Raw genomic sequence first — 55,878 nt, forward strand, 5'->3', positions numbered from 1 at the left:
GAACTACCGCAAAGGCACGCTGGATATACGCAAGGCAATAGCCAGCGTGTCCCGCCTGATTAATGAGGAATGGTGGGTTCGCCAGCTTAAAGCCCAGCGCACCCGCTGGCGTGAAGCGCTGATGATTGCCGTCGGTCAGGTCAGTAAAAAGGCGTCACCGTATGCCAGCAAAATGGCGATCCGCGATGTACAGGCGCGTCGCCTCGCTAACATGGATTACCTGAAAAGTTGTGAGCTGGAGAACGTCGCAACTGGTGAACGTATCGACCTGATCGACAAGGTAATGGCGAGTATTTCCAACCCAGAAATCCGCCGTATGGAGCTAATGAGTACCATCGCGGGAGTGGAGCGTTACGCCAGCGAACAGCGAGACGTTGGGATGTTTATCACCATCACGACCCCGTCGAAATATCACCCGACCCGCGTGATCGGCAAGGGCGAAAACGAGACAGTCCAGTTTAACCGGAGCTGGGACAACGAAGCGTTTACGCCGAAAGACGGCCAGCGATATCTGGTCAAAATTTGGAGCAAAATGCGCACGGCATTTAAAGACGCAGGCCTGAAAGTTTACGGGATGCGCGTTGTCGAACCTCATCACGACGGGACGCCACACTGGCACATGATGCTGTTTTGCAAGCGTGTCCATCGTCAAGCTGTGATCGACATTATGCGCCGCTACGCCCTGAAAGAAGACGGCGACGAGCGCGGCGCGGCTAAGTACCGCTTTGAGTGTAAACACCTCAATAAAGGCGGTGCGGCTGGCTATATCGCTAAGTACATCGCAAAGAATATTGACGGCTACGCGCTGGACGGCCAACTGGACGACGAAACCGGAAAGCCATTGCGTGATATGGCCGCCGCCGTCACCGCGTGGGCGTCAACGTGGCGCATCCCCCAATTTAAACCTATCGGTATCCCCACAATGGGCGCTTACCGCGAATGCCGGAGCGGCACGTTACGCAGCGTCAATCTCTCTGACCAGTTTGACGAGCAGGTCGAATCGGTTCGCTTTGCTGCCGACGCTGGCGACTTTGCCGCATACATGGCCGCACAAGGTGGCGCGAATGTTTCCCGCGAACTGCAAACGGTGCGTGTTGCACGCCGGGTATCGGACAAGCTCAACGAGTATGACGAAGAGGTGCAAAAGGTTGTCGGGATTTTCGCCCCGCATTTGGGCGAAGGTCATGTTTTTGAAACCCGTACAACCGAATGGCGCATTGTTTCTAAAGCCGTTGACCTTGAGCCTTTGACTTTAAAAAGCGCCCCCGGCGCGCCTCGGAGTCCTGTCAATAACTGTGGGTTGGGTTCTCAACGGTCAGGCGCAAATGTCAAAACGCAGGCCGAAAACAGCGGCATAGCGACGACATCAGAAACCGATAACCCACCGATTGACTGGAATGACGACGCGGCTGTGAGGGCGCTAGGAATGCGTCTGCGTGAGCAATCCGTCAGGAAGAATCATAAACAGCGCGACTTTAACCCCAATACCCTCCGCGATCCGTCACCGTCAGCCAGATTAACGGGCGAAGAACGGGAGCGGATACCCCGCATTCAGCGTGATTTGTCCCTGAAAGTTATCAGTGTTCAACGCTGGGAGCTGGAAGCACTGGCGCGTGGGGCAAAAATGAAGATAGACGGCGAACTTATTTCATACCCGGCGGCTGATGAGTGGCCGGGGTTCAGTAATCAGATGGAGGTTTGATGCATGGGTAAGTTAACAAAGAAAGAACGGGAATGGGTAGCTGACGTGCAGGACGTTTTGAACCGTTGCCCATCGCCAGAGAAAATTGGTTTCTACACCACAGGCGATGCGTATATTTACCTATACGACCTGAGAAAATACAAAGACGTTGTACAGGCGCTGGACACAGGCAAGGCGTCTGACTGGTCGCCAGCGTGTCGAGTAGCAGGTGCTCACATTGAGGGTAATATAGAATTCCCATCACCGGTGGAAGCTACAGCAGGATAAGGATTAAATAGAATGTCTAAATCCCCCACCGAACGTAAAGCCGCCCAGCGCGCACGCCAGCGTGATGCTGGCGTGGTAAAAGTCGAGATCCACGTTGATGCGCAAGAGCTGGAAATGCTTAAGCGCAACTGCGCCCTGCGTCGTCCGGGGCGTGAACCGTATGATATCGACGAGTACCTGACCACGTTAATTCGTCAGGATGCCGCAGCCCTACAGCAAAAAATAGCGGAGCTAAGTCAGCGTAAATGCCAGAAATGCTGGGAGAAGTTACCCGTTTCTGAGTGCTGCCTGTCTGGTGCATCTGAGTGCTGGAATACGCAAGGCTGGCATGATTTAAAGTTAATTCTGTGAATGCCTCGGCGTGAAATGTTCTAGTGACATGTCACGCCACTTTGCTGTGATGAACGCATAACCAATCAATCACTCGTGGCACACTAAGTGATTGACGAAAATTTCAATATGTAAAATACTGTATACGCATACAGTAAAAATAAGGAAATGGCATCCCTTGGAAAACACGGAACACATACAGGCCGTTTTGTCGCGAGTTCAGTTAATCGCAGACATATCGTTAGTGGCTCAGTGCGATGTAGACGAATTAAAAACCGCGATGTCAATCATTGCGGATTTGGCGAACGGCACGATAGAAACCAGAGAGTATCGAGAGATTAGTGACAAGTCGGAACTGGTCGAATACCTGAAAAAACGATTAGAGGATGCCGTCTTTTAGCCATGCATGCATAACCCGCATGATTTTGCATGATGATCTACTGCCTATTTATCCCCGTTAACGCCATAGCTGGCGCGGATCGCGCTGGATCGTGCGAGTGCATGAAAAGCGACACACAAAGCGGGCAGGCGTGGCGGGGATAGCATTGCGCGCGAGGGAAGCATAGTGTGTGCCAGTGTCAAGTGGGAATACACATGAGAACAGAACAATGAAACGGTGAAAATCCATTAGAAAACATCTGAGTGTATTTGGTTGCCACACAAAATACTGTATATAACAACAGTACTATGCTATATTTAATAGCAGTTGGGAATTACCCTACTTGCCTGTAGAATATCCGCCCTCGACTTCAGGTGAAGAATGTAGGGATGCGTAATGTCATATGATTTCATACAGTTCATCACGCCGGTAGCTAGCGACATTGAGCAGTTAGGAACTAAAGAGAAATTTTGGTTCCACTATGTTGATAAAGAGACCAACCCATGGTTGTTTAAGTATTCAAGGGCTGAGACTGGCGAACATTGGTCTGAAAAATGTGCTGCTGAATTGTGTCATTTATTGGGTATCCCGCATGCTGACTATGAGTTAGCACAAGCATATGGTCGGTTAGGGATCATCTCGCCCAATATGATACCAGACCAGTTTCGCATGGTAATGGGGAATGAAGTCCTACATAGTACTTCAACTGATTACCCTGAACCAATCCAACCGGGCGAAAAACCTGTTCGGGTCAGAGAGCATACTGTTAGCAGAGTACTAGCCTGTTTAGACAGGCAAGCAATACAGCCACCACTTTGTTCGTATGATCTTACTGGGCTTAATGCTGCTGATGTTTTTTGTGGCTACCTCATGCTTGATGCACTGATAGGCAATCAAGACAGGCACCATGAAAATTGGGCAATTATGCTCAATAATGAAACAGGAGAACAATTTTTATGTCCTACATACGATCATGCAGCAAGTTTAGGTAGAGAACTGGTCGATACCGAGCGTCAAGAACGATTTAGCTCTCGTGATAGAAACCGCCAGATACCATATTTCGTTAGAAGAGCAAGGTCAGAGCTTTTCAAAACAAAAACAGACAAACGACCATTGCTTACAGTAGATGCATATAGGCAATCTGTTATCGGCAGAGATGTGGCCAACCAATATTGGCTTTCTCAGTTGCACAGCTTGTCAGAAGAATCTATAGCCAAGGTTTTCAATGACGTGCCAGCAGAATGCATTTCTGAGAGCGCACGAAAATTCGCAACCTTGATGGTTATAGAAAACAGAAGAAGGCTTTTAGAAGATGAATAACTTTAACTCAGTTTATGTTGCATGGCAGGCGCCAGATACTCGCGACTGGCATGTCGTTGGTAACTTGCAGGAGCGTAAATCGGGTTATGTCTTCAAGTACACCAAAGGGGCACTCTCGTCGACCAAGTTCACTAAGTTCAGTGGAATGAATGACGTTAGCGAAACTTACGTGTCGGAAGAATTATTCCCGTTATTCAAAAATCGACTGCTTTCCCCAAAGCGTCCAGAATATCCTCGCTTTATGTCTTGGCTAGGTCTTGATGATGAAGACGCCAAGCCTATTGAGATTCTGGCACGTACTGGCGGTATGCGAAGTACAGATAATTTGCAGATTTTCAAGAAAATCGAACTTGAAGAAGATGGCAGCTTTGAACATTATTTCTTCCTTCATGGGCTCGGTTATCTTGATGAAAGGGCAAACCAACGAGTTTCCGAATTGAAGCCGGGCGAAGTGCTTAGGTTATGCTTGGATTTGCAAAATGCTTATGATTCGGAGGCTGTTGTAGTTCGCGCTGACAAACCAGCCGAGATTGTAGGGTACTGCCCTCGGTACTTTGCAACAGTAATCAAGAGCCTGCTGATTATCAATCCTAAAGCAGTTTCTTTAATGGTGGAGAAGATCAGTAATGACGCGCCGCATAACTACCGTTTGTTATGCAAAATCAAAGGACACGTGTCTCACTCTCATCGAGAAATGTTCAACTTACACAATGAATTCGAGTTGATTGATTAATAAAAAGGGTTCACCACACGGTGAACCCTTTTTTTATTCTTCGGTAAGTTTATAGCTTCGGAAAGCAATTATTTCCTGCCCAATAAGGTTATTAATCTCCTTCATCCGCTCCTGTAACGGCGTCAGTTCGTTCCTGACAAACACCTGACTGGCATTTACCACATCCCCGAAACCGCCTGTGTTATTTGGGATAATCCCCATCATCTGCGGCGGAACGCGGTGGGCGCTGAGCAGATCGTCACGGCTGGCGTTCTTGATGTTAAAGAAGTCGTCTTTCGTTGCCACCTCGCTGAGCGGCACAATCTTGATGCCGTCCGGCTTGCCGTTGGGGGCGTAGAAAAACAGGTTCTTAAAATTCCCCAGTCCCTTTGTATTACTCATCGCGGCGCGTAACTTGTCTACGTCGGTGCCGCTTTGTGCCGCATCGGTCACGTACATGATGTAACCCGCATGTGCACCATTCTGATAATACTTGCGCCGGAACAGCGTCGCCGATTCGTTCAGCCAAGCTGAGTTCAACGAGCTGATATATTCCGGTAGGCCATACATTTCCTGATTGATATCCGGCTCCAGCAGATGGAACACGCTACCCGGTTCAAAGCGGTGTGGCTCTTTGAATGACTGCACGAACCAGTAAACATCGTCCTCTACCCCGCGTCGCGTGTATTTGGCCGGGCTGGACTCCAGCCGCAATAAGCCCCCTACCCGATTTAACCGCTTTTCCAGAAACGCATTCCCAAACACCAGATAATCCAGCACAAAGCGGCTAAAATCCTGCTGACTCAATAACGGGTGCGGAATAAACGTGCTCACCAGAATGTTACGTTTCACGTAGATCGGTGAGCTGTGATGTACTGCGGCGCGCAGGCTTTTAGCCAGACCGCTAAAGCTGATCGGCGGCTCAATCCATCGGCCATTATGGATGCATTCGGCATAGTCCAGAATGTCGCGGCGATCGAGAACGGCGGACGGCTCACCGAAGGTGAATGCTTCCATCGGCTGCGGCGGGTTGGCAGGCGCTGATTGGGATTTGCGATATTTGCGCTTTTTCATTCGTTAAAATCCAAAATGCTGACAGGGACATGACCGTTAATCGCGGTCAGGGGTTCGTTTAACAGCGCGTGCATGGTTGCCCATGCCACATCGGCGTGGCTGATTTCTTCGCTGCGGCTGGCTTCATAGGTGGTACGGTTACCGCTGGCCGTCATGGTTTTGCGTATGGCCATAAACGATTGGGTGATGTCGGTGTGACTGGTGTCGTACTCCAGCCGTCCGCTGGTGATGGTGTCTTTTGCCTTGAGCACCATCGCGGTTTTGATTTCGGGTGAGTATTTGATTTCACGTGCCGCCGGGAAGAAGCCGCGCACAAGCTGGTAAACGCCCTGACCGATGCCCGTCGCATCAATGCCGATGTATTCGACGATGTATTTTTCCGTCAGCAGCTTGATAGCGTCGGCCTGTGCGGCAAAATCCATGCCTTTCCACTGGAAGCGCTCCAGAATGCGGAACTTACCGCCCGGTGCCTGCGGTGGTGCCAATACCACACAGCCCGCGCTGTCGCCCGTGTGTGACGGGTCGTAACCAATCCAGACAGGTTTATAGGCAAACGGGCGCAGCGCGTAGGGGTTGAAGTCCTCCCACTCTTCCAGCGCATCGACCATACAGCGCTGTAATTCCTCAAACGGGAATACGGACGCTTTATCATCGACAAACTCGCACATCAGCAGGTTTTGATACTCTGCCGGGCTGTATTCCAGCGTGAGCTGGTCGAGGTCAAACAGGTTACAGCCCCCGGACAGCGCATCTTCTACCGTCACAATCTGCCGCCACTGGCCGTCACCGCACAGCACGCCGCCGGAAAGGTTGGCATGGCTTAAATCCAGATGGAGGTGATCGGCCTTGTTACTGCGCCCCTTGTTGAACAGCTCACCCGACCAGAACGGATAGGCGCTGTGTGCCAGACTCGACGGCGTGGAAAAATAGGTTGAACGCCATTTTTTGTGCAACGACATGCCGCTGGCGACTTTGCGCAGCTCCTGAAACTTGGGTATCCAGAAATATTCATCCAGATACAGGTTTCCGGTATAGCTCTGCGCGGTGCGGATATTGGTGCCGAGAAAGAACAGGCGCGCCCCGTTCGGCAGCACCATCGGATCGCCTTTCAGGTCAACATCGACCAGCCGGGCAAAATCGATGATGTAGTTTTTAAAGACGTGAGCCTGTGCCTTACTCGCTGACAGGAAAATCTGATTACGCCCGGTAGTAAGCGCATCGATAAGGGCTTCACGCGCAAAATAGAACGTCGCCCCAATCTGGCGCGATTTCAGGATATTGCGGATACGGTGCTGTAGCCCGGCTTGATGCCAGCCGCGCTGGTACTCGAAAATCTCACTCAGGAAAATGTCGTTCAGCTTCTCGATAGCCGACTCGCTGAACAGGTTCTTTTCTGGCGCTTTGCGTTCGCCCTTGTTGCGGTTGCGCACGTTGGGATTGAGATCGGCCTCGTTACCCGTCTGGCTGTAGCGGTTTACCCGCGCCAGCCGTTCAATCTGACGGCCTAACAGGTCGATTTCTTTGTAGTCATGCCCCTCCTTTTTCGTCTTCATGATGAGCTGAATTAGCCGTGCTTCCAGACTGGCTTCAACACGCGATACCGGGGCAATAGCGTCCCAGCCGTCGCGCTGCTTCCAGCTCTGAACGGTCGGCGTTTTCTGGTTCAGCATTTCCCCAATCTGACGCACCGAAAAGCCCTGCCAATAGAGCAAAGCCGCCTGTCGTCGTGGGTCGCTGATGATGGTGGTATCGATGGCGGTATTCATGACGGCAAGGCTACGTCAGCGCCGCCCCTCACCGCCTTAAGTGCCTGTTGTGCCAGCGGTTAGCGAACCGTGATTGATGGCGCGGCATAGTGCCACGCCGGATACTCGCCCCGACTTCCAGAAAACAACGGATGAGAAAATGGCAAAGAAAGTTTCTAAGTTTTTCCGCGTCGGTGTTGAAGGTGACACCTGCGATGGTCGCGTGATTGACGCGAACGATATTCAAAACATGGCGGATACGTTTGATCCGCGTGTCTATGGTTGCCGCATCAACCTTGAACACCTGAAAGGCTTGTTGCCTGACAGCCCGTTTCGCCGCTATGGCGATGTAGTCGAACTGAAATCAGAGACGATTGATGATGATTCGGCTATCAGTGGCAAGCTGGCATTGTTCGCCAAAATAACCCCGACAGATGAACTGGTGGCAATGAATGAAGCCAGACAGAAAATCTATACCTCTATGGAGATCCAGCCCAATTTTGCCAACACAGGCAAGAGCTATCTGGTCGGTCTGGCGGTCACCGATGACCCGGCCAGCCTAGGCACGGAAATGCTGGAATTCAGTGCAAAGGCAAAACTCAACCCGCTGGCAACCCGTAAATCCTCCCCGGAAAACCTCTTTTCTGTCGCTACCGAAGTGACGCTGGAGTTTGAAGACCTGCCGGACGTGGAGCCGACGCTGTTGTCTCGCATCAAAACACTACTGAGCCGCCAAAAATCCGGCGATGACGCCCGTTTTAATGATGTGCATGAGGCAGTGGCTGCGGTGGGTGAGCATGTCCAGAGCGGCTTTGGTGATGTCTATCAGCGCATTTCAAAGATTGAAGTTGACCTTGCGGTTTACAAGCAGGATGCATCCCGCCAGACCGAGCAGGCAAAACAGGAAATCACTGACCTTAAAGCGACGCTGGACGGCACCGAAAGCCTGTCGCAAACGCGCCGCCCGGCGGCGACAGGTGGCGACGGTGAAGCCTCGTTGCTGACCAACTGCTAACTGGGGCAATGTCCCTCGATCCCCTTATTCAAAAAGAACTGGAAAAACCATGCGTAAAGAGACCCGTTTTAAATTTAATGCCTACATGACCCAGCTTGCGGCGCTGAATGGCGTTGAAGTGGAAACCCTGAGTAAAAAATTCAGCGTTGAGCCGTCCGTCACGCAGTCGCTGATGGAAGTGGTGCAAGAGTCCTCCGACTTCCTGACCCGCATCAACATCGTGCCTGTTTCCGAGCTGACCGGGGAGAAAATCGGCCTCGGTGTGTCCGGGTCGGTTGCCAGCACCACGGATACGTCAAGCGGTGACGAGCGTGAAACCGCCGACTTGCTGAGTCTGGAAGCGCGCCAGTACAAGTGCGAACAGATGAACTTTGATTTCCATATCCGATACAACACGCTTGACCTGTGGGCGCGTTTTCAGGATTTCCAGTTGCGTTTGCGTAACGCCATCGCCAAGCGTCAGTCACTGGATTACATCATGGCAGGCTGGCACGGCGTGAAACGTGCCGCGACCTCTGACCGCGCTAAATATCCGCTATTGCAGGATGTGGCCGTGGGTTGGTTGCAGAAATACCGCAACGAATCCGCTAAGCGCGTGATGAGTAAAGTCGTAGGTGAAGATGGCGCAGTGATTTCCGAAAAAATTCGCGTCGGTGAGAACGGCGATTATGTCAGCCTTGACGCGCTGGTGATGGATGCGACCAACACCATGATCGACGAATGGCATCAGGAAGACCCAGATTTGGTGGTGATTTGTGGCCGTCAGTTGCTGTCTGACAAATATTTCCCGCTGGTCAACAAGCAACAGGAAAACAGCGAAATGCTGGCCGCTGACGTCATCATTAGCCAGAAGCGTATCGGCAATTTACCTGCCGTGCGCGTGCCGTACTTCCCGGCCAATTCCCTGATGATCACCCGTCTGGATAACCTGTCTATCTACTACATGGACGACAGTCACCGCCGCCACATTGAAGAGGTTGCCAAGCGTGACCGTATCGAAAACTACGAATCCATTAAACAGGATTACGTCGTGGAAGATTACGGCGCAGGCTGCGTGATCGAAAACATCCAGCTCGGTAAGTTCCCGAAACCACCAGAAGCGGAAAAAGCGGCTGAACCTGCCGCGTCAGGTACTGAAACCTCAACCGATAACGCCGGAGCCTAAGCATGTTAAGCCCCGCCCAGCGTCACATGATGCGGGTATCGGCTGCTGAGGCGTCGCAGCGGGAGAATGATCCGCTGCGACAGGCCACCGGGTACGAGCAAATGCTGTTCCGGCTTGCGGCTGACAAACGCACGTTAAAACAGGTGCGCTCCATTGAGCGTAAAGCCGAAATGAAAAGCGGTCTGTTGCCCAGCTATGCGCCGTGGGTCGCGGGTGTGCTGGCAAACGGTCGCGGCGCACAGGATGCGGTGTTGATGACGGTCATGGTGTGGAAGCTCGATGCCGGGGACGTCCCCGGCGCGCTGGAGATTGCCCGTTATGCCATCGCGCACAAGCTGGTGATGCCAGAGGGGTACACCCGCCCGACGCCGTACCTGTTAGCCGAAGAGGTGGCCGACGCGGCGACCCGCGCCCATACCGCAGGGCAAGCGGTCAACATTGACCTGCTGATCGACACGCTGACGCTGACCGATACAGAGGACATGCCAGACCAAGTGCGCGCCAAACTGCACAAAATCATCGGCCTGATCTTGCGCAGCGGCAAGCCAGAGCAAGCCCTGTTTCACCTGAAACGCGCCTTTCAGCTTGATAGCCGAAGCGGTGTGAAAAAAGACATAGAGCGGCTGGAAACGGCGTTGCGTAAAGCAGCGGCCAGCCGTTAACCCAACGCGCCCCGCGCCGGGCGGCACACAGGCCGGAACGGTTATCCGTTTTCTGAGCCTGTGTCCACCGCCCACCTATTTTGAGGTTGTCATGACGACAATGATTTTTCCCGCGAAAGCGGAGCCACGCCCGGATGCGGTGGTTATTCCTGTGCCCGCGCAACAGGATGCCGTAATCAAAAACACCTTCTTCTGGCCGGACGTGGAGCCGGGAACGCTGCGCACGCTGATGCGCCTTGAAAACACCGTCACGCCGGAGCGTCTGCGCCATGCTGCGTTAACCGCGATTGCCGAGGTCAACGCCGAGCTATTCGAGTACCGAAAAGCGCAATGGGCGGCAGGGTTTACCCGGCTTGCCGACGTTCCGGCCGAGCAGCTCGACGGCCAGAGCGAAAAGCATCATCACTACCTGCGTGCGGTCAGCTCTATCACTACGGCGACGCTGTACGAGCGTTACCGAAGCTATGACGCCAGCGCCAAAGGTGACCGCAAAGCCGATGCGCTCGACGGCACGATTGATGAGCTGTGGCGCGATGCGCGCTGGTCAATCAGCCACTTGCAGGATAAGCCCCGCTGCATCATCGGGCATATCTGATGAACGTTATCGCACAGCAGGGCGACACGCTGGACGCCCTGTGTTATCGCCACTACGGGCGCACGCAGGGTGCCGTTGAGGCGGTGTTAGCGGTTAATCCGGGGCTGGCTGAATTCGGGGCAATACTGCCCCACGGCACCGCAGTAACCCTGCCGGATATTGCTGCCGCCCCTGTCCGTGAGTCCGTTCAATTATGGGAGTAAACCGTGAACGAACCCGATAAAAGTATTTTGTCCTTATTCCTGATCGGCGCGCTGATCGTCGTCGGAAAAGTGCTGGCAGGTGGCGAGCCTGTCACGCTGCGCCTGTTTATTGGTCGCGTCTTGTTGGGCGGCTTTGTCTCGATGGTGGCAGGCGTGGCATTGGTGCAGTTTCCTACCCTGTCCCCCGTCGCTATCAATGGCATTGGTGCCGCATTGGGGATAGCGGGCTATCAGGCGATTGAATTACTGATTAAAAGTCAGTTGGACAAAAGGAAGAAAACCGATGAGTAAAAATCTGACGGCCTTTCTGGATATGCTGGCCTTTTCCGAAGGAACGGCAACGCACCCGCTGACGCGCAATCACGGCTATGACGTCATCGTCACCGGACTGGATGGCAAGCCGGAAATTTTCACCGACTACCGCGATCACCCGTTTGCGTTTGGCCGTCCGGCGAAAGTGTTTAACCGTCGGGGTGAGAAGTCCACGGCATCCGGGCGTTATCAACAGCTTTATCTTTTCTGGCCGCATTATCAGCAGCGAATGAAGCTGCCGGATTTCAGCCCGGCGTCACAAGACAAGTTGGCCGTGCAGTTGATTAACGAGCGAAAAGCGTTGGCCGATATCGAACGCGGTGACATTGAACGGGCGATTTCCAAGTGCCGGAATATCTGGGCGTCGTTGCCGAGAGCGGGTTACGGTCAGCGTGAACACAGCCTTGATAAGCTGCTTCTGGTGTACCAGCAGGCCGGAGGAACGCTGGCATGATGAGCTCAGGGGGAAAGTTTATGGCGCTGGTCATTGCGTGTTTGCTCTGCATCGTGGCCGTCAATAAATGGCAGCTTTCCCGCGCAGAGCACACAGTAAGCCAGCAGGGGATCGCCCTGAGCGAGCAAAAAGACACGCTACTGGCACAGTCTGCGGCTATCGGGTCGTTGCAGGACAACGCCCGGCGCAACGAACAGGCACAGGCGGAACTCCGCACGAAACTGTCACAGGCCGGGCAACTGGCCGCCGGGCGCGAACGTACACTAACGAGGTTGCTTAATGAAAACGCCGATTTACGCCGCTGGTACAGCGCTAATTTGCCTGACGATGTTAAGCGGTTGCACCGCCGCCCCGCCTTTGACAACCCCGACGATTATTTACGTTGGCTGTCCGAAGGTAACGAGCTGCCCGATACCGGGCAGCCGCCCGGAAACCAACGGTGACTTAAGCGCCGATAACCGCCAGTTAGAAGGCGCACTGGTGAGCTGTGCGCTACAGGTGGAAACCATCAAACACTGTCAGGAACAACACGATGCTGGCAGAAAAATAAGTTATTAATATTTAAAACAAAAAGGAGAAGTAAGCATGTTAACAGTAAAAGTAGTTTCACTTAATGGCGGTGAAGAGATCCACAGTGGTGTAAGCGTAGGTTACAGCCCTGCAAAACAAAACATTGCTGTATCTGGCATGAATGGCCGAATTGTATTGAATCCGGGGGATGTGGCGTATGTCATGAACAGCCTCGGTAAAACAATTTCCCGTTACGAGCATACCGCAGCAAAGGACGCACCATGCTGAAACCCAACAGCCTGCGCAGCGCCTTAAGTGATGCGGTGCCGGTACTGAAAAATAACCCCGACATGCTGCATGTCTTTATCGACAGTGGCACGGTGGTGTCCACGCTGGCCGCGTCGCTGTCGTTTGAGAATCAGTACACGCTGAATCTGGTTATCACGGATTTTACCAATAATATCGACTGGCTGCTGGTGCCGATTCAGGCGTGGTTACGGGAGAATCAGCCAGACATTGCCAATGACCGGAAAGGTTTTACCTACCTTGCTGACATTAACGATGACGGGAGCTGTGATATCAGTATCAGCCTGAAACTCACCGAACGGGTGATTGTGAAAGAGGTTGATAAGGCATTGCATGTGACCCACGCGCCAGAGCCGCCGTTACCCGTTCCCGTCGAACGTCCGATGTCGCTGTACATCAGCGGTGAGTTAGTGAGTACGTGGCATGAATGAGCTGAAACCGTTTGATGATGAACTGGCGGGATTGCTGGCGAAACTGTCCCCTGCCAGCCGAAAAACGTTAGCAAGAAATATCGCTAACGACCTGCGAAAAACCAACCAAGCCCGTATCCGTAAGCAGAAAAGCCCAGAGGGGGAGACATTTACCCAACGCAAGGCGCAGGTCATCACCGTTCAGCGAGGAATGAAAATCCTGTGGAACGGTGAAGTGCGGAGCCTGAAAAACTGGCGCAAGCGTAAAGCCCGGTTTGGTACGTTATTCACCGGGTATGACATGGACAGAAAAGCCATCCGCTCGTTTTACCTGAGTGATATCCAGCGCTTTGTTGAAGTGAAGAAAGAGCGAGTGAACACCCGTTCAGGCAAGGCCAAAGCCCGGATGTTTCAGCAGCTTGTGAAGAATAAATACATGCTGGCAGCGGCATCGCCTAACGATGCCACGGTGAAATTTGCTGAGAAAGCGCGGCGGGTTGCTGAGATCCACCATTACGGGCAGGCAGAGAAACAACGCGGTCATAACAAAGAAATCCAGTACCCTGAACGTCAGCTTTTAGGCATAACCCGCACAGACAAAGAGCGGGTAAACGATTTGGTGATTCAACATCTGAGCCAATGAATGAAGCCCCGCGAATGCGGGGCTTCATTCATATATGGAATACCCGACCGCCGCCGTTTGGTAGTTCAACCGTCAGACTTAACTTACCGCCCATCGCTTCAATATAGCGTTTCAGCGTTGCCAGTTTGACATCGTTTCCGCGCTGTTCTATCTGAGTGATCGCGGGCTGTTTAATCCCCATCGCATCGGCAACGGTTTTTTGTGAAAGCTGGAGTTCTTCCCGCAACATCTGTAGGCCAGTTTCCAGAATCATTTCATCGGCCATTTCTTTAATGCGGGTCTGACTTTCCGGTGACTGCGCCGCAATAAATTCTTTGAGCGTTTTCATTAGTGATTCCTCTTTGCTAGATGTTCGGTAAATTCATCATCCGCGATACGGATCATGGTGTCGTAAAACCGCTTATCATTGCTTTTGTCCCCGGCGCACAACACGATGGCCTGACGCTCGGGATCGAAGGCAAAGAAAGCACGAATAGGGTGCCCGGCATGTTGCACGCGTAACTCTTTCATATTGCGATAACGTGAGCCTTTCACACCGTCAGCATAGGGGCGGGGAAGCTGTGGGCCATAAAATTCAAGGCGCATCAGGTCAGCAGCCATTTTTTCCTGTAGAGAACCTTCCTGTTCTTCTAACCATGCGGTAAATCGTTCCGTTAAAATTACCGTCCACATTCGTACCACTCCATAATAAGCTATGACTTATATAATATAAGCTGTGGCTTATTTGTCAATATACAAGTTGCTTGTTGTCTGGCAGACCAGCAAACCGCATTGCATTGCCGCGACTTGTCCCCGGCGGCATCCTTTCCCTTATGAAAACACAAGCCACCCTTACCGAAATCCAGCGCTTACTGCGCAATCTGATCCGTGTCGGCGTCGTGACCCACGTCAACACAGCGGACGCCCTCTGCCGGGTACAAACCGGAGACATGACCACAGGCTGGTTGAACTGGCTGACGCGTCGCGCCGGACGCTCCCGCGACTGGTGGGCACCGTCCATCGGTGAGCAGGTGCTGATCCTGTCCATCGGCGGCGAACTGGACACCGCCTTTGTGCTGCCCGGCATCTATTCCGATGACAACCCCGCGCCGTCAGTTTCTGCCGATGCGTATCACGTCAGCTTTCCCGACGGCGCGATTATCGAGTACGAACCCGCCACTGGGGCGCTGACCGTCAGCGGGATTAAAACCGCCGATATCACCGCGTCTGAATCCATTACTGCCACGGTGCCGCTGGTCACAGTGAGGGCATCAACACGTATCACGCTGGACACGCCCGAAGTGGTCTGCACCAACAAGCTGATCACCGGAACGCTGGAGGTGAAACAAGGCGGCACGATGAGCGGCAATATAGAGCATTCCGGCGGGTCGCTGTCGTCCAATGGGAAAGTGTTGCACACCCACAAACACCCCGGCGACAGCGGCGGCACAACAGGTGCGCCACTATGACCGCGCGTTACCTCGGCATGAGCCGTGACAGCGGTCAGACGCTCGGTGATATCGAACACATTCGCCAGAGCGTGCGCGATATTCTCATTACGCCCGTCGGGTCACGAGTGATGCGCCGGGATTACGGTTCGCTGCTGTCGGCGCTGATCGACCAGCCGCAAAATCCCGCTGTGAAATTGCAGGTGATGGCCGCGTGTTACATGGCGCTGCTGCGCTGGGAGCCGCGCATCACGCTGACAGGCATCAATCTGACCAGCGCATTCGACGGTCAGTTGTACGTTGATATCACAGGCGCGCTGGCTGACAGCAACGCCTTTTTCCTTTCTGTTCCTGTGAGCTGACCAATGGCAATGATTGATTTAAGCCAGCTTCCCGCGCCTGCCGTGGTGGAAGAACTGGACTACGAGGCGATTTACACCGAGCGCAAAGCCATGCTGTTATCGCTCTACCCGGAAGACCAACGCGCCGCCGTTGCACGCACGCTGACGCTGGAATCAGACCCGCTCGTCAAGCTGTTACAGGAAAACGCCTACCGTGAATTGCTGTGGCGCCAGCGCGTCAATGAAGCGGCACGCGCCGTGATGGTGGCGTTTGCACAGGGTAATGACCTCGACCAGCTCGGTGCAAATTTCAGCGTCTCCCGGTTGGTTATCACCCCGGCGGACAATTCGACCCTGCCGCCCACGCCTGCCCTGATGGAGTCCGACAGCGATTTTCGCCTGCGCATCCAGCAGTCTTTCGAGGGCTTAAGCGTGGCCGGGTCGGTCGGTGCGTATCAGTATCACGGACGCAGCGCCGACGGGCGTGTGGCGGATGTGTCGGTTATCAGCCCCAGCCCGGCCAGCGTCACGGTGTCGGTATTGTCACGCGAGGGCAACGGCAGCGCCAGCCCGGAGCTGGTCGCCATCGTGGCCGCTGCGCTGAACGGTGAAGACGTGCGCCCGGTAGCAGACCGGGTGACGGTACAGTCTGCCGCTATTGTGCCGTATAAGATTGACGCCACGCTGTACCTGTATCCGGGACCGGAAAAAGAGCCTGTTCGCGCTGCGGCCGAGCAGAAGCTGAAAGCCTACATCAGTGCGCAGCACCGATTAGGGCGGGATATTCGTCGCTCGGCGATTTACGCTGCGCTGCACGTCGAGGGCGTGCAACGGGTCGAGCTGACGACACCCGCCGCTGATATTGTGCTGACCGACGCGCAGGCGTCCTATTGTTCCGGCTATCGGCTGGGTGTGGGCGGTGCCGATGAGTGATACCCGCCTGCTGCCTGTCGGGTCGTCTGCGCTGGAAGTGGCCGCCGCCACCGCCTGTGCCGAGATTACCCGCGTACCCGTTCCCCTGCGTCTGCTGTGGAACCCGGACACCTGCCCGCCTAACCTGCTGCCGTATCTGGCGTGGGCGTTTTCCGTTGACCGCTGGGATGAGGCGTGGCCGGAGAGCGTGAAACGTCAGGTGATCCGCGATGCGTTCTTTATCCACCGTCACAAAGGCACGATTGGCGCGCTGCGGCGTGTGGTGGAGCCGTTTGGTTATCTGATCCGTATCAGTGAATGGTTTCAGAACGGCGGAGAGCCAGGCACGTTTCGCCTGGACATCGGCGTGCAAGATAGCGGTATCACCGAAGAAACCTTTTACGAGCTGGAGCGGCTGATTGCCGACGCCAAACCCGCCTCTCGGCACCTGCTGGGGCTAAATATTAACCTCGACACGCAAGGCGCGGCCTATGTTGCTGCCTTGTCCTACGGCGGCGACGAGCTGACCGTTTACCCCTATTTCCCTGAAACGATTACTGTGTCCGGTCTGAACGTGACCGGGGCAGCATTACATTTAATCGACAACGTGAGCGTAACCGCATGAGCGCAACCTATTTTGCTCTGTTAACCAACATCGGCGCGGCCAAAATGGCGAATGCCACCGCGCTGGGGAGCCGCCTGAACCTTACCCGGATGGCCGTCGGAGACGGTGGCGGAACGTTACCTATGCCCAACCCGGCACAAACGGCGCTGATTAACGAAAAACGCCGTGCGGCGTTGAATGGCCTGAGCATTGACCCGAAAAACCCCAGCCAGATTATCGCCGAGCAGGTGATCCCCGAAAACGAGGGGGGATGGTGGATACGTGAAATTGGTCTGTTTGACGACGACGGCAATCTGATTGCGGTTGCCAACTGCCCGGAAACGTACAAGCCCCAATTGCAGGAGGGTAGCGGCCGCATCCAGACCGTGCGCATGATTTTGATTGTCAGCAGCACTGACGCCGTGACGCTGAAAATTGATCCAGCGGTCGTGCTGGCAACGCGGGGCTATGTCGATAACGCCGTGATAGAGGTGAAAGCCTATGCCGATACGCTGCTGGCGCAACACATTGCAGCAAAAAACCCACACCCGCAATATGCCTTAAAAACCGACTTAACCGCGTGGCGCTATGAAGCCACGGGCGGCGAAGTGGAAGCCATCCTGCCTTATACCTTTACCGCTGCGATGGTGTTTATCAACGGGATTGAACAGGCATTGAATTATTCATTTTCGTTGGACGGCAACAGACTGTTATTCCCAGAACCATTACGAAAAGGAGATTTTATTAACGTGGTGTTTCCAGCACCAATAGCGACACAACGGACTGCCAGCAGCAGTACGGACGATTTTAATTATGAAGTAGCCGAATTACGCAAAGAAATAAACGCGTTAACTGGCCGTGTTTTTTTGAGCGCTGATGGCGGAAATATTCTTTCAACCGGAAAGGATAACGGCATCTTTTTGCCCGATTCAGCGCTGCAAAAAATAAACGGTGTGGATGTGAATACACAAATTAATTAATCGGGAGAGAGTTATGCCTGCTAAACGTACAGTGACATTAAATTTTAAAACGTCTGATGGAAAAACATTACCAGCGGCATTCGATGTTTCGGATGGCGCAAGTGCTTATGAAGTGTGGAAAGCACAACCGGGTAATGCCAGTAAAACCGAAGCGCAATATTTAACTGACTTAAAAGGCACGCCGGGTAATAACGGCGTCAGTATCACTGGTGTTGAAGTAAAAATCACTGAGAATACGTGAGGTAATACATGGCTGCTGGCCGCACAGTTTCACTGACATTTAAAACCAGTGACGGCAAAACCCTTCCCGCCGTGTCATTCAAAGTCAATGACGGTGAAAAAGGGGATAACGCCGCGCTGGTGATTGAAAGTATCACGCCAGTCATTAAAGGCGGTGAAAGCGCGTTTGCTGTTGGCAATGTGGCGGTGATTTCCGTGCATGTTAATGGCGTCGGCCAGCCGCTGGGGTATGCCTATACCGTTGAAGCCAATACGGTGTATCTGGCCGAGGCGGTGAAAAGTTCAGACATGGTATCTATTGAATTTGTGAGATAACAACATGGCGAAACCAACAGGGAAAATTATCCGGATCACACCTGAATCTATCGGCGCTTACACCAAGGCTGAAACTGATACGAGAGTGTCTGCGGCCACGACAGCGGCGAACAATGCCAACACGAACGCCAATGGCCGTGTGCCATCGAGCCGCACTGTCAACGGTAAAGCGCTATCTGCTGATATCACGCTGGGCGCAGGGGATGTCGGCGCGTATACCAAAGCCGAAACCGATACCCGCGTCGCGGCTGCCACAATTGCTGCAAACAACGCCGCTACCGCAGCGACTAACGCCAATACGAACGCCAATGGCCGTGTGCCGTCCGGGCGTACTGTTAACGGCAAAGCGCTGACGGCAGATATCACACTGGGCGCGGGGGATGTGGGCGCGTATACCAAAGCCGAAACCGATACCCGCGTTGCCGCTGCTACAACTGCCGCGAACAATGCCGCTACCGCAGCGACTAACGCCAACACCAACGCAAATAGCCGCGTGCCGTCTGGTCGAACCGTCAACGGCAAAGCGCTGTCGGCAGATATTACGCTAGGTGCGGGGGATGTGGGCGCGTATACCAAAGCCGAAACCGATACCCGCGTTGCCGCTGCGACAACTGCCGCGAACAATGCCGCTACCGCAGCGACTAATGCCAACACCAACGCAAATAGCCGCGTGCCATCTGGCCGTAAGATCAACGGTAAAGCGCTGTCAGCAGATATTTCCCTGAGCGCTGGGGATGTTGGGGCGTTAACCGATACGCAGGCCGCGCAAAAATATGCGCTACGTTCAATTAAAATCAACGGAAAGCCGCTGTCTGCTGACGTCAATTTATTAGCCAGTGATGTCGATGCGTGGAATAAAACAGAATCAGATGGGCGTTATCTGATGAAGTCTGCGACTGCTGCCGCTGCCATCAAACTGGCAACGCCGCGTAAGATTAATGGTGTAGCGTTTGACGGGTCAGCAGATATCAACCTCACGCCACAAAACCTCGGTTTTGGAGAGGCAGGAGAAATCGGCTCGCTAACGTTTGCGCATTGCAATCCTGCGGCTGGAATAATTGAATTCGGCTCATCTGTAGACGGTAGTTATCTGACACCAAATAACGCAGCAGGAATCACCATTTCATCACCTATGGCGCTTATTGGTGTGTGGCGTTGTTTAGGGCGCTTACCCAGCACAGAATCAGGGTCTCGTCGCGTTACGCTATTTCAGCGCATTGAATAACGTCGGTTTTGGAGACGAGGAATTTTTGTATGTTGGCGGCACGGAATCAGCGCCACGGACGATAGAACGGGGCGAATCGCTAGTTTATGAAAATCCGCATACAGGAAAATCGGTTTCATTTATTCCTCAAATCAAAATCACGTCATCCGATAATGTGGATCGCTGGTTAGACTGTTCGTGGTATTTCGAGAGCAATTTTTCACGCGGGATATTTGTGACGGTAACGTCAGACGGTAAAATCGGAATTTATGCGGGAAAGGATGGATTAGCTACAAATAGCCCAGCGTCATCCGGGATTGCTGAACCGCTCCGCCCGAAGTCAAACGTCATCAGCGCACCATTTCGTTTGCGCGTTATATAACCTGCATGTCTTTCTGTGGCACGGGGTAATTTCACCCGTGCCGCTATAAGTTGATAATTTTCAAAAATTAATTATTTTTAAAACTGCTGCCCAGTTATCCAATTCATTTTGTGTTCCGATAACAATCCCGCCACCTGATAATTTATCACCACCAAAAAAACCGCGGTTGGGGACATTGAATTGAATATGCGTTTTCGACACCCCTGCGGTTAACGGTAAATATCGTGATGCGCCTGCAATTGAAACCAGTGCGGCTGGACACATCAATACATCCCCCACACTGTACGCCCCGATTGACGCAATGCACACGATCATCACGTCTGTAATACATGAATCGACATTCAATTCAGATATGTGATGTTCAATTATGATTGGCTCATTCAGGATCATACGTTGCCGAGCAGAAAACCACACCTCTCCAAAACCGAGATTTTAGAGAATTGATCGCTGCGACCGATCAATAACGCTTAATCGATCTGTATAAACGTTTATAAAATAGTCAACTACGATGTCATTATGTGTATGGTTTTAAAACAATAATGATATCAGGGAAAGCAAAGCCCACCGTTAGCGAGACGGTGGGCTTTTTTTGTGCCTGTTTTCCGCCTCTATGTTGTGTCAGCCCCCACCGTACCAGCATGACTCGCCCGCCCCAGACTCACACAACACAATAGCCTTGCCTATTTTTATGGAGTCAGCTAAATGAGTGATTTTCACCACGGCGTGCAGGTCGTCGAAGTCAACGACGGCACGCGCGTTATTTCCACTGTTTCCACCGCGATCATCGGCATGGTGTGTACCGCACCGGACGCCAACGCGGCCACCTTTCCACTCAATACCCCGGTACTGATTACCAACGTGCTGTCTGCCGCTGGCAAGGCCGGGAAAAAAGGCACGCTGGCCGCTGCCCTGTTAGCTATCGCAGACCAATCAAAGCCCGTCACCGTTGTGGTGCGCGTGGCAGAGGGCAAAGACGAGGCCGAAACCATCAGCAACGTGATCGGCGGCAGTGACGAAAACGGCAAATACACCGGGATGAAAGCCCTGTTAGATGCCATGTCGGTAACAGGCGTGAAGCCGCGCATTCTCGGTGCGCCGGGGCTGGATTCATTACCCGTTGCCACCGCGTTAGCGTCCGTCTGTCAGTCGTTGCGTGCATTCGGTTACGTCAGTGCATGGGGCTGCAAAACCCTGTCGGACGCAATCAACTACCGCGAGAACTTCAGCCAGCGTGAACTGATGGTGATCTGGCCGGACTTTATCGCGTGGGATACCACAGCCAACGCCAGTACCACAGCGTATGCAACTGCCCGCGCTCTGGGGTTGCGCGCCAAAATCGACCAAGAAACAGGATGGCATAAAACCCTGTCTAACGTCGGCGTGAATGGCGTGACGGGCATCAGCGCATCGGTGTATTGGGATTTGCAGGCACCCGGCACCGATGCGGATTTGCTGAATCAGGCGGGTGTCACCACGCTGGTTCGCAAAGATGGCTTCCGCTTTTGGGGTAACCGCACCTGTTCTGATGATCCGCTGTTCCTGTTTGAGAACTACACCCGCACGGCGCAAGTGCTGGCCGATACGATGGCCGAAGCGCATATGTGGGCGGTCGATAAGCCCGTTACGCCAACGCTTATCAAAGACATTATCGAGGGTATCAAGGCCAAGTTTCGCGAACTGAAATCCGGCGGCTACATCATTGACGCGGATTGCTGGTTCGATGAAACCGCCAACGATAAAGACACGCTCAAGGCCGGGAAACTGTATATCGATTATGACTATACCCCCGTTCCCCCTCTGGAAAATCTCACCCTGCGCCAGCGCATCACGGATAAATATCTGGTGAATCTGGCCGCGTCGGTCAACAGCTAAGGAGCTAATGCTATGGCACTGCCTCGCAATCTGAAATTTATGAACCTGTTTAACGACGGGATGAGCTACATGGGGGTCGCCACTGCCGTTACGCTGCCAAAACTCACGCGCAAGCTGGAGAACTATCGCGGCGGCGGCATGAACGGTACCGCACCCATTGATTTTGGGCTGGATGATGACGCACTGGCGATGGAATGGACGCTCGGCGGTCTGGCAGATAAAACGCTGTGGCGTCAGTACGCCGCACCGGGTGCCGATAAGGTGCTGCTGCGCTTTACCGGGTCATACCAGCGTGACGATACCGGGGAAATTTCGGCTGTAGAAGTGGTGATGCGTGGCCGCCATAAAGAAATTGACGGCGGCGAGAGTAAGCAAGGGGAAGCCACCGAAACCAAAGTGTCAACCCAATGCACGTATTACAAGCTGACCATCGACGGCGAAGAGATGATCGAGATTGACACCATCAACATGATTGAGCGTGTGGTCGGTGTTGACACGATGGAGCAGCACCGTCGGGCGATTGGTCTGGCGTAACCCTGTCCGGCCAGCCCGGCGCTGGCCGTCTTCTTTCTATTTTTTATCTGAACACAGAGGCAACATCATGAACAAAGACGACAACGTTGTAACGCTGGAAACCCCGATTAAACGCGGCGAAACCCTGATCGAGGCGGTCACCCTGATTAAGCCTACTACCGGAACGCTGCGCGGCGTCAGTCTGGCGGCGCTGGCCGGGTCGGACGTAGACGCGATGATTAAAGTGCTGCCGCGCATGACGATGCCAGCACTGACCGAAGCCGAAATCACCCGCATGGAGCTACCGGATATGATTGCCATTGCAGGCAAGGTGATCGGTTTTTTGACGCCGAAATCGCAACAGGGAACCTCCCCCGAAGCCTGACGGTAGATGAACTGATGGCGGATATCGCCGTGATTTTTCACTGGCCGCCATCCGAGCTGTACCCGATGACCCTCACCGAGTTGATCCTGTGGCGCGATAAAGCGCTCAAACGTAGCGGACATGCCAATGAGTAACAGCCTACAACTCAGCGTATTGTTGCGTGCCGTCGATCAGGCGACACGCCCGTTTCGTGCCGTGCAGAATGCGGCGCGAACCCTATCCGGTGAAATTCAGGGTTCACAAGAGCAGTTGAAAACGCTGGAAGCGCAGGCAAAACGTATTGAGGGATTCAGAAAGACCAGCGCGCAACTGGCAAGCACAGGTCAGGCGCTGGAAAAAGCCAAGGCCGACGCGGCCGCACTGGCGGTGGCGTTTCGCAATACCACTAACCCCACTCGCGCCCAAACCAAAGCGCTGGAAGAGGCGCGTCAAAAAGCGGCGGAATTACAGACCCAGCATAACCGCCTGCGGCTGTCCGTGCAGAACCAGCGCAGCGCACTGCGTGAGGCAGGCATCGATACGCGCAATCTGTCTGGCGCTGAACGTCAGCTCAGGACGGATATTTCCGCCGCTAACGATACCCTGAATCAACAACGTGCAGCGCTGGCACGTGTGAGCCAGCAACAGGAAAGGCTGAACGCGGTCAGTAAACGTTATGAGCAAGGCAAGGCCATTACTGCCGGGGTGCGTAATACGGGGGCGGCGGCATTTGCGGCCGGGTCGGCGGCACTGTATGCGGAAAGCCGCCTGATTGCGCCCAGCGTTGAAGCCGATGGACACGGTGCGCGCATCGCCGCACAGACGGGCGGGAATGCCACCGACGGCAAACAGTACACCCGCATCATTAAAGAGGTTAACGCCTCTGGCGTGAGTAATGACCTAGCTCAGATAGCCGACGCAGTGGCGGCGGTGCGCAGTACGTTGGGGGCGCTGGGCGATGTGGGGGAAACCGAGCTGACGCGGATATCGCGTAAGGCGCTGGACATGCAGGCGGCGTTGGGCGGTGAGGCAACCGAGAGTATCCAGATAGCGGCGATCATGATGAAAAACGGCCTCGCTAAAAACAGCGACGAGGCGTTTGATTTAATGGTATCCGGGATGCAGCGCGTGTCTGCGCAGATGCGCGGTGAACTGCCGGAAATCCTGCACGAGTATTCGACCCACTTCCGCAATATGGGATTCAGCGGTTCGGAAGCGATGACGCTGTTAGTGGAGATGGCGCAGCAAGGCAAGTTCGCGCTGGACAAGACGGGCGACGCGGTGAAGGAATTCTCAATCCGTGGATCGGACATGTCCAAGAAAAGCATTGAGGCGTATGACGCCGCAGGACTCAATGCCGCCAAAATGTCTAACGCCATCGCCAGCGGGGGAAGCAAGGCGCGGGTTGCGATGCAGAAAACCGCACAGGGACTGCTGAAAATCAAAGACCCGGCAGAGCGCGCCAATGCTGCCATTGCACTGTTTGGTACACCGATTGAAGACCTGTCGATTGACCAGATACCGAAATTTCTGGCCGCACTGGCCGGAACCGAAAACAAGCTGGGTGATGTGTCCGGGGCGGCTGACCGCATGGGGGATACCCTGCGCGATAACCTCGAAGGGGATATCGGGCGGCTTCAGGGGGCAATGTCCAGCCTGAGATTCAACCTGTTCAACGACGACGACGGCATACTGCGTAAGCTCACGCAAGCGGCGACGGCATGGTTAACCCGCGTCAATGAATGGGTCAAGGCTAACCCGGAGCTGACACGCCAGATTGTGATGGTGGCTGGCGCAGCCACGGCGCTGATTACCGTGCTGGGCGGGCTGGGGCTGATTGCGTGGCCTGTCATGAGCGGGATTAACGCCCTGATTGCCGGAGCGGGTTTACTGAGTGCCGGATTACGGTTCGCCGGAACAGACGGCGTTGCGTCGTTGTCAGGCAGGTTAAGCCGACTCGGCAATGCAATCCTCTGGATTGCAAAAGCCCCCCTGACGCTGCTACGGGCGGGAGTCTCGGCACTGACCTCGCCGTTAGCACTGCTGCGCACCGGGATCATGTTTATTGGCAGCGCGTTAGGCGTCCTGCTGTCGCCAGTTGGGCTGGTTGTCGCGGCCATTGTCGGCGGCGCACTGCTTATCTGGAAATACTGGGAACCCATCAAGGCATTTATCGGCGGTGTGGTGGCGGGGTTCGTTGCCGCCAGTGCGCCCATTATTGCAGCGTTCGAACCGCTCCAGCCTGTCTTTACGTGGATTGGTGACAAAATCAGGGCGTTGTTTGGCTGGTTTGGTGATCTGCTGACGCCCGTTAAATCAACCGCCGCCGAGCTGGACGGCGCAGCCAGCATGGGGAAACGCTTTGGTGAGGCACTGGCAAGCGGGTTGAATATCATTATGCACCCGCTGGAGTCGCTGAAATCCGGCGTATCGTGGCTGCTGGAGAAGCTGGGGCTGGTTGATGAGAAATCCAAAAACCTCCCGACTGCCGATAAAATCATGCCCCCACAGGAAGCCGCCGCACTCAACGTGGGCGTGAGCCGCGCTCCAACCCCGCAGGGTAAGGATGCGCAATCAATTGCAGATCGCTACAGCGGTGTACGCGATAACGGCGGTGGGATCAAGCTGGGAGAGTTTGCCGTCGTCGGTGAACATGGCCCGGAAATCGTTGAGGGGCCGGTTAACGTCACCAGCCGCAAAAACACGGCGGCGATGGCCGCAGCCGCCATGAGCATGTCAGCCTATCGCCCGATAGCCCCGACGGTTCAGGCCAGCCCGGCATCGTCACCCATCAGCATTCATGCGCCGATTAGCATTGTTGCTCAACCCGGACAGAGTGCGCAGGACATCGCGCAAGAGGTCACACGCCAGCTTGATCAGCGGGAACGGGCGGCACGGTCACGCGCATTCAGTCAGTACAGTTATCAGGGAGGTGAATAATATGATGCTCACATTAGGGCTGTTTGTGTTCCAGCTCCAGACCCTGCCCTACCAGAACATGCAGCGCAACGTTGATTACCGCTGGCCGTCAAACAGCCGCGTTGGTCAGCGTCCGGCGTTGCAGTTCTTAGGTATTGAAGAGGAAAAAATCACACTGTCGGGGGAGTTGCTGCCGGAAATCACAGGCGGCACGCTGTCATTGTTGATGCTGGAAACGATGGCCGATCAGGGGCGGGCATGGCCGCTGATTGAGGGCAGCGGCACGATTTACGGTGTATTTGTGGTGAACAGTATCAGCCAGACGAAAACCGAGTTTTTCCCTGATGGCCGCGCCCGGCGGATTGAGTTCACCGTCACGCTGACCCGCGTAGACTCGTCACTGTCTGCCGTGTTGGGCGATTTACGCCAGCAGGCCGAGGGCTTGATAGGCAGTGCCGGGGAAATGGCGAATAAGGCGCAAGCGGCTATCGGGGGATTATTCGCATGATTAACCCGATAAATGTACAGGCAGGCAGTAAAACCGCCCCCGCGTACCTGCTACGCCTGAACGAGCAGGACATTACAACCGTTATCAGCCCACGCCTGCTGTCACTGGGTCTGACGGATAATCGGGGATTTGAGGCCGACCAACTCGACATCGAGCTGGACGACAGCGACGGGTTGGTGCAGTTGCCCCGCCGGGGCGCGGTGCTGTCGGTATTTTTGGGCTGGGAAGGTGAGGCGCTGATCGGCAAAGGCGATTTTACGGTGGATGAAATAGAGCACCGTGGCACACCGGATACGCTGACTATCCGGGCGCGAAGTGCTGACTTTCGCGGGTCGCTGAACTCCCGGCGTGAGCTGTCCTATCACGACACTACGCTGGGGGCGATTGTTGAACAGGTGGCGAAGCGTAACAACCTCGCGCCGATGCTGGCTGATGGATTCGCGGGGATAAAAATTCCCCACATCGACCAGACGCAGGAAACCGACGCGAAATTTATTACCCGGCTGGCCGAGCGCAACGGGGCAATTGTGGCGATTAAGGCCGGACGCTTGCTGTTTATCCGTCCCGGAACGGGGAAGACGGCCAGCGGCAAACCTATTCCGCAACAAATCATTGAACGCAGCGACGGCGACCAACACAGTTTTAGTCTGGCTGATCGGGGCGCGTACACAGGCGTGACGGCAAGCTGGCTGCATCACAAAGAGCCAAAGAAACCGAATGTAGTCAAAATTCAGCGCAAGAAAAAGGTACTGCTGCATCAGGGACCACAACCTGTAAAAAACCATCCTAAAGCGAAGAAAACTAAAAAAGCACCGGAAGCGCGTGAAGGAGATTATCTGGTTGGCACCGATGAAAACGTGCTGTCGCTGACTAAAGTTTATCGCACCAAAGCAGAGGCGGAACGCGCCGCACAGGCGGAGTGGGACAAACTCCAGCGTGGTGTCGCGGAGTTCTCTATCACGCTGGCAATGGGACGTGCAGACCTGTTCCCGGAAACCCCTGTTCAGGTTAGCGGGTTCAAACAGGTGATCGACGAACAGCCGTGGACAATTTCAAAAGTGACGCACAGTTTGAGCAATTCAGGTTACGTTACCGCGCTGGAACTGGAGGTGCTGCTGTCTGAAGCTGAGTATGGGATAAGTGAGCAGTAATTCATTTTCAAATCATCATTTGAAAAATCGAATAAAGTGATATGATTGACGATATAAACCAGAAAGAACGATAAGGTGATTTACGAAATGATGCATTGCCCACTCTGCCAAAATGCAGCGCACGCGAGATCCAGTCGCTACATTACGAACAAGACAAAAGAACGTTATCACCAGTGCCAGAATATCAACTGCGGTTGCACATTCAAATCAATGGAAACCATAGCAGATATTATTATGACGCCGGGCGATGTTAAGCCCGTCCCGCCACATCCTGATCGGTCAAATCAGGGAGCACTCTGGATTTAACACAGAAACCTAAAGCCCGCGAAAGCGGGTTTTCTTTTGCCTATCTGTCGCCACTGATTTTTTTCTGCCGCCACTTTGCCGCCATTTAAATAAAAAAAAGCCTAGCTATTACGCTAGGCTTATGAAAAACAACAACTTTCGGATGTTGCGAAAGCGCTATCTTAGTTAAGACGCTCTTTGATACGAGCAGACTTACCAGTACGCTCACGCAGGTAGTACAGTTTGGCTTTACGCACGGCACCACGACGTTTAACAGCAATGCTGTCAACAACCGGAGAGTGAGTCTGGAATACACGCTCCACGCCTTCGCCGTTAGAAATTTTGCGAACAGTGAATGCAGAATGCAGACCGCGGTTACGAATAGCGATAACCACGCCCTCGAATGCCTGCAGACGTTTTTTGCTACCTTCAACAACCCATACCTTCACTTCTACGGTATCACCCGGACGAAATGCAGGTACGTCCTGCTTCATTTGTTCGTCTTCGATTTGCTTAATGATGTTGCTCATAATATGTCTCTTACCCTAGGTAAACTGATAGTTGGGTTCACACGGTAAACCGGCGTAACCACCTAATACTCTCGTTGCTCAGACTGATATTCACGTTGGAATTCAGCCAGCAACCTTGTTTGCTCGTCAGTCAGAGCTAGGCTTTTCAGAAGTTCAGGTCTTCTAAGCCAGGTTCGGCCCAGCGACTGCTTCAATCGCCAGCGGCGTATCTCAGCATGGTTGCCAGACAGTAACACTGCTGGAACTTCCATGCCTTCCAGTATTTCAGGGCGAGTGAAATGAGGACAGTCCAGCAATCCATCAGCAAAAGAGTCTTCTTCTGCTGAAGCCTGATGCCCCAGAACGCCCGGAATAAAACGGGCAACGGAGTCAATCAGAGTCATCGCTGGCAGTTCCCCACCGCTGAGCACGTAATCCCCTATCGACCATTCTTCATCGATCTCGGTTTTAATTACGCGCTCATCAATCCCTTCGTACCGTCCACAGACCAGAATCATCTTCTGGTTCGTAGCGAGTTGACGTACGCCTTGCTGATCTAATTTACGGCCCTGAGGTGATAGGTAAATCACTCTCGCGCCTTCGCCTGCCGCTGCTTTTGCTGCGTGGATCGCATCCCGTAAAGGTTGCACCATCATCAGCATTCCGGGACCACCACCATAAGGTCGGTCATCCACGGTGCGATGCCGATCGTAAGTGAAATCACGAGGACTCCAATACTGTACGTTCAGCAGGCCATTTTTAACTGCCCGGCCAGTGACTCCGTAATCAGTAATTGCCCGGAACATCTCTGGAAACAGGCTAATTACCCCAATCCACATAGTCTCGTTCCGCTGGGTACTACTGGTCGATTCAGAGTTCAAAAACCCGGGTCCCAATCTACTTCAATAGTTTGAGCAGAAAGGTCGACGCGCTTAACAACCTGTTCGGTGAGGAACGGAACCAGCCGCTCTTTGACCCCGAAGGCATCTTTCAGGTTGGCTTTTATCACCATCACATCGTTCGAGCCAGTTTCCATCATATCGATGATTTTACCCAACTCATAACCTGTTACGGTCACGACCTGACAGCCAATAAGATCCTTCCAGTAATAATCACCTTCGCCCAGATCGGGCAGTTGTGACGAATCTACGACAATTTCACAATTGGTCAATAAATTAGCCGCATCACGGTCATCAGCACCTTTCACTTTTATGATCAGATCCTGATTGTGATACTTCCAGCCTTCAATTTCGATAAGCTGCCAACCGCTTTTACTCTGGGTGAACCAGGGTTGATAATCAAAAATGCTCTCGGCATCTTCGGTGGATGAAAACACTCTGAGCCAACCTCGGATGCCATACGCCGACCCAATTTTCCCCATAACAATCGGGTTAACGGGAGGTTTTGGGCTGAGTTGATTGCTCATTATCACCACCGCAACAGATTATGCTGCTTTTTTAGCGTCTTTGATCAGCGAAGATACGCGATCAGACACAGTTGCACCCAGACCAAGCCAATGCTCGATACGGTCCAGATCCAGACGCAGGGCTTCTGCTTGACCAGATGCGATTGGGTTGAAGAAACCTACGCGCTCGATGAAACGACCATCACGCGCATTGCGGCTATCAGTCACGACTACTTGATAGAAGGGGCGTTTTTTTGCGCCGCCACGTGCCAAACGAATTGTTACCATAACATCCTCTTTAGTGAATAAAACAACTGGGCTCCATCGAGGAACGGAGCCCAGTATGTCATATAAAAAGCCCGAAAATTTTACTCATTTTGGCGCAAAAAGCAATCTAAAGCGTGTAATCTCGCCAAGAGTTTCTCTACGCCCTCAATTTCGGTGATTAACGTCCCGGGAATCCGGGTGGCATCATTCCTTTCATACCGCGCATCATTTTAGCCAGGCCGCCGTTTTTCATCTTCTTCATCATTCGTTGCATATCATCAAACTGTTTCAGAAGGCGGTTAACATCCTGCACCTGCATACCTGAACCCTGTGCGATACGGCGTTTGCGCGAACCTTTGATAATTTCGGGTTTAGCACGTTCCTGAAGCGTCATCGAATTAATGATTGCTTCCATACGCACCAGAACCTTGTCATCCATTTGTGACTTAACATTATCAGGCAACTGGCCCATGCCCGGCATTTTACTCATCATGCTCGCCATGCCGCCCATGTTGCGCATTTGCTTGAGCTGATCCAAGAAATCGGTCAAATCAAAACCGTCGCCCTTTTTCAGCTTCTTCGCCAGCTTCTCTGCCTGTGTACGGTCAACCTTGCTTTCAATATCTTCAATCAGTGAAAGCACATCGCCCATACCGAGAATGCGCGATGCGACACGATCGGGATAGAACGGTTCCAACGCTTCGGTTTTTTCACCGACGCCGAGAAATTTAATCGGCTTGCCAGTAATATGGCGGATAGACAACGCCGCACCACCACGGGCATCACCATCAATTTTGGTGAGGATAACCCCAGTCAGCGGCAGCGCTTCATTAAAGGCTTTCGCCGTATTTGCCGCATCCTGCCCCGTCATGGCATCAACGACAAACAGCGTTTCAACGGGCTTAATTGCCGCATGGACCTGCTTGATTTCGTCCATCATCGCGTCATCAACGTGGAGACGACCGGCGGTATCAACCAGCAAGACATCGTAGAATTTCAGCTTAGCGTGCTGCAATGCACGTTCTACGATAGCAAGCGGTTTCTCCTGCACATCGGATGGGAAAAAATCGACACCCACCTGCTGTGCCAGCGTTTCCAACTGTTTAATCGCCGCAGGGCGATAAACGTCGGCAGACACCACGAGCACTTTTTTCTTGTGCTTTTCGCGCAGGAACTTGCCCAACTTGCCCACGCTGGTTGTTTTACCCGCACCTTGCAGACCGGCCATCAGAACCACTGCTGGCGGCTGAGCAGCGAGATTTAGTTCGGCGTTAATTTCGCCCATTGCGCTGACAAGTTCGTTTTTAACAATCTTGACGAACTCTTGTCCTGGCGTCAGGCTTTTGTTGACCTCATGCCCAACGGCTCGTTCTTTTACACGATTGATAAAATCACGCACCACGGGTAACGCGACGTCGGCTTCCAGCAATGCCATCCGCACTTCACGCAGCGTTTCTTTAATGTTTTCTTCAGTCAACCGCCCGCGGCCGCTGATATTGCGCAATGTGCGCGAGAGTCGATCGGTTAAATTTTCAAACATATCTCATGCTCAACGTAAGACAGGCCGCAGCGCGACACGAATAGAAGGGATTATACACAAAAGCGGGAACGATCTCAGCGCTGCTAACGGAGAACTGTTGGTGCCCACGGCGACTAACGCTATACTGATTCTTTATTTTACCTAGTTGATATTTAATAACCTATTTGTATGTCTGTTTTCGCTATTGTGGCGCTTGTCGCCTACACACTCAGCCTCGGACTGATTATCCCCAGTCTGCTGCGCAAGAACAGTGCATATCGTCGGCTGGCAATACTCTCGGCCAGCGCTGCGCTAATCTGCCATGCGGTGGCGCTCTATCAACGTATTTTTGATGTTCAGGTGGGGCAAAATCTTAGTCTGCTGAATATTGGTTCGCTGGTCAGCCTCATCATCTGTACCGTTATGACGATTGTCGCAGCACGCGATCGCGGCTGGTTTATTCTCCCTATCGTCTACACCTTTGCGCTGATCAATCTGGCTTTTGCCAGCTTCATGCCGAGTGAGTTTATTACACATCTGGAAGCGTCACCGGGTTTGATGATCCATATCGGCTTGGCACTTTTTTCCTATGCAACCTTGCTGATTGCGGCACTTTATGCGCTCCAGCTTGCCTGGCTTGATTATCTGCTCAAGAACAAGAAGCTAGGGTTTGCCGCTGACATGCCGCCGTTGATGGGCATTGAACGTAAGATGTTTCACATCACGCAGATTGGCGTCATCTTACTCACGCTGACGCTTTGTACCGGTTTGTTCTATATGGACGACCTGATTGACAACAAAGAGAACCTGCACAAGGCGGTGTTCTCACTGTTTGCCTGGTTCATCTATATTTTGTTGCTCTGGGGACACTATCATGAAGGATGGCGAGGTCGGCGCGTCGTCTGGTTCAGCCTGCTCGGTGCACTGATGCTGACGCTTTCCTACTTTGGCAGCCGGGTGATACAGCACTTCCTCGCAGTCTGACATTGTTCACGCACACAAAAAAGAGAGCCAACTTTCGGCTCTCTTTTTTATCTGATCATACCTAACAAACTAGATATGCAGCTCAGCTAATTTGTCTTTCGGCAACGCCAGATCGTCATTTTGGTTAATGCCGATATCGTGATCAAGGATATGCTGAGCGATTTCCTGTGCTTCTTCCAGTGAATGCATATCATAGGTGCCGCATTGGTATTCATTCAGTTCAGGGATTTTACGCTGATCGGTGACTTTCAGAACGTCCGCCATTGCGGCTTTCCAAGAGTCGGCAACACGTTGCTCATCCGGCGTACCAATCAGACTCATGTAGAAACCGGTACGACATCCCATCGGAGAAATATCGATAATTTCAACGCCATCACCGTTTAAATGATCCCGCATAAAGCCAGCAAACAGGTGCTCTAGCGTATGAATTCCGCGTTCTGGCATGACTTCGATGTTCGGACGACAGAAGCGCAGATCAAATACAGTGATATTGTCGCCATGAGGGGTTTTCATGGTTTTAGCGACCCGAACGGCGGGTGCAGCCATACGAGTATGGTCAACGGTAAAGCTATCTAGTAACGGCATAATGCCACCTCCTCATAGAAAAAATTCATTTTTTCTCGTTTCCGGGAAACTTTTCCTTTTTATGCGGGTCTGACTTACTGAAAGACGCGCATTTATTATCATCATCCCTATTAGAGATGTTTATTTGGCCACAGTTTCTGTGGCCTTTTCTTTTTAATTCGCCGCCAGATAATCGGCAAAACTCATCGTATCTTCAGACTCAATCTGACGTTGGCGCTGCCAGGACTTCTCACTCGCCGCAGCCAACTGTTCTTCCGTCAACACCTGTAGCGGTTCGCTGCTGAGCATTTTGCGATATTCTTCCGCTAAATTCAGCCCCACGCTACCATTGCCTTCTTGCTTCATCAACGCTAATAGTCGACCAGAGAAGGTCGTTTCTGGATCGTCAAACCCCACAAGCAGCTCATCGCATACCTGCTGATAATGCGGTTGATCGTTTTCCGCATCCAGCACTTCCGCAACGCGACGTAAATCCGCAAACAGGGATTTCCCAACTTCGGCAATCGGCTGCTGGATGGTTTCACACCGCATTCCCACCGTCTGCCCTGGTTTACGCCCCTCAAGGATCACTCGGTTCCAGTTTTTACGCGTACACAGTAGTTCATCCGCGCTCATTTCCGGCGCATCCGCTAACGCACACCAGATAAGGAATAAATCCAGGAAACGTACCTGACTTTCACTCACCCCGGTCGGAGAGAACGGGTTGATATCCAGCGAACGGACTTCAATGTATTCAATTCCGCCACGCAGCAAGGCATCTGATGGCGTTTCACCCGCACGCGTCACACGCTTAGGACGGATCGGCGCATAGAGCTCGTTCTCAATCTGCAAGACGTTCGTATTCAATTGTAGATAACGACCATCCTTCATCATACCAACCTGAGCATATTCGTCAGATGGCGTTTTTATCGCACGTTTTAACGCCGCGACATAGGTATCCAGATCGTTAAATGTAATCCCCAGATTGCTCTGTGATTTATTGGTATAGCCTAAATCACTGAGCCGTAGAGAAGTGGCATAAGGCAGGTAAAGCATGCCTTTTTCCGTACGCTCAAACGGCAGTGCGGTTTCTCTCCCTTTCAGGAAAGAAGAACAGATCGCAGGAGAAGCACCAAACAGGTAAGGGATCACCCAACCAAAGCGGTAATAATTGCGAATGAGTCTGAAGTATCCCGCTGATATGGCTTTTTTACCGCTTTCTACATCAGCGACACCTTCTCGCGCCTGCCAGAATGACAACGGTAGAGAGAAGTTATAATGCACACCGGAAATGGTCTGCATCAATGCACCATAGCGGTTTTTCAGCCCTTCGCGATAAAGCGTTTTAAAACGCCCAACATTTGAAGAGCCATACTGCGCCAACTCTATATTTTGCTCGCTGTCGATAAAGCACGGCATGCTCAATGGCCACATCCGCTCATCGCCTAGCTGACGGGAAACATGACGATGAATATCGCGCAAAAACGTCAGCAGATGATCGACGTCTTTGTCGACTGGGGTAATAAACTCCAACAGCGCTTCAGCAAAATCTGTCGTAATCCACGGGTGTGCCAACGCCGAGCCCAATATTTCAGGGTGCCCTGTCGTAGCAAGATGTCCGTTTTCTGTTACGCGCAACGTTTCGCGTTCAATTCCACGCTGAATACCCTTCACTGCCAGTGGGTGTTTTTCCAGCCAAGAAAGTGCTTCTGAAATGTCCGGGATCAAATCGACCTCCCGTTGTTAAAATGTAATTGTTGTAAGCATAATTGAAACTCAGTAGCGCTCACCAGCTCACATTGCAATCTGGCTAAGACCACCACGCCATCCCCTGTAACGTTATACCTGTCAATACGATATAGCGCAGCGCTTTTCCAATACCGATAAAAACCGCCGATTTCACCCAGGGCATACGTAACCAACCCGCTAACACGCATAATAAATCGCCTACTACCGGCACCCAGCTAAATAACAGCGCAGCACAACCATAGCGCTGTAACCAGCGCATGGCCATCGTATGCCCAGCTTGTTGTTTTGGCTGAGGAAGTAAGCGCCCTATAAAAATATTTGTTAATCCGCCCAGCGTATTTCCTATCGTTGCCACAATGATCAGCAGATAAGGTTTTGCGCTGTCAGCCAACAATAATGTCACCAGCAGTACTTCCGAACTGCCGGGCAACAGTGTTGCACTGAGCAAGCTACTCCAGAAAAGAGAAAAAACGGCCCAGAACTCACTCACAGTGTACGGACGTCAACCACAGCCATATTGGCCCGCTTAGCCGCTTCAATACCGTAATCAGCGTCTTCAAACACGATACAGTGTTCCGGTGCGACAGAAATCAACGCGGCGCAACGCAGAAAAGTATCGGGAAAAGGCTTATGCTGTGTGACATCATCTGCACCGACGATCGCATCAAAATAATTATGCAGCCCCAAATGGGTTAGCAGTCTATCAGCCATTCCATGCGTGCTACCCGTACCAACTGCCATAGGGCGCCGTCCGCGATAATGTTTAACAACATCAATTAACGGTAGCGGCTGTACAGTATCCAGTAGCATTTCCTCAACAACAGCGGTTTTTTCCGCTGCGAGTTGGTGGGCATCAATATCCGCCTGGTGGCTGTCAATAATACGCTGCGCAATACGCCAGGTAGGCGAGCCGTTCAATGCTGTCATGGCACTGGCATCATAATTCATACCATACCGGGCAAGCACCAGATCCCACGCTTTATGGTGTGTAGGCTCTGTATCGAGTAGGGTGCCATCCATATCAAAGATCAGCCCTTGATAGCGATCGTACATCATGACTCCATGCTCACTGAAAAGAGAGCTTACTTTATCGTAAAGTGAAAACGTTGTCGCTTACTCAATAACCTTATAAAAAACAGGTTATTACTACCATAGTGGTAAGATAGCCCTCATTTATACGTAGGCTCAATCTCAATATATAGACGGGAGGAGAGATAAAAATTCATGCACGGTCGTGCTTAGAAAAATATCGGTATGAATTAGCAAAACAGAGAACAGTACCGCTGTAGCGCTAAAAAGTACGGAAGAGAGTAAATGGTAAAACAAAGATGGTGTTTCTGAGAAACATTATCTGACTAACCTTGAGACGTCTTCACTGATACGAAGCGATTCGGTTAGCGACTAGAAAAAATTTATTTATATTAAAATATGGTGCATCCGGGAGGATTACTCGGCTTAGCCTCGCCCTGCGGGCCGTTGCCAAAGCAACGTTTTCCTCCCTCGTTCTTACAAACCAAAACAGCAGATTATAAGAGTAACGAGAGGATTTTTACTATATTAAAATATGGTGCATCCGGGAGGATTCGAACCTCCGACCGCTCGGTTCGTAGCCGAGTACTCTATCCAGCTGAGCTACGGATGCAGAGTGTGGTGCAGAAATATGGGGGTGAGCAATTAAACGAGATACTTAAGAATGGTGCATCCGGGAGGATTCGAACCTCCGACCGCTCGGTTCGTAGCCGAGTACTCTATCCAGCTGAGCTACGGATGCATTACTAATTCTTCATCTACGACAAAACTTGCTTTCACTAATACCGCTTGCCTTGCAAAGGCAGTATTTAATGGTGCATCCGGGAGGATTCGAACCTCCGACCGCTCGGTTCGTAGCCGAGTACTCTATCCAGCTGAGCTACGGATGCAGATTAAATGGCGGTGAGGGAGGGATTCGAACCCTCGATGCAGCTTTTGACCGCATACTCCCTTAGCAGGGGAGCGCCTTCAGCCTCTCGGCCACCTCACCTTACATTACCTGTTTGCTACTAAGAACTTCTTGTTAGTGCTCACCGGTACTGCGTGGCGCACATATTACTTTCCCAGACTTATAAGTCAAACAATTTTTCCCACCTTACGTTCGTTTGAACAATTCGCATCCAAGACGCGCATTTTCACAACAAAAAGTCTGTTTTATCGACAGAAAAACAGGCGGTTACCTTGCCAAAGGAAGCGCGCAATAAAAATAGCTATATCGATAAATGTGTGGGAGAAAAGCGGGAAGTGGCAATTGCGTCCCGCGAACACGAGACGCATTGTCAATCAATATGACGTCGGTTGAGATTTTTCGGCCTGAATACGCTGATAGATCTCTTCACGGTGGACAGAAACCTCTTTAGGTGCATTAACACCAATACGCACCTGGTTGCCTTTCACTCCTAATACGGTAACCGTTACCTCATCGCCGATCATGAGGGTTTCGCCAACTCGACGAGTCAAAATAAGCATTCTTTGCTCCTTGAAAGATTATAAAGAGTCGGGTCTCTCTGTCTCCCCGCCATTATCCATCATGTGCTGTGAAAACGTAAACCTAGCCGATGGTATAACCACCCCATCACACTTCGGCTCGTTACTACTTGTTAGTTTAGTCGATATCAGTAGCTTGTGCTTTTGTTATCACAACAAGAGGGCGTAGCATATAACGCCTCAGAATGTCTGAAGGTAACACACTTTCCCCCCTGTTTAATGAATCCTTTTCCGCAGAAAAAAACGCCACAACCAGAAAGTTATGGCGTTTTTGTGGGATAACGCAAATAAAACGTTATCTATCGCTTATAACTTAGCAACAACCCAAGGCTCAACGCTGGCTAGCGCGTCAGGCAATGCCGACACGTCTGAACCACCAGCCTGAGCCATATCAGGGCGACCACCGCCTTTGCCGCCAACCTGTTGGGCAACAAACCCTATCAGTTCGCCAGCTTTTACGCGGTCAGTTAGATCTTTCGTCACACCAGAAATCAAGCTAACCCGGCCTTCTGCCGCCGTTCCAAGAACGATAACAGCAGACCCGAGTTGATTTTTAAGGTCATCAACCATCGTGCGTAGCAGTTTAGGATCGACGTTATCCAGTTGCGTAACCAGCAACTTCACACCATTAATCTCTTTTGCTTTACCGGACAGGGACGAGCTTTCCTGCGCGGCTTGCTGAGCTTTCAACTGCTGAAGCTCTTTCTCCAATGCACGCGCACGATCCAGAACAGAGCGTACCTTATCCGTCAGATTGTGACTATCTCCTTTCAGCAACTGCGCAATGTCTTGCAGAACGTCGCTCTGGCGATGCAGCGCGGACAGCGCATTCTCGCCCGTGGTCGCTTCAATACGACGCACGCCGGCAGCAGTACCTGACTCAGAAATGATTTGGAACAGTCCGATATCACCAGTACGACTTGCATGCGTACCGCCACAAAGTTCAATGGAGAAATCCCCCATCGTCAGAACACGGACATGGTCATCGTACTTCTCGCCGAACAGCGCCATTGCGCCCTTCGCTCTCGCATCATCCAGCGCCATGACATCCGTTTGCACGGTAAGGTTACGGCGGATTTGCGCGTTAACGATATCTTCAACCTGACGAATCTGCTCAGGTTTCATCGCTTCCGTATGTGAGAAGTCAAAACGCAGGTAGCTATCGTTAACCAGAGAACCTTTCTGTGCGACATGATCGCCCAAGACCTGACGGAGCGCGGCATGCAGCAGGTGCGTTGCAGAGTGGTTCAGACGAATGCGCTCGCGGCGTTGGCTATCAACGTTTGCATCGACACTATCGTTAACACGCAGTGTACCCTGAGTCAGTTTACCGACATGACCGATTGCCTGACCGTATTTCTGCGTATCCTGAACGGCAAAGCTGACGCCCGCATTTTTCAATTCACCCTGGTCGCCAACCTGACCGCCGGATTCACCATAGAATGGCGTCTCGTTCAGAATCACGACTGCTTCATCACCTGCCGCAATCTGATCGACCGCGTTTCCGTTGTGATAAAGCGCAATCACCTTCGCTTGCTGCTGTGTTTTTTCATAGCCGCAGAATGGCGTGTTTTCATCCACTCGGATGAGGCTGTTGTAATCCACACCAAATCCGCTGGCCTCGCGAGCACGCTGACGCTGAGCCGTCATCGCAGATTCAAAACCTTCCTCGTCAACTTTTAATCCACGCTCGCGGCAAACATCCGCAGTGAGGTCGACAGGGAAACCATAAGTGTCATACAGGCGGAAGACAGTTTCACCATCCAGGGTATCCCCTTTCAGGTTTTTAATTTCCTCATCTAACAGAGACAACCCACGTTCTAACGTGCGGGCAAACTGCTCTTCTTCCATCTTCAGCGCTTGCTCAACCACCGATTGCTGCTTTTTCAATTCGGCAGCGGCGGGCCCCATGACTTCAATCAGTGGCGCAACCAGTTTATAAAAGAAGGCATCCGTCGCGCCCAGCATATTACCGTGACGCGCGGCACGACGAATAATACGACGCAGGACATAGCCACGATTTTCATTAGACGGCATCACGCCATCGGCAATCAGGAACGCACAAGAGCGGATATGGTCGGCGATAACACGCAACGATTTATTGGTTAAATCGGTTGTACCAACAGCTTTCGCTACCGCATCAATCAGCGTCTTGAACAGATCAATGTCATAGTTTGAATTGACATGTTGCAATACCGCAGAAACACGCTCTAAGCCCATACCGGTATCGACGGAAGGCTTCGGCAGTGGCAGCATAGTGCCGTCAACCTGGCGGTTGAACTGCATGAACACCAGATTCCAAATTTCGATATAGCGATCGCCATCCTCATCAGGGCTTCCCGGCGGGCCACCCGCGATGTGCTCTCCGTGATCGAAGAAAATTTCGGTGCATGGACCACACGGCCCCGTTTCGCCCATCTGCCAGAAGTTATCAGAGGCGTAAGGTCCACCTTTGTTATCACCAATACGAATAATTCTTTCGCGCGGCACACCAACTTCATCAGCCCAAATGTCGTAAGCTTCATCATCCGTTGCGTATACCGTTACCCACAATTTTTCTTTTGGCAGATTGAACCACTGGGGAGACGTCAGCAATTCCCACGCATAGCGAATCGCATCATGCTTGAAGTAATCACCGAAGCTGAAGTTACCCAGCATTTCAAAAAAGGTGTGGTGGCGTGCGGTATAACCTACGTTTTCCAGGTCATTATGTTTACCACCGGCACGTACGCAGCGCTGCGAGGTCGTCGCTCGGACATAGTTACGTTTATCCAGCCCGAGGAACACATCTTTAAACTGGTTCATACCCGCATTGGTGAATAACAATGTCGGATCGTTGTTCGGCACCAGAGAGCTGCTATCAACAACCTGGTGTCCCTTACTGTGGAAAAAATCGAGAAACGCTTGACGGATCTCAGCGGTGCTCTTGCTCATAATTGTCCTGGAATCAAGCTAGAAGAACAGATCGCGGGCAAGGTTAGTCCAGCATGCTGACGTTACCGAGCAACTCACGAACAAAAAAGTGGGAATAAGATAAATTTTCTTCGATGGGAAGTAAAATCCCGTGTGCGTTCAATCTGAAAAATTCGTATAGATTGACTGGATTTCTTCATGAAAAAAGCCACGATAGAGCAGATATCGCTGATGTTTGACTTTGTCTTTCCATTCATCGGACAGAGGATGCCCGAATTTCCGTTCCACAACCGATTTAGCAAGCGCACACCAGTCAATATCACTCTCGTTCAACGCCGTGGCTAATAGTGTTTTATCGATTCCTTTCTGGCTCAACTCCATTTTAATCCGCTGGACACCATAGCCTTTGCGACTCCGGCTGCTGATATAGCGGCGAGCATAGCGCGCATCATCCAGCCAACCATGCTCCTTGCAATAAGCAATAGCCGCTTCCACATCTTCTGCCGCAGCTTGGGCTGTGGCTCCGTCGACTTCACCCTCTACGCTTTCTGACTTATATAAATACGCCGCACATTTGCGGCGTATTTCAACTTCACTATAATCGCGAACAGAAAGCACATTCATCGCATAGCGTAACGGTTTATTCATCCATCGATCCGCTGACATGCTCTATCACGGGTAATTCAACCACCATTAAAATTCTTCGTTGCCTTCGCCTGCGAATTCATCTTCGTCATGGCTATTACCTGCTGCCGCGGGCGTTAGCTCATTGCCTTTATGCAGCAGCATTTCACGCAATTTTTTATCCAGCTCAGCAGCAATCGCAGGATTTTCTTTCAGGAAATTACAGGCATTCGCTTTACCCTGGCCGATCTTGTCGCCGTTATAGCTATACCAAGCACCGGCTTTTTCGATCAGTTTGTGTTTCACACCCAGATCAACCAGCTCGCCGTGGATATTGATGCCTTCGCCGTACAAAATTTGGAACTCAGCCTGCTTAAACGGCGCCGCGACTTTATTCTTCACAACTTTAACACGCGTTTCGCTGCCGACAACTTCTTCACCTTCCTTGATAGCGCCAGTACGACGAATATCTAAACGAACAGAAGCGTAAAATTTCAGGGCATTACCGCCAGTGGTGGTTTCAGGGTTACCAAACATCACGCCAATTTTCATACGGATCTGGTTGATGAAGATCAGCAGCGTATTGGCTTGCTTCAGGTTACCCGCCAGCTTACGCATAGCTTGGCTCATCATACGTGCCGCAAGGCCCATATGAGAGTCACCGATTTCACCTTCAATTTCAGCTTTCGGCGTCAGTGCAGCGACAGAGTCGACAATGATAACGTCAACAGCGCCAGAACGCGTGAGTGCATCACAAATCTCCAACGCCTGCTCGCCGGTATCCGGCTGAGAACACAGCAGGTTATCAATATCTACGCCCAGCTTTTTCGCATAAATGGGGTCCAACGCATGTTCAGCATCGATGAACGCACAGGTTTTACCTTCGCGCTGAGCAGCAGCGATCACCTGTAGAGTCAGCGTGGTTTTACCGGAAGATTCTGGGCCATAGATCTCAACGATGCGCCCCATAGGTAAACCGCCGGCACCCAGAGCAATATCAAGGGACAAAGAGCCTGTAGAAATAGTTTCAACATCCATTGAGCGATCCTCGCCCAACCGCATGATAGAACCTTTACCAAATTGCTTTTCGATTTGGCCCAGTGCTGCCGCAAGTGCCTTTTGTTTGTTCTCATCAATAGCCATTTCTGCTCCTGTCATGCGGCGTAAAGCTGCTGTCTCTACGCGGCTGCTTAATCATGAATTGCCGAATAATTACTGACATTATACTGTATGCGTATACAGCATCAAGGTTATTTTTTCAGAAATGCGTCGAGCAGCGTTTGCAGCGCAAAATGGACTGATTGCAGACGTACCGCATTTCGGTCTCCGCTAAATCGCATTTTTTGGGCAAATCCCCCGCCCTGCTTGTCGGTGAAGCCGAACCACACTGTACCGACAGGTTTCTCTTCAGTCCCCCCGTCTGGCCCAGCGACGCCACTTACTGATATGGCAAAATCTGCACTGGCGGCCTGCAACGCTCCGGCGGCCATCTCATTGACCACGTCTTCACTCACAGCACCATATCGCTCCAATGTCTCTGCACTCACATTCACCAGACGCTGTTTCGCCAGATTGCTATATGTCACAAAACCATAGTCAAACCAGCCAGAGCTCCCTGCTACATCGGTAATAGACTTAGCCAGCCAGCCTCCAGTGCAAGATTCTGCACATGTCAATGTGGCACCGCGGGCTTTCAGTTTTTCCCCCACCAAAGCACTTAACCGCAGAATGTCTGCTTCTGTCATTGTCGCCTCATAGTAATCAAGGATAGTTTGGTCAGGGTAACACTTTTCCCCAAAAAAGACGCCTCGCTGCACAGTATGCGACGCGCTTAGCAAAGAAGATGAAATAGGGATGAAGAATGAGAGAAACCGAGGAAAACTGAATAGAAATAAATCGGATAATTATGCAGAAAACAGCCTGACCTTAATCATTTATCGGTCGGCAGGTAAAGAAGGTGGCGTAATTAATGATGATAGCATCATTTACATACAACCCGCACAACTGGTGCATCGCCAGTCCTGCTTATTTATGGCCTGAAAAAAATATCTAAAATAACACTCCTCGATAGGAACATTATTATCTTCAAAGCTATCGGCAAGCCAGTCTATATTTCCCAGAATCCAATCATCCTCATCTAATCCGTCACGATAAGTTTCATCATCAGGATCAATAATAGAATAGATCCCCATGGTTCCCATATGATTTTCTTTATATTTTTCCGGTAGCGAAAAATCTTTTTCTTTATAAGAGATTAACCAATGGCCATGGCAAAGCAGGTTGCCATTACGGCTCCACTTGGCAACAAAAGGATTATTCATATTTATTACTCACCAGCGAGAAAGCTGATTATAAACGTAACACGACGAACTTATAAAGTAAATCACGGCAATCAATACATTATTCACAGGACAGAAAACATGGACAAAATTCCATTACACCTTAATAGGTACAATCTCATTAATAATAAATTGACAAATATCAAATAATATAAAAATAAAATATATAAACAGGGAGGTAAAAATAAAAAAAAGCCCACTAATCATAGTGGGCGGGGTATAGCTATTATCGTTATATAAAAACCCTGGTGTTTTGCGGCACTTCATTCGGCTTCTGTCTGATACTTACAGTACTGAATGAACATTAACGTAACATTAGGCGCGTAAAAATTTAGGCTATTGCTGTGATAGCCTGTACCAACATACTGCCAACCTCCTCCAATTTTGCTTCGCTGGTCGATATCAGTCAGAATGGCGTTCATATGCCCATAAAGGGGTAACAATCCATTAGGGAGGATGACGGGTGTTTCCCTCTTTCTTAAGACGAATGGCAGTGAAAAATGGCAGCTATGCCAATGAAATCAGCGGCAGTATCACGATCAATCGGCCGGAAGAATGCTTGTTTGATCTTTGGCGCAAACCGGAAACGTTGCCGATCCTCATGGGCCACTTCGCGAGTATTGAGATACTGAACCATACCGACTCTAACTGGCGAATCAACACACCGATTGGTGCACTCATTGAGTGGCAGGCTCGTATTATTGACGAAAAACCGGGGGAATATATCCACTGGCGTTCACTAGAAGGCGCGCGTGTTCCTAATGAAGGCCGGCTTTCTTTTCGGCCAGCGTCGTCAGAAGCGGGAACAACCGTGACGCTGACTATTCGCTACAATCCACCAGGAGGCTTGATCGGAAAAAAGATCGGCCAAATGTTTGATATGTTTTCTCGCGATATGCTGACTAAAACACTCTATCGTTTTAAAAAATTAGCGGAAGGTGAGTTGGCATAGCGCACCACCGCGACAGGTCATCATTGACCATTTTCCTGAACTGACAAAAGCGCCCCAATAAAGAGGAACGTAGAATGCTGGAATTGATTCAAACCATTGGTCTTGGTCTGGTGTTAATCCTGCCACTCGCGAACCCACTGACGACGGTAGCGGTATTTTTGGCGATGTCCGGCAACATGAGCCAAGGGGAACGCAATCGTCAGATCTTTCAGGCCTCGCTGTATGTCTTCATCATCATGACTGTCGCGTACTATGCGGGTCAGATCGTGATGAATACCTTCGGTATTTCCATTCCCGGGTTACGCATTGCTGGCGGGCTCATCGTGGTATTTATCGGCTTTCGCATGCTTTTTCCTCAGCAAAAACCAGAACATGCGCCCGAAGTCAAAAGCAAAAAAGAAGAAATTAACGACAGCTTCTCAGCCAATGAAGTCAACATCGCCTTCGTTCCACTGGCAATGCCTAGTACTGCCGGGCCTGGCACCATCGCCCTCATCATTAGCTCTGCATCACAAATCAAAAGCGGCGTCGATATTACACCATGGGTGATTACCGTCGCCCCCGTCCTCACGTTTATGTTGATCAGCCTGATCGTCTGGCTCAGTCTGAAAAGCTCTGGCCTGATTATGCGACTGATTGGGAAAAGTGGTATTGAAGCCATTTCACGGCTGATGGGGTTTCTGCTGGTTTGCATGGGTGTACAATTCATCATTAATGGCACACTGGAGATCGTGCATTCTCTCCATTAAGCTGAATGATAATAGCGGTGTCAGCACGTTGCCAAATAGCACGATTAGCGTCTATAACTTTGAATAGCGGGGTTTATTCAACGGCCGTAAGAGATGTTCAGCCCGTGTTACATAACAAATTTTATATAACAATAAGAACGATTAATTTTTGCTTACCTAACGGAAAGTAGGGGCGGCCAATCATGAAAATAAGAAAGCGGTTCCCAGTCAATTTACGTTCACTCATTTTGTCCCTCGCCATTATCAGTATGATCGTTACGCTGACGAATGCTTATATCGCCGTTTATAATGTACAAAAAAAGCTCATTACCGATCAGATACTTAGTTCAAACCTTAATTACTCCACCAAATTAGCGGCCACCACAGAAAGTTTTTTATCTTCCGCACAGCAGGAGTTGGCCTACAGTGCGATATCGATGGCGGATAGTTTTAGCGACGATGATGTGCTGTTAGAGAAAAGCGAACAAACATTCCGCATGAGCCAAAGTTTTAATTCGGTTTTCGTTGCGGATCGCCAGAACCGCATACACACGGTTTACCCAACATCGCTCAACCTGAAAGGGAGCACGCTGACCTCAGATGCCAGCAAGTTAGCGCTAGAGGAAAAAAAAACGTTAATTAGCCAGCCTTATATTTCCGTTACAGGAAATCTCATCGTGCTGGTTTCCTCCCCCATCAAAGATAAGCAAGGCAATTACCTTGGCTACATCGGCGGAACCATTTATTTAAAAAGCAAAAGCGTGTTAAACGAGTTCATGAATACCCATTTCTACAACGATTACTCCAGCGTTTATGTCATCGATAAAAATGGAATTGTTCTCTACCATCAGGATAAACAGTGGGTCGGTAAGCCCGTCAACGACAAGAGAATCAAGGAAGCCTTTCAGAACAAAAAGAGCGGAACGCTTGCCATACCCGATATGCGAGGCACTCCGTCTCTGGCTGGGTTTGATACAGTGGCATCATCAGGCTGGGTTATCATTACCTTACACCCTTATCAAAATGTACTCGATTCACTTAACAACGTCATGCGGTCCGTTTTATACGAAGGTGCACCGGTAATGGCATTAACGCTGATTGCGCTTACCCTACTTGCCTTCTCTATCGCCAACCCTTTGCGCTTGCTGGCCGTTTCTGCCAGTAAAATGGAGGAGCCCGACGTCATTGAAAAAATCAAGAAAGTTCCCTCCTGGTATTTTGAGGTTGACCAACTAAAACGCGTCATTCTTTTCGGTACGGTGTTGTTACACAAGCGGATCGGCAAGCTGAGTTTGCAAGCCCACACCGATCCACTCACCGGGCTACTCAATCGCCGTGGTATCTATGAGAACGTTGAACTCATTCTGTCAAAGAGTGATCAGGTCGCCGCTATCGTGATTGATATTGATCATTTCAAACGCGTCAATGACACCTATGGGCACAATGTCGGCGATGACGTTATCAGGCTGTTGGCTAACAACATAAAACAAGGTTCACGAGAATCCGATCTGATTTGTCGTACGGGTGGGGAGGAATTTCTGGCTCTCCTACCCGATACTGACATGAAGCAAGCCGCCGAGATTGCCGAACGGTTGCGTAAAAAAGTTGAAAGAATGCCACTGCCGATTCCTGAAAACATCACGATTTCATTAGGCGTCACCTGTTTTATTCCAGGAACGGAACAGATAGATAGTATATTGAAAACTGCGGATGACGCCCTCTATCAAGCCAAGCATGAAGGTAGGAATCGAGTCGTTACCAAAATACCCCCCGATCACCCGCTCAAAAAAGATACAAATTAGGTATTCGCAGCGTTAATCTAATCGGCTGAATCGCAGGCAAAAAAAACCCGCACGAGGCGGGTAAGGTCATTCTAATGACAGGGATGGTTAACTACACAACACTCACAGAGATGTGAGGTACTGACAAGGGATGGAAGGACTATAGCAAGCCAAATGTATAGTATTGTCATCAGCAAGTAAGGTTAATCTACTGGTTGTAAAACAACATTGGTGAGGCTTTCCCTTACCGTAATATCTCGCTATTTCAGCCCACTCTTCTAATAGCCATTAGGCATTTTTCGCCTTCATCAACGCGATCAGCAGCGCCATCATTGTCAATATGCTGGCCATCCCGCCGACCATCATCCATCCCCCCTGATGCCAGGCCGCTATCGCAACGGAGGAACCAACAGCACCGCCCAGAAACATACCGCCCATGAATACAGTATTAATTCGGCCTCTGACGGCCTCACCAAGCCCATAAATCACATGCTGATTGGCAATTAGCGTACTTTGGACACCAAGATCGAGCAGCACAACACCGATAATCAGGCCAATAAGGGAATCGAAGCTGATGAATATCCCCCATGAGAGCAGCGTCAACAACGTACCTGCGATCACCACTGGGCGACTACCGACTCGATCAGCCAACTTTCCCGCCAGCGGTGCGACAAGAATGCCAGCCACGCCGATCGCACCAAAGAGACCCGCCGCCGCCGCGCCCATCTGAAAATGCCCGCTTCCCAAATACAGCGCAAGTACGCTCCAAAATGCGCTGAAAGACGCAAACAATAATGCCTGAACCAACGTAGCTTTGCGTAATACACGCTCAATCCGCCATAGTGCCACCAGCGAACGCATCAGTTCACTGTAGCGAATGCTTTGATTCGATGGCAAAGTCGGTAGCATTCTCCCCATCGCCCATGCTCCCGCCAACGCGAGGGGCACACTTAGCCAGAACATCGCACGCCAGCCCGCACTTTCCGCCACCACACCCGCAATCGTACGACTCAGCAAAATTCCACTTAGCAACCCGCTCATCACCGTCCCAACAATCGCGCCACACTGCTTCACATCGGCGAGTGCTGCGGCAACGGGAACAATCTGCTGTGCGGCGGTAGCACCAAAACCAATCAGTAACGAAGCGCTTAACAAGGAAAAAGCCGATGTCGACAATGCAACAAACGCAGAAGCTAGCGCCAACATCAAGAATTGCCAGACAATCAGTCGACGGCGATCAAACTTATCACCGAGGGGAACCAGCAACAGCAACCCGAGCGCATAACCTAATTGCGTTACCGTCGGCATGAGTGAGACCGCGCTACTCGACGTAAAACTTTCGCCTATCACGCCCAGCATCGGCTGGTTGTAGTAGATAGTGGCAACAGAAATACCACTGGCTGCTGCCATTGAGAAAATCAATACCTTGCCGGGAGCATACGGTGTTCCGACATCAACTTCGCTGGATAATGTACTCATCATCATACCTGTTTATGTATTTCCCGCCGGATGTCGGCAAGCGATGAGTGCAGAATAAGACGCCGTGATCATTCCCAGTAGAGCGGTTGAATGAATATCAGCTATTCCGAATGGGAATGAATTAGGAAAAGAGACGTTGAACGAAACCAGTAAAGATTCTGGCACGGGCTGATGTCATACGGCCTCCTGGGTAGACGGCCCACAGATCCATCTTACCTAGCGTCCATGCGTCCAGTGCAGTAATAACCTGTCCGCTTTCAAGCTCTGGTGCAAACATCCATTCAGATGCAACCGTCAACCCTGCGCCAGACAGCACAGCAGCACGCACACCTTCCGCCGCAGAAACACGGATACGCCCATTGGGGAATACCGTGGTCTGTGTTCCATCTTGAGAAAAAATCCAGCGATCGGTTTTCTCTCCCTGCAAATAGATGACAGATGGATACGCAGCCAGTGTATGAGGAGAAGCCGGTATGCCATGAACGGAAAAATAGTTGGGTGTCGCTAACAGGTGCATCGTACACGAGGCCAGCCGCTGTGCGATCAAACTTGAATCCTTCATCTCACCCAAACGCAGTGCTACATCAATACCTTCAGCAATCAGATCGATCGGGCGATCGTCGAGAATAACATCAACGTTGAGCTGCGGATGTTCGGCCATAAACTCATGGAGTCGCGGCATAATATGCAGTCTGGCAAAGGTGACTGGCGCGCAGATGCGCAACCGACCAGACAGCGCGGCATTCCCGCTAACCACACGCTCTTGAGCCTCTCCCAGCATCGTTAACGCGGGAGAGACTTGCTCATAAAAATGCTGTCCGGCTTCTGTTGGCGTCAACCCTCGGGTAGAGCGAATCAACAGCGTAGTTGCCAATTGTTTTTCAAGCTGCATGATCGCTTTAGAAACCGCTGGCTGACCAATACCGAGTCTACGGGACGCGGCGGAAAACGACCCGGTTTCAAAAACGCAGATAAATGTTTCCAACGCGCTCAAGCGATCCATTATCTCTCTTCCGCAAAGGGGTGGCACTGCATCATACCGCAATCCAGACTGGGTAACGCGGACTCACTATCATACCGCCCTTTCAGCAACGGCGAATCACATTCACTTTACCACCGACCCTACGAGGTATTACTCTGGTGGCATGACTTGTCATGACCGGGCGCGCAAATTTTCGCGGAATTTTTCAAAATATTACGAGGCGATGCATGAAACTTTTCATTTACGAACACTGCCCATTCTGTGTCAGAGCCAGAATGATTTTTGGTCTGAAAGATCTGCCAGTTGAGCAATCCGTCATTATGGAAGGCGACGTTGACACGCCCACGCGCATGGTCGGCCGCAAAGTGGTGCCGATTCTTCAGAAAGAAGATGGCAGCTTCATGCCGGAAAGCATGGATATCGTCCACTATGTCGACAGCAAGCAAACACCGTTAATCGCCGACCAACCCGTTGATGCTGAGATTGAAGCCTGGTGTAAGTCCGTTTCCAGCGCGGTATTTAACCTTGCGGTTCCTCGCTTCACGAAAGCGGATTTCAAAGAGCTTTCTACACCAGAAGCGCGTCATGCCTATATCCTGCGTGAAGAAAAAGCCTTCGGCGATCTGGACGCGTTGATAGCAAAAACACCAGAGCTGATTGCAGAAGTGGAGCAGAAACTCGACGTGTTGGAACCGCGTTTGGCAAACGCCAGCGCCATTTCAACCACCGACTTTATTCTATTCCCTATCTTGTTGTCGCTCACGATCGTGAAAGGCGTACAGTTTGGCCCTAACGTACACGCCTACCTTGAGCGAGTATCAACAGCCAGCAAGGTCGCGTTGTTGACCGACAAAGCGCTGTAGGAATAATACGATTCGCAATAGCGTTATGGGGCGCTATTCCACCCCATAACGTGTGACTGATTTCAGTACGTGTTACATGAAATAATGGTTATATGAAATCATAACTATATGAAATGATGACGACATATCGTTACCCTACACATCGGCAGAGATATCCCCAGCCTAGTGCTATTCCGTTCTCCTTTGGTTGACGAGCGCATTGACTTCAGCGTTAATCAGAGCAAATGCATCATGGCTTGCATAATCTGCCTTAATCCATTTTGCGCGCTGTAAGTAGCCTGGGTCCTCCAATATTTCGATAACAGACTGCTTAATTTGCTGTTCACTCGGCGTACTGGTTTGTAAGCTAATCCCGCATTTAGCAAATACCACGCGCGCGGCACTTTCCTGTTTATCTTCACCGACACCAGCCACAATTAATGGAACACCATCTTTCAGTGCGGAATTAATCGAACCATATCCACCATTGGTGATAAATATCGATGCTCTTGGCAGCCAGTCATCATAGGAAAGGAAACTGACCACTCTGGCATTTTCAGGTAATGAGGCTTGTAGCGCATCAACCGAACGCCCCCCAGTGGTCGCCAGTACCCTGACGGGTAAATCCGCGAGGGCGCGCAGCGTTGGCCCGATGAGTTGCTGGAGATCGACATTCGCCAGTGTTCCTTGTGAAACGATAATAAGCGGCCTGCTGTCGTCTGGCGCCCACCATTGCGGAACACGCTCTGCTGCGATGTGATGGGATAATGGCCCAATAAATCGCACACTCTGTGGCAAATCATCCCGCTGGTACTCAAGTTCAGTGGTCGATAATTGCAAGAAACGATCGCAATGACCAATTAGCGCATCCATAAAAGGCTGCTCAAGCGGCTTTCCTCCCGCCTGCACCATCACATCATTAAATACGTGCTGAACGTCGCTCAAGAACCCTCTCGTTTCTTCATCTACCAGTTGTTCATGACTCAGATCGGGCGGCAGCAATTTAGGGGGGATACGGGGCCCATAGAAAACAGAGTCCCGCGACGAATAGGACAGTGGCGTTACGCCAACCGCAATGACCGGTGGCCGCGAGCCAGAAAACAACAGCGGCAAAACACCATAAAAACAATTTTCAACGATGAGCAGGTCGGCATGAGTCTTTGCCAGCGCGTCACGCAATTGACGATCTAGCAATGGAATCGGTGCAGCAAAGAAATTCTTCAGTGCCAAAGCCATCTGCGCGTTGCCTGGCGGCAGCGTGGCTCGCAGAGGGAAGTGCTGCTCAAGTTTCCTGTAGTCGAAATCAATCTCATCACTAAAAGGGATAAAACCGACCCCAGCAGCCTCCGCCTGCTCACGGAACAACGCGCCGCTAAACAGCGTGACATCGTTTCCCTGCTCAACTAAATAGCGAGCGATGGTCAGCAAAGGATAAACATGTCCCGGCGTTGCCATCGCCGCCATGAGAATATGTGCCATGGTGTTTTCCCTTATGCCGCGCTATCAATGCAAGTATTCACGCAAACCGGCGTACCCTGAATATGCACACGTTGCAGATGACGAGCCGAGTGAGCCGTAAAGGCTTCACGTCCATGCAGCAGCGAGAAGTTGTCGGCTATCACAACATCACCCTGTAGCCATTTATGCGCATAATAATAACGGGGATCGTACAAATGCTGCCGTAGCGTCTGGCTAAATGCGCTTTGCGCTTCCAGTGTGACATTATGGTATTCCAGCGCATGCTGGTTGAGAAAACGCTCCCCTTCGGTTGGCGGTTCGTTATAGCGCATAATCTCCCCAACGCCGTTAGGATGAGGAATGATTAATGGGGAAGTCACTTCACCACCATAATGCACAACGGCTTTAATACGATAGGTAATTGAAACACGACGCCACTCATCGACTAACTGTGCATCGGTTTCTGCCAACAAGCGCGTGGTATCAACGAAAGTGGTACGTCCACCTTGATCCTGCCCCGGCGCGGAAACGCAGTGGAACAGTTGAAATTCGGGGATAGTAGGCTTGTACATTCCATCCCAGTGTAGCGGCACATAGCTGTTATCAAAGATATGATCCTTGGTATCCGCATGCTCCTTCACATCCAATATCGCCCCGAAAGGCCACATCATGATTTCTCCCCAGTGGCCAGCATACTCGGTCAACGTTTCAGGATCGGAAAAGCCAGAGGAAAAACCGCGTAATACCAGAAGATGATGCTCACGAGCAAGTTCACGTAGTGTATCGATTGGCAGAGTGGTGATGCCCTGCCCTACTTCAGCAGGCGTCAACAACGCACCAAAAGGGGAAAGCGTTTCAATGCGATAGTTCATGCTATTCTCCATCATGTATATTCCTTTATAAGATGATAATTATCGATATTTCGACGAATGATAAGACGAGAAAAATACGCTTACGCCATATCATGCTGCTTAACGACGTAATAACTCGGCGTACCGCGGATCTCCACGACTTCACCCGCCAACTGCTGTGCATCGGTATTCTTCATGAGCACAAACTGGCCATTAACATTGGCGGCGACACCATGCCAGGGCGTCAACCAATCGTCCTTGGTAGGCATCATATGAATACCCAGCTTCAGGCTGTCCGAGGGCTGAGGGTGAATCGACAGACGAATAGCATCTGGGAAATTTTCAGCAAGCAGGTTGCCCCACGCCCAACTGCGTTGAATAACGCCACACGCACGCTTTTTGGCATCTTTCTGTAACGCCGCATTAGAGCCGGTATAGTCCGGTCGCAGGCTATCTTCATAGAGAAAGCGGGTGATTGAACGGTAAAGCTGCAAGCCCTCTTCGCTCTGCATGAGCTGCGATTTAATGTCTTCTTCTGATTCAGCATAATCCTCAACCAGTCGCTGGCGAAGGTGATCGTAATCAGCAGTAAGCGCAGCCATGTTCTCGACATCCTTGAGATTAAACACACTAAGATGAATAGCACCCAATTCATGCAATAAGTTTTCAATCTCATGCTGGTAGGCATTAATGGTTTCGTCGCTAGTCCCAATCAGATCGCCAAATACGTGCCCATCAGAACAAATACGGATATGGGCTCCAGGCGGGTAATAAAGCTGAATGCGCTGGCATAATGAATTTAGAAATATCAGAGACAAGCGTTCCGCCATGTCCGGTTTCCTACCCAGAACCTTATAAGGGCTAGGCGATTTTACCGGGAACGCAGGTAGAATAAGTTCAATACGGCTATTTTTATCCACGAAAGCACGAATCCTGGGTAATTGAACCTGAGTCACCAAGGCCTCTTCTTCACTAATTGGTTTCGTCGAGTGAGTGAATCTACGCCGATATTGAATTAACTCACTTAATATTAGCGATGAAACTAATTCATTGTTTATTATATCCAAAATAACCTCATTAATTTAAAAAAGAAATTAGCCACATAGATATGACGTAGAAACAATAGAATAAAAAAACCATATAAGTACAAAAAAAATACTGAATAACATATTCAGTATTTTTATTTACACAACTAACAATTCATCATGGTTATCAAATAATAAATAATTAAAAATAAAATCACAAACAAACCTAAAACCAAGATAATTTCTATTTACCTCTAAAATAACACCCCTTCCTACACCAATAAGAAAAAACATATACAAGGTGCAGGAAATAACGTAAAAAACGCGTCCAAACCGCATTCACACAGTTCAAATTCGGCATATTTACAATATAAAAAACAAAATAACTTGGAATTAAAAAATAATTATAAAACCGTAACAGCTAATTAAATCAGATCGAAACCTTACAGTAAGAAAGATATATTTTTCTGATTATTTCGGCATCAGACCGCCATTATACTGATGGCGTCTAACATTGTTGTAATAACTCAATATATAAAGGCTGACAACTGCGTGGCTATCACAGAGTCTGTGTAGTATGAGTAATCTTTATCCGCAACAAGCAGAGCGCATTCCAACCTGAACTCGGGAGAAAAAGACCCGTTTTATTTTCTTCGTCATAAAGCCACCTGTTTTAGGCTGAGGCGAGAGGATTGTCTCTGTTCAGGTGGCCAAATTTACTGTGCCACTACAGCCAATTGATTGGTAATAAAAACACCAATTATATTGATTTATTTGGCTTTTTATCTGATATTGGTTATGACGATACTCGTACGGCAGTTTTCGTGCACTGTGAATGGCTAGTGAAGTTAACTTTTTCCTCGCGTTGATCTGGCAGACATGTCTATCTGGGATAACAGCGATTAGCGACGCAGATTGTCGTTTTAACATAGTAAATGTAGTCTTCGAAAGGTAACCCATTAGATGAGGAACTTACTATGAAAGAATTGCTCAGCTTTGCTATCGGTCTTACTGTTGGGGTTCTTCTGATGAAGAGCCAGAATGCGATAGATAATTTGAAAAAAGAGCTAGAACAAGCCCAGTCTCGTCATTGAAGTTAATGTAGCCTAGAAGATGGGTTACACATGGTGGCACATGATATTCATAATAGATGTTGCCGAATTACTACAATAAATCAAATATTATTAACACAGCATTATGTCAGAACCTAAGGATAGATTATTTCGGCATTTGGCGCTGCTTCGCCTGATACCTCGCGAGCCCAAAAGCATTTCAACTGCCGAGTTATTGCAAAAACTCAAAGACCGGGAATTTGATATCGACCTGCGCACATTACAACGGGATCTTGTTGGCAGACTCGGTGTTGACTTCCCGTTGCTTTGCGATGAGAGCCAGCGCCCTTATCAATGGAGCTTTCCAAAAGAGATGCCTCAATTCGATTTTCCTGCACTGGATGTTTCAACAGCGCTGGCTTTCGTATTTGCAGAAAGTTATTTGGAGAAGTTATTACCGCCTGGTGTACTGCAACATCTCCGGCCTCATTTCGGTATGGCGCATAAGCAGCTACAAGGGTTAGAGCACAATAACCTCACCCGTTGGGCGGAACGTGTACGAGCATTGCCGAATGGTAAGACACTTTTTCCTGCAGAGATAGATGATGCGGTTTGGGAGAAAGTGGCTACCGCGTTGATGCAAAAAAATAAACTTCAAATCAGTTATCTCAGCAGGAGTAAAGGTGAGTCTAAACAGTTATGCATTCAGCCTTTAGGGGTCATTGCCCGCCATTCTATTAGCTATGTTGTCGGGGTTGTTGATGGCTATAGCGATCTACGTCAGTTTGCTTTACAGCGTATTCTTCAGGCACAAGTATTGAATGAGCCAGTAGATCGATATGATGATTTCAATATTGATGATTACATTGCTTCTGGTGCTTTTACATCTGGACATTCTGAGCCCCTTGTTGAATTGATTGCCGATATTCATCCTCAAATAGCTTGGTTGCTGCGCGAAACGCCACTTAGTCATACTCAGCGCTTGGAACCCTTGCCAAACAGTGATTGGCTACGTCTGTATGCGAATATTTCCCCCGACCGTGAAACACTGTGGTGGATTTTAGGGCTTAATGACAATATCCGTGTCTACCAACCCAGTGAATGGGTTGAGGCTATTAGGAAAAAAGTTCAACGAATGGTTCAGATGTATAAATAATAGGATTACTTGATTTATATTTTTTTCTTTGAGGTGATCATGGCTAGGAGTGAGATTTCTTTTGATTTTTGTAATGCCTCTCGCGGGGACATTCTAAATATTTATATTCACGGGTATTCTGCTGTTACCAGCTATGCTGAAGAAAAAGAACTGAAGAAAAAAGTTCCTCTTCGTGCTAGTAATACCACAAATGCCTTTATGTTTTGGCCAGCAGGAAATGCCAAGGATATTGATTATAAGAAATTGGCGGGTTACGCCACGCTGAATATTGCTGCGGCATTAGGGGCGACAACCAGTCTCACATGGGATGCTATAAATAGCTATCTAAATACAGAGAAAAGTATACCTAAACAGGCAAATG

64 protein-coding genes, 4 tRNA genes and 1 pseudogene (1 of these 69 only partly in view) are annotated in these 55,878 nt (G+C 50.8%); 40 read left to right on the forward strand and 29 right to left on the reverse strand.

Features of this window, described 5'->3' with window-relative positions; translation table 11 throughout:
• The 5 genes from A6301_RS04945 to A6301_RS04965 all read left to right on the forward strand — a co-directional run.
• Positions 1–1,702: replication endonuclease (locus tag A6301_RS04945; protein ID WP_234257240.1), on the forward strand; the 1,702-nt coding region annotated here is incomplete at its 5' end.
• A 3-nt stretch (positions 1,703–1,705) separates the two neighbouring features.
• Complete coding sequence (locus tag A6301_RS04950) at positions 1,706–1,969, forward strand: hypothetical protein (RefSeq protein ID WP_234257241.1); 264 nt, start codon at positions 1,706–1,708, stop codon at positions 1,967–1,969.
• Positions 1,970–1,981: 12 nt separating this feature from the next.
• Positions 1,982–2,320, forward strand: a complete 339-nt coding sequence (locus tag A6301_RS04955) for a hypothetical protein (protein WP_234257242.1) — start codon at positions 1,982–1,984, stop codon at positions 2,318–2,320.
• Between the two features lie 754 nt (positions 2,321–3,074).
• Complete coding sequence (locus A6301_RS04960; protein ID WP_234257243.1) at positions 3,075–3,998, forward strand: hypothetical protein; 924 nt, start codon at positions 3,075–3,077, stop codon at positions 3,996–3,998.
• Positions 3,991–4,731, forward strand: coding sequence for an HIRAN domain-containing protein (locus A6301_RS04965; protein WP_215484489.1), 741 nt, complete (start codon positions 3,991–3,993; stop codon positions 4,729–4,731). Before A6301_RS04960 ends, A6301_RS04965 begins: the two co-directional genes overlap by 8 nt.
• A gap of 33 nt (positions 4,732–4,764) precedes the next feature.
• Here the strand turns inward: A6301_RS04965 and A6301_RS04970 are convergent, their stop codons facing one another.
• Entirely contained in the window at positions 4,765–5,784 is a 1,020-nt protein-coding gene (locus A6301_RS04970) for a phage portal protein (protein ID WP_234257244.1), read from the reverse strand.
• Positions 5,781–7,550, reverse strand: a complete 1,770-nt coding sequence (locus tag A6301_RS04975; protein WP_234257245.1) for a terminase ATPase subunit family protein — start codon at positions 7,548–7,550, stop codon at positions 5,781–5,783. Before A6301_RS04975 ends, A6301_RS04970 begins: the two co-directional genes overlap by 4 nt.
• 139 nt (positions 7,551–7,689) lie before the next feature.
• Between A6301_RS04975 and A6301_RS04980 the strand changes: the two genes are divergently transcribed.
• From A6301_RS04980 to A6301_RS05035, 12 genes and pseudogenes are all read left to right on the forward strand, one after another.
• Complete coding sequence (locus A6301_RS04980) at positions 7,690–8,544, forward strand: GPO family capsid scaffolding protein (protein ID WP_039276167.1); 855 nt, start codon at positions 7,690–7,692, stop codon at positions 8,542–8,544.
• Positions 8,545–8,593: 49 nt separating this feature from the next.
• Positions 8,594–9,709 carry a phage major capsid protein, P2 family gene (locus tag A6301_RS04985; RefSeq protein WP_234257246.1) on the forward strand — a complete coding sequence of 372 codons (1,116 nt, stop codon included), beginning with the start codon at positions 8,594–8,596 and terminating at the stop codon, positions 9,707–9,709.
• A gap of 2 nt (positions 9,710–9,711) precedes the next feature.
• Positions 9,712–10,371, forward strand: coding sequence for a terminase endonuclease subunit (locus A6301_RS04990; RefSeq protein ID WP_039288302.1), 660 nt, complete (start codon positions 9,712–9,714; stop codon positions 10,369–10,371).
• A gap of 91 nt (positions 10,372–10,462) precedes the next feature.
• On the forward strand, positions 10,463–10,966 hold the full coding sequence (locus tag A6301_RS04995; RefSeq protein ID WP_234257247.1) for a head completion/stabilization protein: 504 nt from the start codon (positions 10,463–10,465) through the stop codon (positions 10,964–10,966).
• Complete coding sequence (locus A6301_RS05000) at positions 10,966–11,169, forward strand: tail protein X (protein ID WP_234257248.1); 204 nt, start codon at positions 10,966–10,968, stop codon at positions 11,167–11,169. Before A6301_RS04995 ends, A6301_RS05000 begins: the two co-directional genes overlap by 1 nt.
• Positions 11,170–11,172: 3 nt before the next feature.
• Entirely contained in the window at positions 11,173–11,460 is a 288-nt protein-coding gene (locus tag A6301_RS05005) for a phage holin family protein (protein WP_234257249.1), read from the forward strand.
• Positions 11,453–11,935, forward strand: a complete 483-nt coding sequence (locus A6301_RS05010; protein ID WP_234257250.1) for a glycoside hydrolase family 104 protein — start codon at positions 11,453–11,455, stop codon at positions 11,933–11,935. The genes A6301_RS05005 and A6301_RS05010 overlap by 8 nt, the downstream gene beginning before the upstream one ends.
• Before the next feature lie 20 nt (positions 11,936–11,955).
• A pseudogene (gene lysB, locus A6301_RS05015) lies at positions 11,956–12,294 on the forward strand (Rz-like lysis system protein LysB); the annotation flags it as partial.
• On the forward strand, positions 12,215–12,493 hold the full coding sequence (gene lysC, locus A6301_RS05020; protein ID WP_234257251.1) for an Rz1-like lysis system protein LysC: 279 nt from the start codon (positions 12,215–12,217) through the stop codon (positions 12,491–12,493). The pseudogene lysB and the gene lysC, both read left to right, overlap by 80 nt.
• Before the next feature lie 27 nt (positions 12,494–12,520).
• Positions 12,521–12,733 carry a hypothetical protein gene (locus A6301_RS05025; protein WP_234257252.1) on the forward strand — a complete coding sequence of 71 codons (213 nt, stop codon included), beginning with the start codon at positions 12,521–12,523 and terminating at the stop codon, positions 12,731–12,733.
• Positions 12,727–13,182 (forward strand): phage tail protein, encoded by a 456-nt coding sequence (locus A6301_RS05030; RefSeq protein WP_234257253.1) that lies wholly within the window; start codon positions 12,727–12,729, stop codon positions 13,180–13,182. Before A6301_RS05025 ends, A6301_RS05030 begins: the two co-directional genes overlap by 7 nt.
• Positions 13,175–13,804 (forward strand): phage virion morphogenesis protein, encoded by a 630-nt coding sequence (locus A6301_RS05035; protein WP_234257254.1) that lies wholly within the window; start codon positions 13,175–13,177, stop codon positions 13,802–13,804. The genes A6301_RS05030 and A6301_RS05035 overlap by 8 nt, the downstream gene beginning before the upstream one ends.
• 28 nt (positions 13,805–13,832) lie before the next feature.
• On the opposite strand, the gene A6301_RS05040 is transcribed toward A6301_RS05035, so the two are convergent.
• Positions 13,833–14,132 (reverse strand): helix-turn-helix domain-containing protein, encoded by a 300-nt coding sequence (locus tag A6301_RS05040; RefSeq protein WP_234257255.1) that lies wholly within the window; start codon positions 14,130–14,132, stop codon positions 13,833–13,835.
• Entirely contained in the window at positions 14,132–14,476 is a 345-nt protein-coding gene (locus A6301_RS05045; protein WP_234257256.1) for a type II toxin-antitoxin system RelE/ParE family toxin, read from the reverse strand. The genes A6301_RS05040 and A6301_RS05045 overlap by 1 nt, the downstream gene beginning before the upstream one ends.
• Before the next feature lie 140 nt (positions 14,477–14,616).
• On the opposite strand from A6301_RS05045, the gene A6301_RS05050 reads away from it, so the two are divergent.
• Genes A6301_RS05050 through A6301_RS05085 form a run of 8 tightly spaced genes read left to right on the forward strand, consistent with a single transcriptional unit; the run spans position 14,617 to position 19,848 of the window.
• Positions 14,617–15,252: a phage baseplate assembly protein V gene (locus A6301_RS05050; RefSeq protein ID WP_234257257.1), complete on the forward strand. Its 636-nt coding sequence runs from the start codon at positions 14,617–14,619 to the stop codon at positions 15,250–15,252.
• Complete coding sequence (locus A6301_RS05055; RefSeq protein WP_234257258.1) at positions 15,249–15,593, forward strand: GPW/gp25 family protein; 345 nt, start codon at positions 15,249–15,251, stop codon at positions 15,591–15,593. Before A6301_RS05050 ends, A6301_RS05055 begins: the two co-directional genes overlap by 4 nt.
• A gap of 3 nt (positions 15,594–15,596) precedes the next feature.
• Positions 15,597–16,505, forward strand: coding sequence for a baseplate assembly protein (locus A6301_RS05060; RefSeq protein WP_234257259.1), 909 nt, complete (start codon positions 15,597–15,599; stop codon positions 16,503–16,505).
• Positions 16,498–17,109: a phage tail protein I gene (locus A6301_RS05065; protein WP_234257260.1), complete on the forward strand. Its 612-nt coding sequence runs from the start codon at positions 16,498–16,500 to the stop codon at positions 17,107–17,109. Before A6301_RS05060 ends, A6301_RS05065 begins: the two co-directional genes overlap by 8 nt.
• Positions 17,106–18,068 carry a phage tail protein gene (locus A6301_RS05070; RefSeq protein WP_234257261.1) on the forward strand — a complete coding sequence of 321 codons (963 nt, stop codon included), beginning with the start codon at positions 17,106–17,108 and terminating at the stop codon, positions 18,066–18,068. The genes A6301_RS05065 and A6301_RS05070 overlap by 4 nt, the downstream gene beginning before the upstream one ends.
• 13 nt (positions 18,069–18,081) lie before the next feature.
• Positions 18,082–18,309, forward strand: a complete 228-nt coding sequence (locus A6301_RS05075; protein ID WP_215484474.1) for a hypothetical protein — start codon at positions 18,082–18,084, stop codon at positions 18,307–18,309.
• 8 nt (positions 18,310–18,317) lie between these two features.
• Positions 18,318–18,623 carry a hypothetical protein gene (locus tag A6301_RS05080; protein ID WP_234257262.1) on the forward strand — a complete coding sequence of 102 codons (306 nt, stop codon included), beginning with the start codon at positions 18,318–18,320 and terminating at the stop codon, positions 18,621–18,623.
• 4 nt (positions 18,624–18,627) lie between these two features.
• Positions 18,628–19,848, forward strand: coding sequence for a hypothetical protein (locus tag A6301_RS05085; protein WP_234257263.1), 1,221 nt, complete (start codon positions 18,628–18,630; stop codon positions 19,846–19,848).
• 421 nt (positions 19,849–20,269) lie between these two features.
• Here A6301_RS05085 and A6301_RS05090 read toward each other — a convergent pair whose 3' ends face one another.
• Positions 20,270–20,488 carry a hypothetical protein gene (locus A6301_RS05090; RefSeq protein ID WP_234257264.1) on the reverse strand — a complete coding sequence of 73 codons (219 nt, stop codon included), beginning with the start codon at positions 20,486–20,488 and terminating at the stop codon, positions 20,270–20,272.
• 423 nt (positions 20,489–20,911) lie between these two features.
• Here A6301_RS05090 and A6301_RS05095 point away from each other — a divergent pair, with 423 nt between their 5' ends.
• From A6301_RS05095 to A6301_RS05130, 8 genes are all read left to right on the forward strand, one after another.
• Positions 20,912–22,081, forward strand: coding sequence for a phage tail sheath protein (locus A6301_RS05095; protein WP_234257265.1), 1,170 nt, complete (start codon positions 20,912–20,914; stop codon positions 22,079–22,081).
• Positions 22,082–22,093: 12 nt separating this feature from the next.
• Positions 22,094–22,615, forward strand: a complete 522-nt coding sequence (locus tag A6301_RS05100; RefSeq protein WP_234257266.1) for a phage major tail tube protein — start codon at positions 22,094–22,096, stop codon at positions 22,613–22,615.
• A 67-nt stretch (positions 22,616–22,682) separates the two neighbouring features.
• Positions 22,683–22,979: a phage tail assembly protein gene (locus tag A6301_RS05105; protein WP_234257267.1), complete on the forward strand. Its 297-nt coding sequence runs from the start codon at positions 22,683–22,685 to the stop codon at positions 22,977–22,979.
• A gap of 14 nt (positions 22,980–22,993) precedes the next feature.
• On the forward strand, positions 22,994–23,113 hold the full coding sequence (locus tag A6301_RS05110; RefSeq protein WP_051902953.1) for a GpE family phage tail protein: 120 nt from the start codon (positions 22,994–22,996) through the stop codon (positions 23,111–23,113).
• On the forward strand, positions 23,106–25,898 hold the full coding sequence (locus A6301_RS05115; RefSeq protein WP_234257268.1) for a phage tail tape measure protein: 2,793 nt from the start codon (positions 23,106–23,108) through the stop codon (positions 25,896–25,898). Before A6301_RS05110 ends, A6301_RS05115 begins: the two co-directional genes overlap by 8 nt.
• A 1-nt stretch (position 25,899) precedes the next feature.
• A complete protein-coding gene (locus A6301_RS05120; protein WP_234257269.1) occupies positions 25,900–26,385 on the forward strand; it encodes a phage tail protein in 486 nt (161 codons plus the stop codon).
• Positions 26,382–27,536, forward strand: a complete 1,155-nt coding sequence (locus A6301_RS05125; protein ID WP_234257270.1) for a phage late control D family protein — start codon at positions 26,382–26,384, stop codon at positions 27,534–27,536. Before A6301_RS05120 ends, A6301_RS05125 begins: the two co-directional genes overlap by 4 nt.
• Positions 27,537–27,623: 87 nt before the next feature.
• A complete protein-coding gene (locus A6301_RS05130; RefSeq protein WP_015841360.1) occupies positions 27,624–27,842 on the forward strand; it encodes a DNA-binding transcriptional regulator in 219 nt (72 codons plus the stop codon).
• A gap of 161 nt (positions 27,843–28,003) precedes the next feature.
• Here the strand turns inward: A6301_RS05130 and rplS are convergent, their stop codons facing one another.
• The 5 genes from rplS to ffh form a co-directional block, all read right to left on the reverse strand.
• A complete protein-coding gene (gene rplS, locus A6301_RS05135; protein WP_010285987.1) occupies positions 28,004–28,351 on the reverse strand; it encodes a 50S ribosomal protein L19 in 348 nt (115 codons plus the stop codon).
• Positions 28,352–28,413: 62 nt separating this feature from the next.
• Positions 28,414–29,169: a tRNA (guanosine(37)-N1)-methyltransferase TrmD gene (gene trmD, locus A6301_RS05140; RefSeq protein ID WP_205540089.1), complete on the reverse strand. Its 756-nt coding sequence runs from the start codon at positions 29,167–29,169 to the stop codon at positions 28,414–28,416.
• A 38-nt stretch (positions 29,170–29,207) separates the two neighbouring features.
• Complete coding sequence (gene rimM / locus A6301_RS05145; RefSeq protein ID WP_107169156.1) at positions 29,208–29,756, reverse strand: ribosome maturation factor RimM; 549 nt, start codon at positions 29,754–29,756, stop codon at positions 29,208–29,210.
• 18 nt (positions 29,757–29,774) lie between these two features.
• A complete protein-coding gene (gene rpsP, locus A6301_RS05150) occupies positions 29,775–30,023 on the reverse strand; it encodes a 30S ribosomal protein S16 (RefSeq protein ID WP_010285998.1) in 249 nt (82 codons plus the stop codon).
• A 157-nt stretch (positions 30,024–30,180) separates the two neighbouring features.
• Positions 30,181–31,542, reverse strand: coding sequence for a signal recognition particle protein (ffh, locus tag A6301_RS05155; RefSeq protein WP_215484431.1), 1,362 nt, complete (start codon positions 31,540–31,542; stop codon positions 30,181–30,183).
• 168 nt (positions 31,543–31,710) lie between these two features.
• On the opposite strand from ffh, the gene A6301_RS05160 reads away from it, so the two are divergent.
• Complete coding sequence (locus A6301_RS05160; RefSeq protein ID WP_107169154.1) at positions 31,711–32,505, forward strand: inner membrane protein YpjD; 795 nt, start codon at positions 31,711–31,713, stop codon at positions 32,503–32,505.
• Between the two features lie 69 nt (positions 32,506–32,574).
• Here A6301_RS05160 and luxS read toward each other — a convergent pair whose 3' ends face one another.
• The 14 genes from luxS to A6301_RS05230 all read right to left on the reverse strand — a co-directional run bounded on the left by luxS (position 32,575) and on the right by A6301_RS05230 (position 43,193).
• Entirely contained in the window at positions 32,575–33,090 is a 516-nt protein-coding gene (gene luxS / locus A6301_RS05165; RefSeq protein ID WP_107169153.1) for an S-ribosylhomocysteine lyase, read from the reverse strand.
• A gap of 153 nt (positions 33,091–33,243) precedes the next feature.
• Positions 33,244–34,797: a glutamate--cysteine ligase gene (gene gshA / locus A6301_RS05170; protein WP_107169152.1), complete on the reverse strand. Its 1,554-nt coding sequence runs from the start codon at positions 34,795–34,797 to the stop codon at positions 33,244–33,246.
• An 82-nt stretch (positions 34,798–34,879) separates the two neighbouring features.
• The gene (locus tag A6301_RS05175; protein WP_234257271.1) at positions 34,880–35,308 is read right to left on the reverse strand and encodes a YqaA family protein; all 429 of its coding nucleotides are present in this window, start codon (positions 35,306–35,308) and stop codon (positions 34,880–34,882) included.
• Positions 35,305–35,871: a fructose-1-phosphate/6-phosphogluconate phosphatase gene (yqaB, locus tag A6301_RS05180; protein WP_205543183.1), complete on the reverse strand. Its 567-nt coding sequence runs from the start codon at positions 35,869–35,871 to the stop codon at positions 35,305–35,307. The genes A6301_RS05175 and yqaB overlap by 4 nt, the downstream gene beginning before the upstream one ends.
• A gap of 512 nt (positions 35,872–36,383) precedes the next feature.
• Positions 36,384–36,460, reverse strand: a tRNA-Arg gene (locus A6301_RS05185).
• Positions 36,461–36,512: 52 nt separating this feature from the next.
• Positions 36,513–36,589, reverse strand: a tRNA-Arg gene (locus A6301_RS05190).
• Between the two features lie 71 nt (positions 36,590–36,660).
• A tRNA-Arg gene (locus A6301_RS05195) sits at positions 36,661–36,737 on the reverse strand.
• An 8-nt stretch (positions 36,738–36,745) separates the two neighbouring features.
• Positions 36,746–36,838: transfer RNA gene (locus A6301_RS05200), tRNA-Ser, on the reverse strand.
• 293 nt (positions 36,839–37,131) lie between these two features.
• Entirely contained in the window at positions 37,132–37,317 is a 186-nt protein-coding gene (gene csrA, locus A6301_RS05205) for a carbon storage regulator CsrA (RefSeq protein ID WP_005972168.1), read from the reverse strand.
• Positions 37,318–37,641: 324 nt separating this feature from the next.
• Positions 37,642–40,269 carry an alanine--tRNA ligase gene (gene alaS, locus A6301_RS05210; RefSeq protein ID WP_107169149.1) on the reverse strand — a complete coding sequence of 876 codons (2,628 nt, stop codon included), beginning with the start codon at positions 40,267–40,269 and terminating at the stop codon, positions 37,642–37,644.
• Between the two features lie 138 nt (positions 40,270–40,407).
• Positions 40,408–40,896: a recombination regulator RecX gene (gene recX / locus A6301_RS05215; RefSeq protein ID WP_107169148.1), complete on the reverse strand. Its 489-nt coding sequence runs from the start codon at positions 40,894–40,896 to the stop codon at positions 40,408–40,410.
• A 45-nt stretch (positions 40,897–40,941) separates the two neighbouring features.
• Positions 40,942–42,015: a recombinase RecA gene (gene recA / locus A6301_RS05220; RefSeq protein WP_010285348.1), complete on the reverse strand. Its 1,074-nt coding sequence runs from the start codon at positions 42,013–42,015 to the stop codon at positions 40,942–40,944.
• Between the two features lie 107 nt (positions 42,016–42,122).
• Positions 42,123–42,617 (reverse strand): nicotinamide-nucleotide amidase, encoded by a 495-nt coding sequence (gene pncC / locus A6301_RS05225; RefSeq protein WP_205540092.1) that lies wholly within the window; start codon positions 42,615–42,617, stop codon positions 42,123–42,125.
• A gap of 240 nt (positions 42,618–42,857) precedes the next feature.
• Positions 42,858–43,193, reverse strand: a complete 336-nt coding sequence (locus A6301_RS05230) for a hypothetical protein (RefSeq protein ID WP_107169146.1) — start codon at positions 43,191–43,193, stop codon at positions 42,858–42,860.
• 481 nt (positions 43,194–43,674) lie between these two features.
• On the opposite strand from A6301_RS05230, the gene A6301_RS05235 reads away from it, so the two are divergent.
• The 3 genes from A6301_RS05235 (at position 43,675) to A6301_RS05245 (ending at position 46,693) form a co-directional block, all read left to right on the forward strand.
• Complete coding sequence (locus A6301_RS05235) at positions 43,675–44,163, forward strand: SRPBCC family protein (RefSeq protein WP_107169145.1); 489 nt, start codon at positions 43,675–43,677, stop codon at positions 44,161–44,163.
• Between the two features lie 74 nt (positions 44,164–44,237).
• Positions 44,238–44,912 carry a MarC family NAAT transporter gene (locus tag A6301_RS05240; RefSeq protein ID WP_039307942.1) on the forward strand — a complete coding sequence of 225 codons (675 nt, stop codon included), beginning with the start codon at positions 44,238–44,240 and terminating at the stop codon, positions 44,910–44,912.
• A gap of 182 nt (positions 44,913–45,094) precedes the next feature.
• A complete protein-coding gene (locus A6301_RS05245; protein ID WP_234257272.1) occupies positions 45,095–46,693 on the forward strand; it encodes a sensor domain-containing diguanylate cyclase in 1,599 nt (532 codons plus the stop codon).
• Between the two features lie 267 nt (positions 46,694–46,960).
• Here the strand turns inward: A6301_RS05245 and A6301_RS05250 are convergent, their stop codons facing one another.
• Positions 46,961–48,151 (reverse strand): MFS transporter, encoded by a 1,191-nt coding sequence (locus tag A6301_RS05250; RefSeq protein ID WP_370642176.1) that lies wholly within the window; start codon positions 48,149–48,151, stop codon positions 46,961–46,963.
• A 121-nt stretch (positions 48,152–48,272) separates the two neighbouring features.
• Complete coding sequence (locus A6301_RS05255; RefSeq protein WP_107169142.1) at positions 48,273–49,154, reverse strand: LysR family transcriptional regulator; 882 nt, start codon at positions 49,152–49,154, stop codon at positions 48,273–48,275.
• 206 nt (positions 49,155–49,360) lie between these two features.
• Here A6301_RS05255 and grxB point away from each other — a divergent pair, with 206 nt between their 5' ends.
• On the forward strand, positions 49,361–49,996 hold the full coding sequence (gene grxB / locus A6301_RS05260; RefSeq protein WP_215483698.1) for a glutaredoxin 2: 636 nt from the start codon (positions 49,361–49,363) through the stop codon (positions 49,994–49,996).
• 168 nt (positions 49,997–50,164) lie between these two features.
• Here grxB and A6301_RS05265 read toward each other — a convergent pair whose 3' ends face one another.
• From A6301_RS05265 to pvcA, 3 genes are all read right to left on the reverse strand, one after another.
• Complete coding sequence (locus A6301_RS05265; protein WP_234257274.1) at positions 50,165–51,454, reverse strand: glycosyltransferase; 1,290 nt, start codon at positions 51,452–51,454, stop codon at positions 50,165–50,167.
• Positions 51,455–51,465: 11 nt separating this feature from the next.
• Complete coding sequence (locus A6301_RS05270; protein WP_234257317.1) at positions 51,466–52,317, reverse strand: TauD/TfdA family dioxygenase; 852 nt, start codon at positions 52,315–52,317, stop codon at positions 51,466–51,468.
• Positions 52,318–52,385: 68 nt separating this feature from the next.
• On the reverse strand, positions 52,386–53,351 hold the full coding sequence (gene pvcA, locus A6301_RS05275) for an L-tyrosine isonitrile synthase (RefSeq protein ID WP_107169139.1): 966 nt from the start codon (positions 53,349–53,351) through the stop codon (positions 52,386–52,388).
• A 1,155-nt stretch (positions 53,352–54,506) separates the two neighbouring features.
• Here pvcA and A6301_RS05280 point away from each other — a divergent pair.
• Entirely contained in the window at positions 54,507–55,517 is a 1,011-nt protein-coding gene (locus tag A6301_RS05280) for a YafY family protein (protein ID WP_107169138.1), read from the forward strand.
• A 39-nt stretch (positions 55,518–55,556) separates the two neighbouring features.
• Positions 55,557–55,878: the 5' portion of a DUF726 domain-containing protein gene (locus tag A6301_RS05285; RefSeq protein ID WP_205540098.1), read on the forward strand. 1,136 nt of this gene lie beyond the right edge of the window; only the first 322 of its 1,458 coding nucleotides appear in the window; its start codon is at positions 55,557–55,559; its stop codon lies beyond the right edge, outside the window.

Origin of the sequence: Pectobacterium sp. IFB5596, from assembly GCF_021432585.1 — a bacterium.
Taxonomy (GTDB): Bacteria; Pseudomonadota; Gammaproteobacteria; order Enterobacterales; family Enterobacteriaceae; genus Pectobacterium; species Pectobacterium punjabense.

Excerpts from the sequence above, each read along its gene's own strand:
- A6301_RS05280 (WP_107169138.1), top strand. The coding sequence starts at position 54,507 with ATGTCAGAACCTAAGGATAGATTATTTCGGCATTTGGCGCTGCTTCGC.
- A6301_RS04950 (WP_234257241.1), top strand. The coding sequence starts at position 1,706 with ATGGGTAAGTTAACAAAGAAAGAACGGGAATGGGTAGCTGACGTGCAG.
- A6301_RS05105 (WP_234257267.1), top strand. The coding sequence starts at position 22,683 with ATGAACAAAGACGACAACGTTGTAACGCTGGAAACCCCGATTAAACGC.
- csrA (WP_005972168.1), bottom strand. The coding sequence starts at position 37,317 with ATGCTTATTTTGACTCGTCGAGTTGGCGAAACCCTCATGATCGGCGAT.
- A6301_RS05070 (WP_234257261.1), top strand. The coding sequence starts at position 17,106 with ATGAGCGCAACCTATTTTGCTCTGTTAACCAACATCGGCGCGGCCAAA.
- recA (WP_010285348.1), bottom strand. The coding sequence starts at position 42,015 with ATGGCTATTGATGAGAACAAACAAAAGGCACTTGCGGCAGCACTGGGC.
- A6301_RS04960 (WP_234257243.1), top strand. The coding sequence starts at position 3,075 with ATGTCATATGATTTCATACAGTTCATCACGCCGGTAGCTAGCGACATT.
- pncC (WP_205540092.1), bottom strand. The coding sequence starts at position 42,617 with ATGACAGAAGCAGACATTCTGCGGTTAAGTGCTTTGGTGGGGGAAAAA.
- A6301_RS04975 (WP_234257245.1), bottom strand. The coding sequence starts at position 7,550 with ATGAATACCGCCATCGATACCACCATCATCAGCGACCCACGACGACAG.
- yqaB (WP_205543183.1), bottom strand. The coding sequence starts at position 35,871 with ATGTACGATCGCTATCAAGGGCTGATCTTTGATATGGATGGCACCCTA.
- A6301_RS05035 (WP_234257254.1), top strand. The coding sequence starts at position 13,175 with ATGAATGAGCTGAAACCGTTTGATGATGAACTGGCGGGATTGCTGGCG.
- A6301_RS04955 (WP_234257242.1), top strand. The coding sequence starts at position 1,982 with ATGTCTAAATCCCCCACCGAACGTAAAGCCGCCCAGCGCGCACGCCAG.
- A6301_RS04995 (WP_234257247.1), top strand. The coding sequence starts at position 10,463 with ATGACGACAATGATTTTTCCCGCGAAAGCGGAGCCACGCCCGGATGCG.
- ffh (WP_215484431.1), bottom strand. The coding sequence starts at position 31,542 with ATGTTTGAAAATTTAACCGATCGACTCTCGCGCACATTGCGCAATATC.
- A6301_RS05030 (WP_234257253.1), top strand. The coding sequence starts at position 12,727 with ATGCTGAAACCCAACAGCCTGCGCAGCGCCTTAAGTGATGCGGTGCCG.
- rplS (WP_010285987.1), bottom strand. The coding sequence starts at position 28,351 with ATGAGCAACATCATTAAGCAAATCGAAGACGAACAAATGAAGCAGGAC.
- recX (WP_107169148.1), bottom strand. The coding sequence starts at position 40,896 with ATGAATAAACCGTTACGCTATGCGATGAATGTGCTTTCTGTTCGCGAT.
- A6301_RS05000 (WP_234257248.1), top strand. The coding sequence starts at position 10,966 with ATGAACGTTATCGCACAGCAGGGCGACACGCTGGACGCCCTGTGTTAT.
- A6301_RS05270 (WP_234257317.1), bottom strand. The coding sequence starts at position 52,317 with ATGGAGAATAGCATGAACTATCGCATTGAAACGCTTTCCCCTTTTGGT.
- rimM (WP_107169156.1), bottom strand. The coding sequence starts at position 29,756 with ATGAGCAATCAACTCAGCCCAAAACCTCCCGTTAACCCGATTGTTATG.
- A6301_RS05060 (WP_234257259.1), top strand. The coding sequence starts at position 15,597 with ATGGCAATGATTGATTTAAGCCAGCTTCCCGCGCCTGCCGTGGTGGAA.
- A6301_RS05130 (WP_015841360.1), top strand. The coding sequence starts at position 27,624 with ATGATGCATTGCCCACTCTGCCAAAATGCAGCGCACGCGAGATCCAGT.
- A6301_RS05125 (WP_234257270.1), top strand. The coding sequence starts at position 26,382 with ATGATTAACCCGATAAATGTACAGGCAGGCAGTAAAACCGCCCCCGCG.
- A6301_RS05085 (WP_234257263.1), top strand. The coding sequence starts at position 18,628 with ATGGCGAAACCAACAGGGAAAATTATCCGGATCACACCTGAATCTATC.
- lysC (WP_234257251.1), top strand. The coding sequence starts at position 12,215 with ATGAAAACGCCGATTTACGCCGCTGGTACAGCGCTAATTTGCCTGACG.
- A6301_RS05240 (WP_039307942.1), top strand. The coding sequence starts at position 44,238 with ATGCTGGAATTGATTCAAACCATTGGTCTTGGTCTGGTGTTAATCCTG.
- A6301_RS05025 (WP_234257252.1), top strand. The coding sequence starts at position 12,521 with ATGTTAACAGTAAAAGTAGTTTCACTTAATGGCGGTGAAGAGATCCAC.
- A6301_RS04980 (WP_039276167.1), top strand. The coding sequence starts at position 7,690 with ATGGCAAAGAAAGTTTCTAAGTTTTTCCGCGTCGGTGTTGAAGGTGAC.
- A6301_RS05250 (WP_370642176.1), bottom strand. The coding sequence starts at position 48,151 with ATGAGTACATTATCCAGCGAAGTTGATGTCGGAACACCGTATGCTCCC.
- alaS (WP_107169149.1), bottom strand. The coding sequence starts at position 40,269 with ATGAGCAAGAGCACCGCTGAGATCCGTCAAGCGTTTCTCGATTTTTTC.
- A6301_RS05050 (WP_234257257.1), top strand. The coding sequence starts at position 14,617 with ATGAAAACACAAGCCACCCTTACCGAAATCCAGCGCTTACTGCGCAAT.
- rpsP (WP_010285998.1), bottom strand. The coding sequence starts at position 30,023 with ATGGTAACAATTCGTTTGGCACGTGGCGGCGCAAAAAAACGCCCCTTC.
- A6301_RS05120 (WP_234257269.1), top strand. The coding sequence starts at position 25,900 with ATGATGCTCACATTAGGGCTGTTTGTGTTCCAGCTCCAGACCCTGCCC.
- A6301_RS05040 (WP_234257255.1), bottom strand. The coding sequence starts at position 14,132 with ATGAAAACGCTCAAAGAATTTATTGCGGCGCAGTCACCGGAAAGTCAG.
- A6301_RS05095 (WP_234257265.1), top strand. The coding sequence starts at position 20,912 with ATGAGTGATTTTCACCACGGCGTGCAGGTCGTCGAAGTCAACGACGGC.
- A6301_RS05255 (WP_107169142.1), bottom strand. The coding sequence starts at position 49,154 with ATGGATCGCTTGAGCGCGTTGGAAACATTTATCTGCGTTTTTGAAACC.
- A6301_RS04985 (WP_234257246.1), top strand. The coding sequence starts at position 8,594 with ATGCGTAAAGAGACCCGTTTTAAATTTAATGCCTACATGACCCAGCTT.
- grxB (WP_215483698.1), top strand. The coding sequence starts at position 49,361 with ATGAAACTTTTCATTTACGAACACTGCCCATTCTGTGTCAGAGCCAGA.
- A6301_RS05010 (WP_234257250.1), top strand. The coding sequence starts at position 11,453 with ATGAGTAAAAATCTGACGGCCTTTCTGGATATGCTGGCCTTTTCCGAA.
- A6301_RS04965 (WP_215484489.1), top strand. The coding sequence starts at position 3,991 with ATGAATAACTTTAACTCAGTTTATGTTGCATGGCAGGCGCCAGATACT.
- A6301_RS05115 (WP_234257268.1), top strand. The coding sequence starts at position 23,106 with ATGAGTAACAGCCTACAACTCAGCGTATTGTTGCGTGCCGTCGATCAG.
- A6301_RS05080 (WP_234257262.1), top strand. The coding sequence starts at position 18,318 with ATGGCTGCTGGCCGCACAGTTTCACTGACATTTAAAACCAGTGACGGC.
- A6301_RS05075 (WP_215484474.1), top strand. The coding sequence starts at position 18,082 with ATGCCTGCTAAACGTACAGTGACATTAAATTTTAAAACGTCTGATGGA.
- trmD (WP_205540089.1), bottom strand. The coding sequence starts at position 29,169 with ATGTGGATTGGGGTAATTAGCCTGTTTCCAGAGATGTTCCGGGCAATT.
- A6301_RS05110 (WP_051902953.1), top strand. The coding sequence starts at position 22,994 with ATGGCGGATATCGCCGTGATTTTTCACTGGCCGCCATCCGAGCTGTAC.
- luxS (WP_107169153.1), bottom strand. The coding sequence starts at position 33,090 with ATGCCGTTACTAGATAGCTTTACCGTTGACCATACTCGTATGGCTGCA.
- A6301_RS05245 (WP_234257272.1), top strand. The coding sequence starts at position 45,095 with ATGAAAATAAGAAAGCGGTTCCCAGTCAATTTACGTTCACTCATTTTG.
- A6301_RS04990 (WP_039288302.1), top strand. The coding sequence starts at position 9,712 with ATGTTAAGCCCCGCCCAGCGTCACATGATGCGGGTATCGGCTGCTGAG.
- A6301_RS05230 (WP_107169146.1), bottom strand. The coding sequence starts at position 43,193 with ATGAATAATCCTTTTGTTGCCAAGTGGAGCCGTAATGGCAACCTGCTT.
- A6301_RS05055 (WP_234257258.1), top strand. The coding sequence starts at position 15,249 with ATGACCGCGCGTTACCTCGGCATGAGCCGTGACAGCGGTCAGACGCTC.
- A6301_RS05100 (WP_234257266.1), top strand. The coding sequence starts at position 22,094 with ATGGCACTGCCTCGCAATCTGAAATTTATGAACCTGTTTAACGACGGG.
- A6301_RS05065 (WP_234257260.1), top strand. The coding sequence starts at position 16,498 with ATGAGTGATACCCGCCTGCTGCCTGTCGGGTCGTCTGCGCTGGAAGTG.
- A6301_RS05265 (WP_234257274.1), bottom strand. The coding sequence starts at position 51,454 with ATGGCACATATTCTCATGGCGGCGATGGCAACGCCGGGACATGTTTAT.
- A6301_RS04970 (WP_234257244.1), bottom strand. The coding sequence starts at position 5,784 with ATGAAAAAGCGCAAATATCGCAAATCCCAATCAGCGCCTGCCAACCCG.
- A6301_RS05160 (WP_107169154.1), top strand. The coding sequence starts at position 31,711 with ATGTCTGTTTTCGCTATTGTGGCGCTTGTCGCCTACACACTCAGCCTC.
- A6301_RS05045 (WP_234257256.1), bottom strand. The coding sequence starts at position 14,476 with ATGTGGACGGTAATTTTAACGGAACGATTTACCGCATGGTTAGAAGAA.